Source organism: Novosphingobium album (ex Liu et al. 2023) (assembly GCF_029076845.1).
Lineage (GTDB): Bacteria > Pseudomonadota > Alphaproteobacteria > Sphingomonadales > Sphingomonadaceae > Novosphingobium.
Map to the genome: position 1 here is coordinate 111969 of NZ_JARESE010000028.1, position 57671 is coordinate 169639.

The 57671-nt window shown below is 66.4% G+C and carries 46 protein-coding genes and 1 tRNA gene (2 of these 47 cut by a window edge); 23 read left to right on the top strand and 24 right to left on the bottom strand.

Features of this window, described 5'->3' with window-relative positions; genetic code table 11:
- On the bottom strand, positions 1-2135 hold the 5' portion of the coding sequence (locus PYV00_RS09755; protein ID WP_275228073.1) for a TonB-dependent receptor. Its footprint begins 304 nt before the window's first position; 2135 of the gene's 2439 nt are visible here — the first part of the coding sequence; its start codon is at positions 2133-2135; the stop codon falls past the left edge of the window.
- Positions 2136-2585: 450 nt separating this feature from the next.
- Between PYV00_RS09755 and PYV00_RS09760 the strand changes: the two genes are divergently transcribed.
- Genes PYV00_RS09760 through PYV00_RS09780 form a run of 5 tightly spaced genes read left to right on the top strand, consistent with a single transcriptional unit; the run spans position 2586 to position 6167 of the window.
- Complete coding sequence (locus PYV00_RS09760; protein WP_275228074.1) at positions 2586-3752, top strand: acetamidase/formamidase family protein; 1167 nt, start codon at positions 2586-2588, stop codon at positions 3750-3752.
- Positions 3753-3792: 40 nt separating this feature from the next.
- Positions 3793-4986 (top strand): aromatic ring-hydroxylating oxygenase subunit alpha, encoded by a 1194-nt coding sequence (locus tag PYV00_RS09765; RefSeq protein WP_275228075.1) that lies wholly within the window; start codon positions 3793-3795, stop codon positions 4984-4986.
- A gap of 16 nt (positions 4987-5002) precedes the next feature.
- Entirely contained in the window at positions 5003-5374 is a 372-nt protein-coding gene (locus PYV00_RS09770) for a hypothetical protein (protein ID WP_275228076.1), read from the top strand.
- Between the two features lie 2 nt (positions 5375-5376).
- A complete protein-coding gene (locus PYV00_RS09775; RefSeq protein ID WP_275228078.1) occupies positions 5377-5865 on the top strand; it encodes a nuclear transport factor 2 family protein in 489 nt (162 codons plus the stop codon).
- On the top strand, positions 5835-6167 hold the full coding sequence (locus PYV00_RS09780; protein WP_275228079.1) for a non-heme iron oxygenase ferredoxin subunit: 333 nt from the start codon (positions 5835-5837) through the stop codon (positions 6165-6167). The genes PYV00_RS09775 and PYV00_RS09780 overlap by 31 nt, the downstream gene beginning before the upstream one ends.
- A gap of 66 nt (positions 6168-6233) precedes the next feature.
- Here the strand turns inward: PYV00_RS09780 and PYV00_RS09785 are convergent, their stop codons facing one another.
- Positions 6234-7259 carry an AraC family transcriptional regulator gene (locus tag PYV00_RS09785; RefSeq protein WP_275228080.1) on the bottom strand — a complete coding sequence of 342 codons (1026 nt, stop codon included), beginning with the start codon at positions 7257-7259 and terminating at the stop codon, positions 6234-6236.
- A gap of 10 nt (positions 7260-7269) precedes the next feature.
- Positions 7270-8034 (bottom strand): aspartate/glutamate racemase family protein, encoded by a 765-nt coding sequence (locus tag PYV00_RS09790; RefSeq protein WP_275228081.1) that lies wholly within the window; start codon positions 8032-8034, stop codon positions 7270-7272.
- A 309-nt stretch (positions 8035-8343) separates the two neighbouring features.
- Between PYV00_RS09790 and PYV00_RS09795 the strand changes: the two genes are divergently transcribed.
- Together PYV00_RS09795 and PYV00_RS09800 are read left to right on the top strand one after the other, a co-directional pair.
- A complete protein-coding gene (locus tag PYV00_RS09795; protein ID WP_275228082.1) occupies positions 8344-8700 on the top strand; it encodes a hypothetical protein in 357 nt (118 codons plus the stop codon).
- On the top strand, positions 8697-9887 hold the full coding sequence (locus tag PYV00_RS09800) for an aromatic ring-hydroxylating oxygenase subunit alpha (RefSeq protein WP_275228083.1): 1191 nt from the start codon (positions 8697-8699) through the stop codon (positions 9885-9887). The genes PYV00_RS09795 and PYV00_RS09800 overlap by 4 nt, the downstream gene beginning before the upstream one ends.
- Positions 9888-9967: 80 nt before the next feature.
- Here the strand turns inward: PYV00_RS09800 and PYV00_RS09805 are convergent, their stop codons facing one another.
- The gene (locus tag PYV00_RS09805) at positions 9968-10873 is read right to left on the bottom strand and encodes a LysR family transcriptional regulator (protein WP_275228084.1); all 906 of its coding nucleotides are present in this window, start codon (positions 10871-10873) and stop codon (positions 9968-9970) included.
- A 101-nt stretch (positions 10874-10974) separates the two neighbouring features.
- Here PYV00_RS09805 and PYV00_RS09810 point away from each other — a divergent pair, with 101 nt between their 5' ends.
- Genes PYV00_RS09810 through pcaD form a run of 7 tightly spaced genes read left to right on the top strand, consistent with a single transcriptional unit; the run spans position 10975 to position 16684 of the window.
- Positions 10975-12138 carry a muconate/chloromuconate family cycloisomerase gene (locus tag PYV00_RS09810; protein ID WP_275228085.1) on the top strand — a complete coding sequence of 388 codons (1164 nt, stop codon included), beginning with the start codon at positions 10975-10977 and terminating at the stop codon, positions 12136-12138.
- Positions 12138-12422, top strand: coding sequence for a muconolactone Delta-isomerase (gene catC, locus PYV00_RS09815; protein ID WP_275228086.1), 285 nt, complete (start codon positions 12138-12140; stop codon positions 12420-12422). The genes PYV00_RS09810 and catC overlap by 1 nt, the downstream gene beginning before the upstream one ends.
- Positions 12423-12446: 24 nt before the next feature.
- The gene (locus PYV00_RS09820; protein WP_275228087.1) at positions 12447-13352 is read left to right on the top strand and encodes a dioxygenase; all 906 of its coding nucleotides are present in this window, start codon (positions 12447-12449) and stop codon (positions 13350-13352) included.
- A complete protein-coding gene (locus PYV00_RS09825; protein ID WP_275228088.1) occupies positions 13349-14062 on the top strand; it encodes a CoA transferase subunit A in 714 nt (237 codons plus the stop codon). Before PYV00_RS09820 ends, PYV00_RS09825 begins: the two co-directional genes overlap by 4 nt.
- A complete protein-coding gene (locus tag PYV00_RS09830; RefSeq protein ID WP_275228089.1) occupies positions 14062-14709 on the top strand; it encodes a 3-oxoacid CoA-transferase subunit B in 648 nt (215 codons plus the stop codon). Before PYV00_RS09825 ends, PYV00_RS09830 begins: the two co-directional genes overlap by 1 nt.
- Positions 14706-15899 carry a 3-oxoadipyl-CoA thiolase gene (gene pcaF / locus PYV00_RS09835; RefSeq protein WP_275228090.1) on the top strand — a complete coding sequence of 398 codons (1194 nt, stop codon included), beginning with the start codon at positions 14706-14708 and terminating at the stop codon, positions 15897-15899. The genes PYV00_RS09830 and pcaF overlap by 4 nt, the downstream gene beginning before the upstream one ends.
- Positions 15896-16684, top strand: a complete 789-nt coding sequence (gene pcaD / locus PYV00_RS09840) for a 3-oxoadipate enol-lactonase (RefSeq protein WP_275228091.1) — start codon at positions 15896-15898, stop codon at positions 16682-16684. The genes pcaF and pcaD overlap by 4 nt, the downstream gene beginning before the upstream one ends.
- Here pcaD and PYV00_RS09845 read toward each other — a convergent pair.
- The 3 genes from PYV00_RS09845 to PYV00_RS09855 form a co-directional block, all read right to left on the bottom strand.
- Positions 16677-17717: an AraC family transcriptional regulator gene (locus tag PYV00_RS09845; protein WP_275228092.1), complete on the bottom strand. Its 1041-nt coding sequence runs from the start codon at positions 17715-17717 to the stop codon at positions 16677-16679. The genes pcaD and PYV00_RS09845 overlap by 8 nt on opposite strands.
- 142 nt (positions 17718-17859) lie before the next feature.
- Positions 17860-18657 carry an SDR family oxidoreductase gene (locus tag PYV00_RS09850; RefSeq protein WP_275228093.1) on the bottom strand — a complete coding sequence of 266 codons (798 nt, stop codon included), beginning with the start codon at positions 18655-18657 and terminating at the stop codon, positions 17860-17862.
- A 3-nt stretch (positions 18658-18660) separates the two neighbouring features.
- Positions 18661-21057: a TonB-dependent receptor gene (locus PYV00_RS09855; protein WP_275228094.1), complete on the bottom strand. Its 2397-nt coding sequence runs from the start codon at positions 21055-21057 to the stop codon at positions 18661-18663.
- A 266-nt stretch (positions 21058-21323) separates the two neighbouring features.
- Here PYV00_RS09855 and PYV00_RS09860 point away from each other — a divergent pair, with 266 nt between their 5' ends.
- A complete protein-coding gene (locus PYV00_RS09860; RefSeq protein WP_275228095.1) occupies positions 21324-22796 on the top strand; it encodes a flavin-containing monooxygenase in 1473 nt (490 codons plus the stop codon).
- Between the two features lie 323 nt (positions 22797-23119).
- Here PYV00_RS09860 and PYV00_RS09865 read toward each other — a convergent pair whose 3' ends face one another.
- Complete coding sequence (locus PYV00_RS09865; RefSeq protein ID WP_275228096.1) at positions 23120-25648, bottom strand: cation-translocating P-type ATPase; 2529 nt, start codon at positions 25646-25648, stop codon at positions 23120-23122.
- A gap of 287 nt (positions 25649-25935) precedes the next feature.
- On the opposite strand from PYV00_RS09865, the gene PYV00_RS09870 reads away from it, so the two are divergent.
- The 4 genes from PYV00_RS09870 (at position 25936) to PYV00_RS09885 (ending at position 31465) form a co-directional block, all read left to right on the top strand.
- Positions 25936-26313, top strand: a complete 378-nt coding sequence (locus PYV00_RS09870) for a hypothetical protein (protein WP_275228097.1) — start codon at positions 25936-25938, stop codon at positions 26311-26313.
- Positions 26314-26647: 334 nt separating this feature from the next.
- The gene (locus PYV00_RS09875) at positions 26648-28876 is read left to right on the top strand and encodes a TonB-dependent receptor (RefSeq protein ID WP_275228098.1); all 2229 of its coding nucleotides are present in this window, start codon (positions 26648-26650) and stop codon (positions 28874-28876) included.
- Between the two features lie 17 nt (positions 28877-28893).
- Complete coding sequence (locus PYV00_RS09880) at positions 28894-30108, top strand: Ca2+-dependent phosphoinositide-specific phospholipase C (RefSeq protein WP_275228099.1); 1215 nt, start codon at positions 28894-28896, stop codon at positions 30106-30108.
- A gap of 124 nt (positions 30109-30232) precedes the next feature.
- Positions 30233-31465 carry an MFS transporter gene (locus tag PYV00_RS09885; protein WP_275228100.1) on the top strand — a complete coding sequence of 411 codons (1233 nt, stop codon included), beginning with the start codon at positions 30233-30235 and terminating at the stop codon, positions 31463-31465.
- Here PYV00_RS09885 and PYV00_RS09890 read toward each other — a convergent pair.
- From PYV00_RS09890 to PYV00_RS09915, 6 genes are all read right to left on the bottom strand, one after another.
- Positions 31451-32641, bottom strand: a complete 1191-nt coding sequence (locus tag PYV00_RS09890; protein WP_275228101.1) for a TetR family transcriptional regulator — start codon at positions 32639-32641, stop codon at positions 31451-31453. The two genes, PYV00_RS09885 and PYV00_RS09890, sit on opposite strands and share 15 nt — an antisense overlap.
- Before the next feature lie 158 nt (positions 32642-32799).
- Positions 32800-35928, bottom strand: coding sequence for a VPS10 domain-containing protein (locus PYV00_RS09895; RefSeq protein WP_275228102.1), 3129 nt, complete (start codon positions 35926-35928; stop codon positions 32800-32802).
- Between the two features lie 44 nt (positions 35929-35972).
- Positions 35973-37223 (bottom strand): threonine ammonia-lyase, encoded by a 1251-nt coding sequence (locus PYV00_RS09900; protein ID WP_275228103.1) that lies wholly within the window; start codon positions 37221-37223, stop codon positions 35973-35975.
- 114 nt (positions 37224-37337) lie between these two features.
- On the bottom strand, positions 37338-38957 hold the full coding sequence (locus PYV00_RS09905; protein ID WP_275228104.1) for an amidohydrolase: 1620 nt from the start codon (positions 38955-38957) through the stop codon (positions 37338-37340).
- 102 nt (positions 38958-39059) lie between these two features.
- Positions 39060-41669 (bottom strand): M14 family metallopeptidase, encoded by a 2610-nt coding sequence (locus PYV00_RS09910; RefSeq protein WP_275228105.1) that lies wholly within the window; start codon positions 41667-41669, stop codon positions 39060-39062.
- Between the two features lie 64 nt (positions 41670-41733).
- Positions 41734-44736, bottom strand: coding sequence for a TonB-dependent receptor plug domain-containing protein (locus PYV00_RS09915; protein ID WP_275228106.1), 3003 nt, complete (start codon positions 44734-44736; stop codon positions 41734-41736).
- A 92-nt stretch (positions 44737-44828) separates the two neighbouring features.
- Here PYV00_RS09915 and PYV00_RS09920 point away from each other — a divergent pair, with 92 nt between their 5' ends.
- A complete protein-coding gene (locus PYV00_RS09920) occupies positions 44829-45053 on the top strand; it encodes a hypothetical protein (protein ID WP_275228107.1) in 225 nt (74 codons plus the stop codon).
- A gap of 157 nt (positions 45054-45210) precedes the next feature.
- Here the strand turns inward: PYV00_RS09920 and PYV00_RS09925 are convergent, their stop codons facing one another.
- The 8 genes from PYV00_RS09925 to aspS all read right to left on the bottom strand — a co-directional run bounded on the left by PYV00_RS09925 (position 45211) and on the right by aspS (position 53123).
- Positions 45211-46944: a putative 2OG-Fe(II) oxygenase gene (locus PYV00_RS09925; protein ID WP_275228108.1), complete on the bottom strand. Its 1734-nt coding sequence runs from the start codon at positions 46942-46944 to the stop codon at positions 45211-45213.
- A gap of 60 nt (positions 46945-47004) precedes the next feature.
- Positions 47005-47634, bottom strand: a complete 630-nt coding sequence (locus tag PYV00_RS09930; protein WP_342803803.1) for an XRE family transcriptional regulator — start codon at positions 47632-47634, stop codon at positions 47005-47007.
- A 225-nt stretch (positions 47635-47859) separates the two neighbouring features.
- A tRNA-Met gene (locus PYV00_RS09935) sits at positions 47860-47936 on the bottom strand.
- 87 nt (positions 47937-48023) lie between these two features.
- Complete coding sequence (locus PYV00_RS09940) at positions 48024-48560, bottom strand: 2'-5' RNA ligase family protein (RefSeq protein WP_275228110.1); 537 nt, start codon at positions 48558-48560, stop codon at positions 48024-48026.
- 10 nt (positions 48561-48570) lie between these two features.
- Positions 48571-49548: an endolytic transglycosylase MltG gene (gene mltG / locus PYV00_RS09945; RefSeq protein WP_275228111.1), complete on the bottom strand. Its 978-nt coding sequence runs from the start codon at positions 49546-49548 to the stop codon at positions 48571-48573.
- Positions 49548-50810 carry a beta-ketoacyl-ACP synthase II gene (gene fabF / locus PYV00_RS09950; protein ID WP_275228112.1) on the bottom strand — a complete coding sequence of 421 codons (1263 nt, stop codon included), beginning with the start codon at positions 50808-50810 and terminating at the stop codon, positions 49548-49550. The genes mltG and fabF overlap by 1 nt, the downstream gene beginning before the upstream one ends.
- A 128-nt stretch (positions 50811-50938) precedes the next feature.
- On the bottom strand, positions 50939-51175 hold the full coding sequence (locus PYV00_RS09955) for an acyl carrier protein (protein ID WP_028657713.1): 237 nt from the start codon (positions 51173-51175) through the stop codon (positions 50939-50941).
- 166 nt (positions 51176-51341) lie between these two features.
- Positions 51342-53123: an aspartate--tRNA ligase gene (aspS, locus tag PYV00_RS09960; RefSeq protein WP_275228113.1), complete on the bottom strand. Its 1782-nt coding sequence runs from the start codon at positions 53121-53123 to the stop codon at positions 51342-51344.
- A 263-nt stretch (positions 53124-53386) separates the two neighbouring features.
- Between aspS and rnd the strand changes: the two genes are divergently transcribed.
- Together rnd and PYV00_RS09970 are read left to right on the top strand one after the other, a co-directional pair.
- Positions 53387-54613, top strand: coding sequence for a ribonuclease D (rnd, locus tag PYV00_RS09965; RefSeq protein ID WP_275228114.1), 1227 nt, complete (start codon positions 53387-53389; stop codon positions 54611-54613).
- A complete protein-coding gene (locus tag PYV00_RS09970) occupies positions 54613-55509 on the top strand; it encodes a hydrogen peroxide-inducible genes activator (protein WP_275228115.1) in 897 nt (298 codons plus the stop codon). Before rnd ends, PYV00_RS09970 begins: the two co-directional genes overlap by 1 nt.
- 19 nt (positions 55510-55528) lie before the next feature.
- Here PYV00_RS09970 and pgsA read toward each other — a convergent pair whose 3' ends face one another.
- Complete coding sequence (gene pgsA / locus PYV00_RS09975) at positions 55529-56122, bottom strand: CDP-diacylglycerol--glycerol-3-phosphate 3-phosphatidyltransferase (protein WP_275228116.1); 594 nt, start codon at positions 56120-56122, stop codon at positions 55529-55531.
- Between the two features lie 115 nt (positions 56123-56237).
- Between pgsA and PYV00_RS09980 the strand changes: the two genes are divergently transcribed.
- A complete protein-coding gene (locus tag PYV00_RS09980; protein WP_275228118.1) occupies positions 56238-57548 on the top strand; it encodes an MFS transporter in 1311 nt (436 codons plus the stop codon).
- A gap of 82 nt (positions 57549-57630) precedes the next feature.
- Here the strand turns inward: PYV00_RS09980 and PYV00_RS09985 are convergent, their stop codons facing one another.
- Positions 57631-57671, bottom strand: partial view of a hypothetical protein gene (locus PYV00_RS09985; RefSeq protein WP_275228119.1) — the 3' portion only. It continues 163 nt past the right edge of the window; only the last 41 of its 204 coding nucleotides appear in the window; the start codon falls outside the window, past its right edge; the stop codon is at positions 57631-57633.

Here is a 57671-nt window from a genome sequence, read left to right on the forward strand (position 1 = left end):
ACGCCGGCGCTCATCGTCCACTTGGGCGCGTTCTGCAGCCTGGTGTCGGTGGTCACGCCGGCATTGAGCGCGCGGATATCGACCTTGCGGTACTTCGCATCGAGATAGCCGAGACCGGCCTCGAACAGCAGGGCGCCCACCGGGCGGGCCTGAAGCTCAAGCTCGAAGCCCTTGATCCGCGCCTTGGCCGCGTTCTGGATGATCGGCGCGAAACCCAGCGTCGGGTCGTTCACGGTGATCTGCAGGTTGTCGTAATCGTTCAGGAACACCGCGCCGTTCAGGCGCACGCGGCGATCGAGCAAGTCCGACTTGAAGCCGAACTCGTAAGTCGTGCTGGTTTCCGGCTTGAACGAAGGGATGAAGGCGAACGGCGGGAACACGCGCTGGGTAAAGCCGCCGCCCTTGAAGCCTTCGGAATACGACACGTAAGTCAGCAGTTCCGGGCTGAAGCGATAGGACAGGCTGACCATCGGCGTCCACGCCTTGTCCTTGATCGTGGCGGTGTGGCCCAGCGGCCCCATCAGCGGATCGCCATCGGCAAGGCCCGAACCATCGGGATTGAACGGCGCGCCGGTGAGGAAGCCGGCTTCCACCACGTACTGGTTGGCGTTGCCGAAGGTCTTCTTGTCCTCGGTCCAGCGGATGCCGGCGGTCAGGTTCAGGTCGGGCACGATTTCCCAGGTGCCTTGCCCGAAGAAGGCCAGGCTCTTGCCCTTGAGCACCGCGCCGCTGAGGAACACGGCATCGACGATATTGACCAGATCCTTGTGATTGCCGCTCTCGTCCGAATAGTAGCCGCCGACCACCCAGTTCACCTTGCCGTCGGCCAGGTCGCCCAGGACCTGCAGCTCCTGCGAGAACTGATCCTGTTTCCAGTCGCTGTTGGTCTGGACGATGGTGGCCGGGCTGTGATCGGAATCGCGCGTCCAGAAGCCCGTCACCTTGCGATAGGCGGTGATCGATTTCAGCGAGACATTGTCCGCCACTTTCCACTCGATCGTGCCCGAAGCGCCCCAGATGTTGACGTCCGATCCCGATTGATAGCGCCTGGGATTGCCGTTGGTGAACACGTCCGACACCGACGTGAACGTGCCGCCGTGCTTGTAGGGGCCCAGCGCCCACTGGCTGTTGAAGCAGCGCTGATCATTGAACCGGGCCGGATTGGCGCTGTTCGCGCAGATATCGGGCGCGCCCGAATAGGCCGCGTTCCAGTATGCCGCCGCCGTCGCGTTCTCGTCGATGGCGATGGCGACGTTGGGGGCCGAGTTCTCCCGCGTGCGCGAACCGTCCACCGCCAGGTCGATGGTCACGTTGCTGGAGGGCTCGAGCCGCAACGCGAAGCGGCCGGCCAGGTTGTCGGTATCGCCAAGGTCCGGCGCGCCGGGGACAACGCCCTTCACATAGCCGTCGCGCTTGTGGATGAAGCCGGCGAAGCTGGAGTAGACGCCTTCGGCCAGCGGCAGGTCGATCGAGCCCTTGGCCTGGAAGCGCCCGAAACGGCCGGTGGTCAGTTCGAATGAGCCGGCCAGCGTATCGCCCGGCTTCTTGGTGACGACGCTGACCGCGCCGCCGATCGTGTTGCGGCCGAACAGCGTGCCTTGCGGGCCGCGCAGCACTTCGATGCGCTCGACATTCAGCACGTCGAGCACGTTGCCCACGCCGCGCGAGATGTAGACGCCATCCAGGTACAGCCCGACGCCCGGATCGGCCGAAAGCTGGTAGTCGTTCTGGCCGATGCCGCGAATGAAGATCGCCGCCGTGGCATTGCTGGCCGAAACCGGCACCGAGCTGTTGAACTTCACGTTGGGGGTGAAATCGCCGATCTGGGTGACGTTGTCGATGCCGCGCGCCACCAGGCCCTCGGAGGTGACGGCCGAAATCGCGATCGGCGTATCCTGCAGCGATTCCGCCCGGCGCCGCGCGGTGACGGTGATCTCCTCGATCCCGCCGGTGCTATCGTTGGCCGCCGTGGCGGCATCCTGCGCCATGGCCGCGCCGGCCGGCGCGCACAGGCCGAGCAGCGACGCGCCCAGCAAGAGGCCCCCGCGAACCCGGGCGCCCGCCGCGCCTGTCGAAGCCGCGCCGCGCCGCGAAGCGGATGGCGTGCCGGTGAGCTTTTCCCTCGATTGTTTCATTCCCTGTGTCCTCTTGTTGGATCACGCTTCAGGCCCGTTGCCCACCCCGCCTCGTGTATTCGGGATGCCTTCCGCCGGCCTTGCGCCCACTCGTTCATGGGTCCCGCAGCCCGATGCCCGGTGACATGGATATGCAACATCACAGGCCCCTTCCGCGCTAGCCTCAGAACGCTGCAAGCAGCATCACAGCGCTGCCGAATGGGGCTGGTGCCGCAAGCACGCAAAACCGCCGCCAGTGGCGCGAAGCGGGCATTCGCGGCCCGAACAATGAAGGGAATCCCGTGCGCGCCCGCGTAGGGGCCACGTGGGGACAGCATCGCGAAGCGCGTGCCGAAACTTGCGGTAAATGGCTAATTGGCTCGGCAGCGGGATAGCCGTTCCGGCCCTGCCCCCGCCATCATCGCCGCATCATTCAGCACCGGGCCTTCGGGCCGCCAGCGAGGGAGCGTCATGCCCAACACCGTCGAAGTCAAGCGCAGCGGGGAAACCGCCAAGGACGATCCGAACTGCTTCAACCGCCTGCACTGGGCGATCGAGCCCGTCGCCCACGCCAATCCGGGCGACTACATCGTCTATGAAACCCGCGACGCCTTCGACGACCAGTTCACCATGGCGACGACGGCCGAGGAAGTCGCCGGCTGCGATCTCAACCGCGTCCACCCGATGACCGGGCCGGTCTATATCGAAGGCGCCGAGCGTGGCGACGCGCTGGCGGTGACGATCGTCGACATCGCGCCGGCCGACTACGGCTATACCGTGATCGTGCCGGGCTTCGGCTTCCTGCGCGACGTGATCCCCGGCCCGTTCATCGCCAACTGGCAGCTCGACCGGCTTTGCGCGGTGTCCGAGCAGATTCCCGGCGTGCGCATCCCGATGTGCGCGTTCCCCGGCTCGATCGGCGTGCTTCCCGGCAAGCCCGAAGTCGCCGCTGCGCTGGAACGCGAAGGCGCGCTGGCGGCGGCCGGCGGCTTCGCGCTGATGCCCGATCCGGGCCGGGCGCTGCCCGCCAGGCTCTTCGCCGAGGGCGCGCCTTACGCGGCCGAGGGCCTGCGCACCGTCGCCCCGCGCGAGAACGGCGGCAACATGGACATCAAGGCGATGCAGGTCGGCACCACGGTGCTGTTCCCGGTGCTGGTCGAAGGCGCGGGGCTGTGGACCGGCGACATCCACTTCGCCCAGGGCGACGGCGAGGTCTGCGGCACCGCAGTGGAAATGGCCGCGCGCGTCACGCTGAAGTGCGAAGTGATCAAGGGCGGCGGCAAGGATATCGTCTTCCCGCACGTTTCAGGCGGGGGCCAGCTGCGCAACGCCGATCCCGGCCGCTTCCACGCGGTCGTCGGGATGCCGGTGAAGCAGGCCGGCGAAGTGCCGCCGCACCTGGCCTATCTCGACAGCCCCAAGGTCGCGGCGCTGACCAACCTGTCGGAAGACCTCACCCTGGCCGCGCGCGACGCGCTGCTGCGGATGATCGACTGGATCGCGCGCACCAAGGGCTACAGCCGCGAGCAGGCCTACGCGATCTGCGCGGCCGCGGTGGACCTGCGCATCGGCCAGCTGGTCGACGTGCCCAACATCATCGTTTCCGCCGTGCTCCCGCTCGACATCTTCGTCGACTGAACCGGAGCCCCAGGCGCGCATCACCGAGAGGACAAGACCCATGAACGCTGAGCATCGCTGGCTCGAAACCTACCCGGAGCTGGGTTCCGGGCCGATTTCGACCGATCCCTACATCTCGCCCGAATGGTACGAGAAGGAAAAGGAGAAGATCTTCAAGAAGGTCTGGCTCTGTGTCGGCCGCGAGAACGAGATTCCCAAGGCCGGCGACTACAAGGTGAAGCGCATCGACGCGGCCGAGACCTCGGTCATCCTGATCCGGGGCAAGGACGGGCAAGTGCGCGCCTTCCACAATGCCTGCGCCCATCGCGGCAACACCGTCGTCACCGAGACGGGCTGCGAGACTTACGGCCGCAGCAAGGCGGCCGTCGTCACCTGCCGCTTCCACGGCTGGGTCTACGGCGCGGACGGCGCGCTCAAGAGCGTACCGAGCGAGGAGCGGTTCTATGCCTGCTTCGACAAGGCGCACAACGGCCTGACACCGATCAACCTGGGCATCTGGGAAGGCTTCCTGTTCATCAACGTGGCGCCCGAGCCGGACACCACGCTGGAGGAATTCCTGGGCGACTATGCCGGCCATTTCCGCGGCTTTCCCTACGACGCGCTGGATTACGGGTTCACCTATCGCACCGAGCTGGAGTGCAACTGGAAAGTCGCGCACGATGCCTTTGCTGAGGCCTATCACGTCGATACGATCCACGCCGGGTCGTTCCCCAACGTGTTTTCCACCGGGCTGCAGAACGTGAAGCTGATGGGGCCGCACCGCACTTGCGCGGTGTGCCTCACGCTCGATGCCAAACCCACGCCGGTCTCCGCGATCGCCAACAAGATCGCCGGCGCCAGCCTGGTCTCGCAGCGCGGGGAATCGATGCTGCCGCCCGCGATCAACCCGGACAAGCGCAGCGATTTCGCCTTCGAGCTGAGCGTGATCTTCCCCAACACGCTGCTGCACATTTCCGAAGGCATCTGGTTCACCCACCAGTTCTGGCCGATCGCGCACAATCGCACGCTCTGGGAAGGCCGCTACTACGTGAAAGCGCCGCGCACCAATTCGGAGCGCTGGGCGATCGAGCACGCGATGACGCTGCAGCGCAACGCCTGGCTGGAAGACACCGCCACCATGGAAGACACCCAGCGCGCCATGCAATCGCGCGCCAAGACCCTTCAGTACCTGCAGGACGACGAGATCCTGATCCGCCACGGCGCGGCGATCGTCGACCAGTACGTCAACGCCTGAAAGCGGAGCGATACCGATGCCTGAACCGACCCTGCCCGAAGGCTTTGCCGAGCTTGCCCCGTGCCTTGACTGGGCACTGCCCACCGCCGACCAGCGGCAGGCCCGGCGGCTGGCCGCGACCAGCGCCGAGCTGAGCGCCTTCTACGAAGCGGTCCTGCCACGGCTGGAAGACATCCTGGCCGCCGTCGATGCCTTCCCGCTCGGCGCGCTGCCCGAAACCCACCAGCCGCTTTACAGCCTCGCGCTGGCGATGGCCGAAGTGGCGCCGCACATCGAGCTTTACGGCGGCAGCGTGGGCGTGCCCTATGCCTTCGAGGAAACGCGCTTCGTCGCGGTGCATGGCGACCAGCCGACCTGGCGGGGCCTTCAGCCGATGGCGACGCCCTGAGCATGGCCGGCCCGCTCACCACCGGGGAGCGGCTGGCCCGGCTGGAAGCGCGCGCCGAGATCACCGACCTCGTCGCGCGTTACGCCCATGGCGCCGACCACAAGAACGATCCCGCCATCCTTGGCCCGCTGTTCGCCCCGGACGGGGTGTGGACGGCGGAAGGCTTCGGCGATCTGCGCGGGCGCGAGGCGATCGCCGCCGGCCTTGCCGAGATCGCGGCGAGCCGCATCCTCTGGTCGATCCACTACATGGTCTCGCCCCACGTCGTGCTGGGCGATGATGCCGCCACCGCGCGCTGCCACTGGTACTTGTGGGAGCTGTGCACCGTAGCCGAGGAATCCGGGCCGACCGACAGCTGGTTCGGCGGCTGGTACAACAGCGAACTGGCGCTGACGGATGAGGGCTGGCGCTTCACCCGCGTCGAACTCGAAGTCCGCCTGCAAGGCGAGGCAATGCCCCCATGGACACTCAAGAAAGCTATCCCGGCGTGACGATCAGGCTTTGTGCGACAAGCGATATCCCCGAAGGCGAAGTGCTGCGCGTCGATCTCGACGACGGGCGCGCGCTGGCGGTCTACCACTGGGAAGGCCAGTTCTTCGCCACCGACGACTTGTGCACGCATGGCGATGCCTCGCTGTCCGAGGGCGAGATCGAGGACGGCCGGATCCTGTGCCCGTTCCACATGGGCAGCTTCGACATACGCACGGGCGAGGCTGTGGCCGCGCCCTGCTCGATCGCGGTGCGCACCTATCCGCTGACGACGCGCGAGGGCGAGGTCTTCCTCGTCGACTGACGGCGCGCCGGCTTATCCCGACCACCCACTTCCCGGCGGCCGCGCGCCGCCGGTCTTTTTTCGCGTTCAGTGCCGGCCGGTGCGCTTGAGCGTTGCCGAAGGCCGTTCCCCGAACCGTTCGAGGTAATCGCGCGCGAACTTCGACAAGTGGGTGAAGCCGCAGGCCAGCGCCACTTCGGTGACGGTCAGGCCGTCGTCCGCCGCCGAGCGCAATTGCCGGTGGGCCAGTTCCAGCCGATGGCTTTTCAGGTAGTTCATCGGCGTCGTATCGCGAAACCGGCGGAATCCCGCGTGCAGCGACCGCGCCGACACGCCCGATACGGCGATCATCTCGTCCAGCGTGATCGCATCGCAGGCGTGCTGGTGGATGAATTCCTCGACCCGGCGGACGTAATAGGGCGCCGGGGTGAAGGCCGGGGCATCGAACAGGTCGATATGGTTGTGCGGCACCGCGGCCAGCAGCAGGCGCTGCAGCGCCTGTTCCACCGCCCCGGCGGCACGCGCGTGGCTGAAGCCGGAAATGCCCTCGTCCAGATCGTCGCAGACGGTGCGCACCAGATGCGCGAAAGCCGCCGCCGCGCCTTCCAGCCGCACCGGCCGGGGCGAGAAATGCAGCTCTCCGGGGCGAAAGCCAAGCTCTTGCGCCAGCAGCGCCTCAAGCCCGTCCTTGTCGACCTTCACGGTGAAATGCTTGTAGCCGTCGCCAAAGGTCTGGCGCACGCGTGCCTTGGGATTGAGCACGCACATCTCGCCCGGATGCAGCACGAAAGTCGCCTTGTCCTGCGTGATCTCGGCCACCCCGGCGAGCGAGAACTGCACGAGGTACAGCGCGTCCATCGGTGGGATGTTCACCACCACCTTGCCATAGGGATTGCCATAATCGGTGGCGTTGAACGTCAGCGACTTGAGCGAGGCCTGGTGATGGCGGAAATCGATCGGCGGGCTGCCGCCATCGATGCGCAAGTCATGCGGACAGAACATCTGGCACATGTGCTGGTGCACTTCGTTGATATCCCGCGTCACCAGGCGGGCCATGCTGGGCAGCGGCATGGCCGTGCCGTCCCAGCGGCGATGCGTTTCGGCGTACATCATCATGGTTTCGCTACCCCGTTCTGTTCTGCTTCTCCCAGGACGCTGCAAAGATGCCGTCCGCTGTGCGTTCCGGCGCTCGATAAGCTCGCTTGCTATGCGCAAGACCGAGATCGAGCAGCATTTCACAAGTCTTGAAACCCACCAAGCCCGGATTCAGCACCGGCACCGCAAGCCGCTCCGCCAGCCACGCGTGCGACTGGTGCATCGTCGTCGATCCCAGCACCAGCACATCGGCGCCATCCTCGTCCAGCGCGCGCCGGGCCGCGTCGAGCAGCAGCGGAAACACGCTGTCCTCCTTGCCCGCCAGCAACTCGGCGGTATCGGGCCGCACGCCGATCTCGCGGATCGAGGCCAGCCTGTGGGCCAGCCCCTGCTCGTGCAGCACCTTGTCATAGAGCCAGGCCCAGCGATCCCACATGCTGAGAATGGAGAAACGCTTCCCAAGCTGGCAGGCGAGATGATACGTCGCCTGCGCGGTGCCCACCACCGGGATCGTCAGCCGTGAACGCAACGCGGCAACGCCTGAATCGCTCATCGAATTGATGCAGACGGCGGCAAAGCCCTCCTCCTCGGCGCGCGCGCCCGCCTCCAGGCAGAAGGCATCGGCGATCGCGCCTTCATAAAGCGAATCGAGCGTGCCGCCGCCCCGCGCCGCGCAGCCGAATTCCACCGCGATGCCGGGATGCAGCAGACCGGGCGGGATCTGGCTGGCGAATGCCGCCAGCGCCGCTTGCGGCACGGGCACCGGCACGATCATCTTGACGCGACGCTTCATCCGATCCTCCCGGAAGGTATTGTGCAAACCCTTGCGGCCTTCGCGCCAGGACAGCGCCGAAAGACGGAGAATTCTCAAGCAAAGCTGCGATTGCGACAGGGCGATGTCCAATACTCTATCGCCCATAAACCAGACCTGAAAGGTATGAAGCACGGCCATCGCGCCCTCGCCCCGGGATCGGCCCCCGGCCGCGCCGTATTTCGCGCTCAGCGGCCATGCGCTGCACGGAAAGGATAGCGCGCACGGGGGCCGTGGCCGCAGCTTGGCGGCAGGGCCGGATGCACCGCCCCACCCCACAGAGAGGTTGTCGTGACCGCGATACTGCCACCAGGATTCGAAGATCTCCTGCCGTTCATCGACTGGGCGCGCCCCACCGAGCTGGAGCGCAATTCGCGGCGCTGGTCCGCCTCGCTGGAGGAAAGCCAGGCGTTCTACGACACCATGCTGGGGCGCGGGCCGGACGCGCTAGAATATCTCGGCCAGTTCGCGCTCGCCGATATCGCCGGCGCCGATCGCACGCTGCTCGACATGTGCCTCGCGCTCGCCGAGTGTTCGGCCACGATCGAGATGTATGGCGAGCCCCGGCCCAAGTACGTTTTCCCCATCGCCCGTTTCGTGCCGACGCACGACGCCTGGGCGCTGGCCGGCACGGGAGCACGCGCATGACCACCGCGCCCTGCCGTTTCATGGACCGCTATCCCGGGGAAGGCCGCGAGCCGGTCCCGGTCGAACGCTATACCTCGCCCGAATACTTCGCGCAGGAGCGCGAGCGCGTGTTCCGCCGCAAGTGGCTCAATGTCGGCAACGTGCTCCAGGCACCCAATCCGGGCGACTACTTCGTCGTCGATCTCAAGGTGCTCGATACCTCGCTGCTGGTGATCCACGGCAAGGACGGCCGCTTCCGCGCGTTCCACAACATGTGCTCGCATCGCGGCGCGCCGCTGGCCTGGGATGCGCAAGGTTCGTGCAAGGGCTACCTCTCGTGCCGCTTCCATGGCTGGGTCTATGACACCACCGGCAAGCTGGTGCACATTTCCGATGCCGAGAACTTCCCCGGCGTGAAGGCCGAGGACAACGGCCTGACGCCGGTGCATTGCGAGGTCTGGAAAAGCTTCGTCTTCGTCAATCTGGCGTCAACGCCCGAAGAAACGCTGGCGGAATACCTCGCCCCGGTTTCCGAGGAGATCGGCCGCTTCGATTTCTCCGGCTTCACGCCCGCGTTCTCCTACCGCATCGACGAGGCGGTCAACTGGAAGACGCTGCAGGAAGCCCAGCTTGAAGGCTGGCACTTGCCCTACCTTCACGAAAAGACGCTGGCGCGCGCGGTGAAAGTGGAAGGCAACCAGTATCGCCACGCCGCGATCGAGCTTTACGGGCTGCACGGGGTGCTCGGCTCGCCGCCGCCCGACAGCTTCACCCCGCCGCCCACCGCGATGCTCGCCAGCCGCTTCGGCACCGGCACGGTGCAGGCGTTCGGCGCGAAAGTGCAAAGCGAAGGCGAAGGCTATCGCTTCCGGGGCTCGTTCGATTTCTGGCACATCTTCCCCAACTTCTTCGTCGGGCTGCTGAACGGGCTCTACTTCACGTTCAACATCTGGCCGGTCGCGGTCGATCGCAGCGTCTGGGAGATCAAGGGTTACTATCCCCCGGTTCGCACGGCGGGCGAGCTGTTCGCGCGCGAATACTCGAAAGTGGGCCTGCGCGATCCGATGATGGAGGATTGCTTCACGCACGAGCTGATCTGCGCCCAGCTCAAGTCAGGGGCGAAGCGGCACATCCATTTCCAGGACGAGGAGATCATGGCCCGCCACCTCGGCAACGGGGTGGACCTGTGCGTGCGCGGGCTGGTCTGAGCCGGCCGCCGGCGCGCGCGGGGGCGACCATGGGAACCACCGCTCGCGGGCGCCCGCGCCGGTACGCCGGGCGCGCGGGCCTAGGCGTGCGGAGTGCCGGCGCGCGCGTGAAGCTCGCAGCCGATCTCGATCAGCCGGGCAAGCTCGCCGGAGATGTCGCCGGCGCGGTGGATCATCATGATCGGCGATCGCGCCGCGCTGTCGGCGATCGGCAGATAGGCGATATCGTCACGCCGCAGCCGCTGGACCGATTCGGGCACGATGCTGAGCCCGGCATGGGCCGCGACGAGCCCGATCGCGGTCTGCAACTCATGCACTTCGAGCAGGGCTTCGGGCTGCAGCCCCAGATCGTGGAAGATGCCCAGGATCTGGTCGGCATAGCTGGGCCGCGCCGGGCGCGGATAGACGATCAGCGGCTCGGCCAGCAGATCGGCCAGCCGCACCGGCGCACCGGGCAGGGCCAGCGGATGATCGGCCGGCACCACCGCGACCAGCGGCTCCTCGGCCAGCACGATGCGGCGGATCGCCGGGTCCTCGAACCGCAGGCGGCCGAAGCCGACATCGATGCGCCCTTCTTTCAACGCGGCGATCTGCTCGACGGTCGAGCATTCGATCACCGACACCTCGACCTGCCCGGCTCCGGCGCGGAACTGGCGGATCACTTCGGGCAACAGGCCGTAAAGCGTCGAGCCGACGAAGCCGATGACGAAGCGCCGCCGGCCGACTCCGGCAAGCTGGCGCATCATCGTGCGGATCTGGTCGACGCCGGCCAGCACATGCACCGCGTGCTCATACAGCAGGCGCCCCGCCTCGGTCAGCCGCAGCGGGCGCGCCTCGCGATCGAGCAGTTGCGCGCCGAGTTCCTCCTCAAGCTGGCGGATCTGCCGGCTGAGCGGCGGCTGGGCGATGTTCAGCACTTCGGCCGCGCGGGTGAAGTTCTGCTCATTGGCGACGGCGACGAAATAGCGAAGGTGACGCAGTTCCATACTATATCCAATTGGTATGACCCGTTACCAACACGGTCTTTGGCCCACCCCCAAACAAACCATATGAAACCAAACGTTTCAAGGAAAAGTGCGGGGATGGTATGCCGATAGTGATCGACAAGGTTGATACCTGGATTGTCGATATCCCAACGATTCGCCCGCATGTGCTGTCGATGACCTCGATCAGCCGGCAAGTGATGATGCTGGTTTTCGTCCACTGTTCGGATGGCGTGACGGGCCTGGGCGAAGGCACCACGATCGGCGGCCTGAGCTATGGCGACGAGAGCCCGGAAGGCATGAAGCTGGCGATCGACCGCTATTGCGCGCCGCTGCTGATCGGCGCCGACGCAAGCAGCCCGGCGGCGGCGATGGCGCGCGTCCGCGCTCACGTCGTTGGCAACCACTTCGCCAAGAACGCGCTGGAGACCGCGCTGCTCGATGCCGCCGCCCGGCGCGCCGGGCTTCCCCTCTCGGCGCTGCTCGGCGGCCGGATGCGCGATCGCCTGCCAGTGCTGTGGACGCTGGCCAGCGGCGATACCGCCCGCGATATCGCCGAAGCCGAAACGATGATCGCGGCCGGGCGCCACGACACTTTCAAGCTGAAGATCGGCAAGCGCGCGATGGCGCGGGACATCGCCCATGTCGCCGCGATCAAGCAGGCGCTGGGTGATCGCGCCTCGGTGCGGGTCGACGTCAACCAGGCATGGGACGAGCAGACCGCCCTGCGCGGTGCGGCCATGCTGGCCGACGCGGGCGTCGACCTGATCGAGCAGCCCCTGCCTCACGCCGATCGCGCGGGCATGGCCCGGCTCACCAGCCGATCGCGCGTGCCGATCATGGCCGACGAGGCGCTGCGCGGCCCCGGCGACGCGCTGGACTTCGCCCGCTTTCGCGGCGCGGACGCTTTTTCGATCAAGCCGCCGCAGGCTGGCGGGCTGTTCGCCGCGGGCCGCATCGCCGCGATCGCCACGGCCGGGCACATCGGCGTCTATGGCGGCACGATGCTGGAAGGCGGCATCGGCACGATCGCCGCCGCCCACCTGTTCAGCACGTTCGACCGCCTCGAATGGGGCACCGAGCTGTTCGGCCCGCTGCTCCAGACCGAGGACATCCTGGCCGAGCCGCTCGACTACCGCGACTTCTCGCTGATCCTGCCCGACGGCCCTGGCCTCGGCGTCACGCTCGACCTGGAGAAAGCCAGCCATTTCCGGCGTGACGGGCCGGGCCGCACCGCCGTCAGCCTTTCCATCAAGGAGCCCATCTGATGCTGTTCATGGTGCGAATGGACGTCCACGTCCCGCGCGATCTCGACCAGGATACGTTCGAGGCGCTGAAAGCCACCGAGAAGGTGCGCGCGCAGGAATTGCAGCGCGCCGGCAAATGGCGCCACCTGTGGCGCATCGCCGGGCAATACGCGAACGTCAGCATCTTCGATGTCGCCGACGCGGGCGAACTGCACGACATCATGCTGGGCCTGCCCCTCTTCCCTTTCATGACCACCGAAGTGACGGCCCTGTGCCGCCATCCTTCGGCCATCGCCGACGACTGAAAACAGCAATCCCAGGAGGGTGCCATGACCGATATTGTGAAATCGCGCGAAGTCCAGAACCTGCTGGACCGCGCCGCCGGGCTGGGCGAAAGCGGCGGCGATCCGCGCCTCAAGGCCATTACCCGTGACCTGCTCGAAGCGCTGGTGACGATCATCGAAAAGCACGAGATCGACGAGAACGAGTTCTGGGCCGCGCTGCGCTTTCTGCAGGACGGCGTGAACGAGTACGGCCTGATCGCGCCGGGCCTGGGGATCGAGCATTTCCTGGACCTGCACATGGACGCCCGCGACGCCGAGGCCGGCCTGACCGGGGGCACGCCACGCACGATCGAGGGACCGCTCTACGTCGCCGGCGCGCCGCTGGTCGAAGGCGATCTGGCGCGCACCAACGATGTCAACCTCACCACCGATCCCGACGATACCGAGACGCTGACCATGTCCGGCCGCGTGATCGGGCCGGAAGGCGAGCCGGTGAAGGATGCGATCCTGCACGTCTGGCACGCCAATTCCAAAGGCTTCTATTCGCATTTCGATCCCACCGGCGCGCAGAGCCCGTTCAACAACCGCCGCCGCATCCGGCTTGGCCCCGATGGCCGCTATGCCTTCCGCTCGAAGATGCCGCGCGGCTATTCGGTTCCGCCCGGCGGCGCGACCGAGAGGCTGATGCACGCGCTGGGCCGGCATGGCGATCGCCCCGCGCATGTCCATTTCTTCATCGAGGCGCCCGGCTATCGCACGCTGACCACCCAGATCAATTTCGGCGACGATCCGCGCGCGCATGACGATTTCGCCTTCGGCACGCGCGAAGGGCTGCTGCCCATGCCCGATCGCAGCGGCGGCAACCCGGACATCGCCTTCGACTTCCAGCTCCAGCGCGCGCGCGGCGAGCGGGACGAAGGCCTGTCCAACCGGGCGCGCGCCGCCGCATGAGCAAGGTCCACTCCTCTCCGGCCGCCGCGCTGGACGGGCTGCTGTTCGACGGCATGACGATCATGTCCGGCGGCTTCGGGCTGACCGGCAATCCCGAGAACCTGATCCCGGCGATCCACGATGCCGGCGTGACCGACCTGACGGTGATCTCGAACAATTGCGGCGCCGATGGCTACGGCCTGTGGAGGCTGCTGGCCAATGGGCAGATCCGCAAGATGGTCTCGTCCTACATCGGCGAGAACAAGCTGTTCGAGCAGCTCTATCTCGACGGCAGGCTGGAGCTGGAGCTGGTGCCGCAAGGCACGCTGGCCGAGCGGATCCGCGCGGGCGGCGCGGGCATTCCCGCGTTCTTCACGCCCACCGGCGCGGGCACCGTGGTGGCCGAAGGCAAGCGGACCGAGACTTTCAGCGGGCGCAGCTACATCATGGAGCGCTGGCTGCGCGCGGACCTGGCCATCATCAAGGCCTGGCGCGCCGACAGCGAGGGCAACCTGGTGTTCCGCAAGGCGGCGCGCAATTTCAATCCGGTCATGGCCACGGCCGCCAGCGTCACCGTGGTGGAAGTGGAGGAAATCGTGCCCGACGGCACGCTCGATCCCGACCAGATCCACACCCCCGGCATCTATGTCGACCGCATCGTCCAGGGCGAGAGCTATTCCGGCCGGATCGAGAAGCGCACCACCCGCCCACGCCCCGAAGAGACCGCCTGATGCCCTGGACCAGAGACGAAATGGCCGCCCGCGCCGCGCGCGAGCTGCGCGATGGCTTCTATGTGAACCTGGGCATCGGCATTCCCACGCTGGTCGCCAACCATGTGCCGGCGGGCCTCAAGGTGACGCTGCAAAGCGAGAACGGGATGCTTGGCATGGGCCCCTACCCCTATGAGGGCGAAGAAGACGCGGAGATCATCAACGCCGGCAAGGAGGCCGTCACCGAGCTGCCGACCACGAGCTATTTCTCCTCGGCCGACAGCTTCGCGATGATCCGGGGCGGGCATATCGACCTGGCCGTGCTGGGCGCGATGGAAGTCAGCGAAAACGGCGACATCGCCAACTGGAGCATCCCCGGCAAGATGCTGAAAGGCATGGGCGGCGCGATGGATCTTGTCGCGGGCGTGCGCCGGGTGGTGGTGGTGATGGAGCATGTCAGCCGCAACGGCGCGCCCAAGATCGTGCGCGAATGCGCGCTGCCGCTCACCGGCGCGGGCGTGGTGGACCTGATCATCACTGATCTGTGCGTGCTGGCCTGCGACCGCGAGCATGGCGGGCTGACGCTGATCGAACGCGCGCCGGGCGTTTCGCTGGAAGAGGTGATCACGCGCACCGGCGCGCCGCTACGTATCGCGGAGGCGGCATGAATACGGTGTTCCTGTGCGACGGCATCCGCACGCCGATCGGCCGGCACGGCGGCGCGCTGGCCGGCGTGCGCGCCGATGATCTGGCCGCGCATGTCGTGCGGGCGCTGCTGGCCCGCCATCCCGCCCTGCCCGCGTCCGAAATCGACGAAGTCATGCTCGGCTGCGCCAACCAGGCGGGCGAGGACAACCGCAATGTCGCGCGCATGGCGGCGCTGCTCGCCGGGCTGCCGGTCAGCGTGCCGGGCACCACGATCAACCGCCTGTGCGCCTCCGGCCTCGATGCCGTCGGCAGCGCGGCGCGCGCCATCCGCTGCGGCGAGGCCGACGTGATCATCGCGGGCGGCGTGGAAAGCATGAGCCGCGCGCCTTACGTGCTCGGCAAGGCGGGAAGCGCCTATGCCCGTAACCAGACGATGGAGGATACGACCATCGGCTGGCGCTTCGTCAATCCCGCCATGCGCGCGGCCCACGGCGTCGATACCATGCCGGAAACCGCCGAAAACGTGGCCGGCGAACACGGCATCTCGCGCGCCGACCAGGATGCCTTCGCGCTGCGCAGCCAGCAGAGGGCGGCCGCCTCCGCCGCGTTCCGCGCGGGCGAGATCGCGCCGGTAAAGGTCGGCAAGCCGGGCCGCGAAGTGCTGGTCGAGCATGACGAGCACCCGCGCGAGACCTCGCTCGAAGCCCTGGGCCGGCTGCGCCCGATCGTCCGCCCGGATGGCACGGTGACGGCGGGCAATGCCTCGGGCGTCAACGATGGCGCCGCCGCGCTGCTGCTTGCCAGCGCCGCCGCCGTGGAGCGCCATGGCCTCACCCCGCGCGCGCGTCTGCTCGGCATGGCGACGGCGGGCGTCGCGCCGCGCGTCATGGGCGTCGGCCCGATCCCGGCGACGCACAAGCTGCTGGCGCGGCTGGGCTGGACGATCGGCGATTGCGACGTGATCGAACTGAACGAGGCTTTCGCCGCGCAGGCCCTGGCCGTGCTGCGCGGGCTGGGCCTGCCCGACGATGCCGGGCAAGTGAACCCGCACGGCGGGGCGATCGCGCTGGGCCATCCGCTCGGCATGTCGGGCGCACGGCTGGCGCTGACCGCGATGCGCGCGCTGGAGGCCCGCGGCGGCAAGCGCGCGCTGGTGACATTGTGCGTCGGCGTCGGCCAGGGCGTTTCGCTGGCGATGGAGCGCGTATGACCGACAGGGGCATGGTCACGATGGTCGACGGTTGCCGGGTCGCCTGGCGGATCGACGGGCCCGAGGATGCGCCCGTGCTGCTGCTGAGCAATTCGCTGGGCACGAGCATGGACATGTGGCAGCCGCAGCTTGCCGCCTTCGCCGCGCGCTATCGCGTGCTGCGCTATGACACGCGTGGGCACGGCGCTTCCGACGTTCCCACCGGCGCCTACGGGCTTGACCGGCTGGGGCGCGACGCGATCGAGCTGCTCGACGGGCTGGGCCTGGCCCGCGTCCATTTCTGCGGCCTCTCGCTGGGCGGGATGACCGGGCAGTGGCTGGGCGTGCAGGCGCCCGAACGGGTCGAGCGGCTGGTTCTGGCCAATACCGCCGCTTTCATGGGGCCACCCGCATCGTGGCAGGCGCGCATCCAGACGGTGCTGCGCGAAGGCATGGCGGCGATCACCGGGGCCGTGCTCGAACGCTGGTTCACGCCGGAATTCCTGTCCACCCGGCCCCAGGCCCGCGCCGAGGTGGAGCGCCAGCTTCTGGCCACCGATCCGGCCGGCTATGCCGGCTGCTGCGCGGCGATCCGCGACATGGACATGCGGCCGCTGATCGGCCTGGTCCGCAACCCCGCGCTGGTGATCGGCGGCTTGCGCGATCCCGCGACACCGCCCGCGCAGAGCGCTTTCATCCGGCAGGCGATCGCCGGCGCGCGCGGTGTCGATCTGGAGGCCGCGCACCTTTCGAACATCGAATGCCCGGGCGAATTCACCGAAGCGGTGCTCGGCTTCCTCAGTTGAGCTGGCGCAGCGTTTCGGATGGCAGCTCGCCGAACATGCGCTTGTATTGCGCGGCGAAGCGGCCGAACTGGTAGAAGCCCCAGCGGCAGGCGATCACCGTGACCGATTCCCCCGGCGCGGCGTTCCTCAGGTCATCGCGCGCGCGTTCGAGCCGCACCGACTTGAGGAACGCCATCGGCGAAGTGCCCCGGAAGCGACGGAACCCGTCGAACAGCGCCCGCGCGCTGACGCCGCCGACTTCGACAAGCTGTTCCAGCGTGATCGCCTGATCGGCATGGGCGATGATGAACTGTTCCACCCGGCGCACATGGTGCGGGGCGATCTTGCAGGGCTGCGGCTTGAGCTGTTCCGAATAGTTGTTCGGATGGCTTTCCAGCAACTTGAGGACGAACAGCGTCTCCAGGCTGTCGAGCACCGCGCGATTGGCGCCGCCGCCGGGCACCGAAAGCTCCATGCCGAGCAGCGAGGCATAGTGCCAGCAATTGACCAGATCGGGCGCCACCGGCATTTCCGGGGCGAAGCGCAGCTTCTGGCTCAGCGGCCGGCCCATCAGCATCATCGCGTGATGATCGAGCACCGCGTTGCCGATCTGCACGACCCGCTGCACGCAATCGGCCGACCAGCGCATCCGCCGCAACTCGCCGGTATCGACGACCGAGGCGTAGCGTGCGTCGCTGTTGACGGTGCCGCGCGCGGTGCCGATCTCGGCCATCCCGGAAAGCGGATGCATCAGGAGCAGCATGTCCTCGTCCTCGATGCCCTCGATCGCGACATCGGCGCCATAGGCCATCACGCCGATGCCCAGCTTGCCCAGCCTGCGATGGTTGAGCCAGGCATCCAGCCCCTCGCCGCGCCGGGTCAGCTGCAGGTTGTGCGGGCAATAAGTCCGGGAGAAATAATCGCGCGCCTCGTAGAGATCCCGCGAGGCGAACACCATGGCGCCGGGCAGGAGATCGACCGGGCCATGCGGCCAGGCCGATGCATTCTCTCCGGGGCCGCTGCCCCGCGCGACAGGATGGGAACCGCCAGTCACCGCGCCTCCTTGCTTGGTTCCTTGAATGAGATGCGAAATCGTACACGAGAGTCAAGCTCGCGCCTGCGTGCGGGCCTGTCCTGCCTTGGGAAAGCTGCGCCGACGGGCTAGCCCTTGCGCTGCGGTGCCTGCCGGCGAACGCTCAGCCGCCGACCAGCGCCGCGATCGGGCTGGTCGCCTGCTCGGGGCCCATGGCAAGGTAGCCGCCATCCACCGCCAGTTCCGTGCCGGTGATGAAACCCGCCGCGTCCGAGCAGAGGAACAGCACCGCGCCAGTGATCTCGCCGGGATCGGCGATCCGGCCCGGCATGTGGAAGGGCCCGCCGACACGATCGACCTTGCCGCGATCATCCCCGCTCAGCGCCTTCATCACGTTCGACCAGGTCCAGCCCGGCGCGACCGCGTTGACCCGCACGCCCAGCGGTGCGAATTCCAGCGCCTGGCTGCGCGTGAGCTGGGCCACCGCCGCCTTGATCGCCGGATAGACGAAGCGCCCCGCCTGCGCCCGATGCGCGCTGACGCTGGAGAAGTTGACGATCGCGCCGGCCCGTGCGGCCAGTTCGTCGCGCAGCTTGCTGGCCAGCATCGCGCCGCCCACCAGCCCGATGTCGAACGCGCGCAGCCAGGTCTCGCGCGCGGTGTCCAGCCCGTCGTCGAGGTAGGAGGTGGTGACGTTGACGAGAAAGTCGATGCCGCCGAACCGGGCCCTGGCCGCCGCCAGGCACGCGTCGATCGCGCTGTCGCTGGTCACGTCCGTCTCGACGAACAGCCCGGCATCGCCGCAGCGCGCGGCCGCCGCCGTGCCGCCCGCCACGTCGATATCGGCGATCACCACGTTGCAGCCCTGCCGGGCGAAGGCCAGCGCCAGCTCCGCGCCGATCAGCGTGGCGCCACCGGCCAGCAGCGCGGTGCGGCCGGCAAGATCCTCATAGCGCGCCATCGCTCAGAACGCCCACTTGACGCCGGCCGACCATTCGCGCGGCCGGGCATAGAGATGCTCGTACAGGCCGAACGAGGAACCGTAGATGCCGGTCTGGAGATAGGTCTTGTCGGTCAGGTTGGTCACGCCCGCGAAGATCGAAACGGCGTCGCCCGGCAGGTTGTAGGTCAGGTTCGCGTTGAACAGGCTGTAGCCGCGCTGGTAAAGCTGGGGCGAATTGAGCGCGTCCATATAGGCGCCCGAACGGTACGACCAGTCGAGCCGCGCCATGATATCGCCGCCGTTCGCCAGTTCGATGCTTTTGGAAAGCGAGGCGCTGAGCGTCCATTTCGATACCCGCTCGAACTTCGAAGCGCGCGTGATCTCGGTCGCGGCCGGATCGACCTTGGTGAATTCGGGATCGAGATAACCCAGGCTGCCCTCGACGAACCAGCCGCCGCCGGGCGCGAACCTGCCTTCCAGCTCCAGGCCCCGGATCTCGGCGGAGGCCGCGTTCTTGGTCACGGGCGCGATGCCGGTGAACACCTGCACCTGCAAGTCGTCATACTTCGTCAGGAACACCGCGCCGTTCAGCGTCAGCCGCCGGTCGAGCAGCTGCGACTTGAAGCCGAGCTCATAGGCTTCGGCCTTCTCCGCCCCGAATTCCGGCACATCGGCCTGCGCGGGGAAGACCCGCTGGACGAAGCCGCCGCTCTTGAACCCGCGCGAATAGGAGGCATAGACCATCGCGTCGCGCGCCACTTTCCACGAGAGGTTGAGGCTGGGGGTGAACGAATCCTCGTCGCGGCGCACCGTCTCGTAAGGCAGGATGCGTTCGGGCGGGGTGTTCGGGCTGGCGGCGATCAGCGCGCCGCCGGTCTTGTCGGCGAGGATAAGCTGGTCGGGCAGGAACGACTTCTTGTCCTTGGTATAGCGCAGCCCCAGCGTGACATCGATCGCCGGGGTGGCTGACCAGGTCGCCTGGCCGAAGCCGGCATAGCTTTCCGTGCGGAACTTCCCGCCTGACCGGAAGGTCACTGGCGTGAAATCCAGCGTATTGATATTGTTGCCCTTCTCCTTGAAGTAATAGAGCCCGACAACGTATTTCAGCTTGTCGTCCGCCGTCGCGCCAAGCACTTGCAGTTCCTGGCTGAACTGGTTTTGTTTCAGGATGTCGGCCAGGTGCAGGATGGTGAACGGCGAATGATCGCCATCGCGGGCATAGTGGCCATCCACTTCGCGATAGGCGGTGATCGACTTGAGCTGCACTGGCCCGAGATCCCAGTCGAGCACGGCTTGCGCGCCCCACAGGTCATTGCGCGAATATTGCGCCCCGGTGCCGGCATCGGCATCGCGCCCGACGATGAAGCGATCGCTGAAGCAGGCGGCGGCGTCGCCTTGCGGGCTGTAGGGCGCGAAGCCCAGGCACGGCTGGCCACCCAGCAGGCCTGCGAAATAGTTGTGCAGCAAGGTGAAATTGTCGGTCGGTGCATCGAACGGCGGGTTCAGCACATAGAACCCCGGCGTCGCCGGGCTGCCCGGCGGCAGCATCGGCAGGTTCTGCGGGTTGAACAGGGCCGACTGGTACGTCACGTCCGCCAGCACGAAAGCCGGGCCGTTGGAACGATCGCGCGTGCCTTCGACCGACAGGTTCACCTCGAAGCTGTCGCTGGCCAGCCAGCGCACGTCGAGCCGCCCGGTCAGCGTCCTGACGTCACCCAGATCGCGCCCGTCGACCAGATGGCGGACATAGCCGTCACGATTGAACGTCGCGAGCGAAAGCTTGGAAAACAGCGTGTCGGAAAGCGGCACATTGGCCACCGCCTTGGCGTCGATGCGGCCGTAGCGGCCCGTCGTCACCTGGGCGCTGCCCGATGGCGTCTCGTCAGGACGCTTCGTGGTGATGCTGATCGCGCCGCCGATCGTGTTGCGCCCGAACAGCGTGCCTTGCGGCCCGCGCAGGATCTCCACCCGCTCGATATCGACAAGGTCGAGCAGCGCCCCCACCGACCGCGCGACATAGACGCCATCGACATAGACGCCCACGCCCGGCTCGGTGGTGGGCAGGAATTCCTTCTGCCCGATCCCGCGGATATAGATCGCCGCCGACGATCCCGCCCCGCCGAAGCTGGGATTGTTCTGGAACGTCATGTTCGGCGTGAAGCTGGCCAGCCCGTCGATCTTCTGCACGCCGCGCGCCGCGATGGCGTCGCCGGAGAAGGCCGAGATGGCCAGCGGGATCGACTGCGCGGTCTCCTCGCGCTTGCGTGCGGTGACGAGGATGTCGCCCATCAGTGCGTCGGTGCCGTCATTGCGCGCGGTTTCGGCGGGCGCTGCCTGCGCCAGCGCGGCCACGGGTATCGCGGCGGGGGCACACAACGCCCCCGCAAGCGCCACGCGAAACGTGTTCGAAATCGACATTGTCATGCTGCTCCCCAGATCGTGATGCCGGAATACATCCGCTTGTCCGCGGAATTGCCCGCATCACGTCACGACAGCGGGAACGGGAATATTCAGGCGCCGCAGGCTTTGTGCGCGGATTGCAGGATTGCGACACGCCTCGCGCTTGCGCCCGGTGCCGGCGCACAAACCTGCCGCCCGCGCACAAGTCCCGCGCTGAGCGGATAGGCGGGCCGCGCGCGCCCCGCCTAGCTCACCGGACGAAAAACGGACGGGGACGGTTACACTTGGCTGGGAACATCGCGATCATCGGCGCCGGCATCGCCGGCTTGTGCACAGCCCGTATGCTGCGGGATATGGGCTATGACGTCAGCATCTTCGAAAAGGAGCCCGATCTGGGCGGCGTCTGGTCGTCATCGCGGCGCTATCCGGGGCTGACCACGCAGAACCCGCGCGAAACCTATGCCTTTTCCGATTGGCCCATGCCCGAAGACTATCCCGAATGGCCGTCCGGTGCGCAGATGCAGGCCTATCTGCAAAGCTATGCCGATCACTTCGGCATCACCCCGCACATCCGCTTTTCCAGCCCCGTCCGCCAGGCCGAGCCGCTGCCCGACGGATCGGGCTGGACGCTGACGGTCGCCGGCCCCGATGGCGCGGAAAGCCGGCGCTGCGACTGGCTGATCGCCTGCAACGGCATCTTCTCGATCCCCGCGCTTCCCCCTTTCCCCGGCGCGGAGCGCTTCGCCACCGCGGGCGGGCGCCTGTTGCACACCAGCCAGTTCACCTGGCCGGAAGACGCGCGCGGGCGCCATGTCCTGGTGGTGGGCTATGGCAAATCCTCTTGCGATGTCGCCAATGCCATCGCCGGGATCAGCGCCAGCACCACCATGGTGGTGCGCCACCTGATCTGGAAAATTCCCAAGCGCATCGGCAACGTGCTGAATTTCAAGCACCTGTTCCTCAACCGCATGGGCGAGGGGCTGTTCCCGTGGATGGAGCTGAAAGGCTTCGAGGCGTTCCTGCACGGGCCGGGCCGGTTTCTCCGCAATGCCATGCTCGCCTCGGTCCAGGCGGTGATTGCCCGCCAGCTCGATCTCAAGGCGGTCGGGCTCGATCCGGGCACGCCGCTCGAAACCATCGCGCGCAGCACGGTCAGCCTTGTCAGCGACGGCTTCTACGAGAAAGTGGCGAGCGGCCAGATCGGCTTCGAACGCGATGCCGAAATCGCCGAACTGATGCCGGGCATGGCGCGGCTGTCGAATGGCAAGGTCGTGCCCGCCGATCTCGTCATCTGCGGCACCGGCTGGCACCAGCGCGTCGACTTCCTGCCCGAAGCCGTGCGCGCCCGCGTGACTGACGCGCAGGGCAATTTCCGCCTCTATCGCTCGATGGTGCCGCTCGGCGTGCCGCGCCTGCTGTTCAACGGCTACAACTCGTCGTTCTTCTGCCAGCTCAATGCGGAAATCGGCGCGATCTGGCTGGCGGCGCTGCTGACCGGGCGGCTGCGCCTGCCCGCCGAGGCGGCGATGGCGGCCGAGATCGACCGGCGCCTGGCCTGGATGGACGAGCGCACCGGCGGCAAGCACTGCAAGGGCACCAATATCGTCCCCTTCTCGATCCACCATATCGACGAGTTGCTGCGCGACATGGGCCTTGCCCTGCCCCGCCGCACCCGCATCGCGCAATGGCTGCGCACCGTGCGCGCATCGGACTTCGCCTGCGTTTGGCGGCGCTTCCGCCAGCGCGCGGCCGGCTGACGGGAAATGTCTTGGGGCGCCATCCGGGCTTGCGGCTGCCGGTGTTCAGGTAATGCCAACAATGCCGTTAGCCAGATCCCGCTTCACAATCGCAGCGTTCGCTGCGTAGCTGGGCAGTAGGGGGAGCCCCTTCGAGACCGGCCGCCCGGACCTTCGCCACGCCATCTTCGGGTACGGCCAGCACCACCTGTTCGCCCCGCGTCGCAAGCGCCCGCCCGATTGCAATGAAAGGGTGCAGATGCCAAGTGATCCGACTGGGGCGGGAACTATCCGAGCCATGCTGCGTGGGACCTCAAGGATTGTCGCGCCTGCCCGGCCGAAACTCAGCGCGGCGCCGCGCGGGATTTCGTCAGTTCGAACAGCGCCAGCAGCACTGCGCCGGTCAGGGCGACAAGCCCCAGTTCACCCCAGCCGAGCGGCGCGAAGCCCAGCACGCGCTGGAGCGCAGGCAGGTTCAGGATGGCGATGGCGCCCACCGCGATGAATGCCAGCACATAGCGGAAGGCGATATTGCCCCGGACCAGGGCATCGCGCAGCGACGTGCTGAACGAGCGGTTGGCCAGCACCAGCGCGAGGATCGCCGAGACCAGCGCGAAGAACGTCAGCGTGCGCAGTTCCTCGGCGACCAGCCCGTGGCGCGCCGCCGCGAGATAGAGCGCGATCAGCAGCGCCGCCGCCAGCCCGCCCTGGACGATCCCGCGCGCGACCACGCCCAGCGAGAATAGCCGTTCGGCGGGATCGCGCGGCGGCCGCCGCATGAGGCGGCTTTCCTCGCGCTCGGCCTCGAACACCAGGGCGCAGACCGGATCGATGATCATTTCCAGCAAGGCGATCTGGATCGGCCCGAAAATGACCGGGAGCCCCAGCGCGAGGGGCACGATCGCGAGCGCGGCGATCGGCACGTGAACCCCGAAGATGAACCCCATGGCCTTGCGGATATTGTCATAGATGCGCCGGCCGACGCGGATGGCGCTGACGATGGCGCCGAAATCATCTTCCACCAGCACGATGGCCGATGCCTCGCGCGCGACGTCGGTGCCGCGCTTGCCCATGGCGATGCCGATATGCGCGGCCTTCAGCGCGGGCGCATCGTTGACCCCGTCCCCGGTCATCGCCACCACCTGCCCGGCGGCCTTGAGCGCCTGGACGATCCGCAGCTTCTGCTCGGGCATGGTGCGTGCGAAGATGTCCACATCGCCCACCCCCGCCGCCAGCGCGGCATCGTCGAGCCTGGCGACCTCATCGCCGGTCATCACCGCGCCGGTCGCCAGGCCCGCGCTCGCAGCGATCGCCCTGGCCGTGGCGGCATAGTCGCCGGTAATCATCACCACGCGAATGCCCGCCGATCGGCACAGCGCGATCGCCTCTGGCACGCCGGCCCGCAGCGGATCGGACAATCCCACCAGCCCCAGCAGGGTGAAGGCGTATGCCTCATGCGTCTCGGCCAGATATTCGCGGCCGGCGGCCGAAGACGCCACGCCGATCACGCGCATCCCGCGATCGGCCATCGCGCGCGCCGCGTCATCCAGCGCCTGCCGCCCGGCGGCATCGAGGCGGCACAGCCGCGCGATCGCTTCGGGCGCGCCCTTGGCTGCGATGGTCAGCGGCCCTTGCCCGTCGCCTGCCTGCCACACGTTGGACATCGCCAGCAGGTCCGGCCGGAGCCCGTGGGTGCGCAGCAGGGCCAGCCCTTCGGCATGTCCGGTGCCGGCTTCCCGGGCGGCGACATGGAAGGCGACTTCCATGGGATCGACCGGAACCGGCGCGCTCGCCAGCGCGCCGGCCTCGAGCAGCGGGCGGAACCGCGGGTCGCGCGGCGCGTCGGCCAGGCGCGCCACCGGCTGCGCGGGCAACCACAGTTCGGCCACGGTCATCCGGTTGCGGGTCAGCGTCCCGGTCTTGTCGGTGCACAGCACGGTCGCCGCGCCCAGCGTCTCGATCGCCGAGGTCCGGCGCGTCAGCACGCCGACTTGCGCGATCCGCCAGGCGCCCATCGCCAGGAAGATGGTGAGGACGACCGGAAACTCCTCGGGCAGAAGCGACATGCCGATGGCGATGCCGGCCAGGATCGCATCGAGCCAGCCGCCGCGCAGCAGGCCATAGAGCGCCACCACCAGCAGCGCGACGCCGCCCCCGCCCACCGCGCAGAACCGCACGATCCGCGCGGTCTCCCGCTGCAGGCGCGGCGCCTGCGTTTCCAGCGTGGCGAGCGAAAGCCCGATCTCGCCGATGCGGCTGCGCGCGCCGGTGGCGAAGACCCGCGCGATGCCGCCGCCCTGCGTCACGATCGAGCCGGCGAAGACCTGCGGCCGGTCCTCGCCGCCGGGCCCGGCGCGCTCATCCTCGCCGGATTGCGCGGCGCGCTTGCGCACGGGAACCGATTCGCCGGTGAGCAGCGATTCATCGGCTTCCAGCGCATCGGCTTCCAGCAGCAGCGCATCGGCGGCGACGCGGTCGCCGGCGTCGAGCACGAGGATGTCGCCCTCCACCACCTCGCGGCCGGCCACCCGGATCGTCTCGCCATCGCGAATGACCAGCGCGCGCGGCGCCGAAAGATCGCGCAAGGCTTCGAGCACTTTTTCGGTGCGCGCTTCCTGAACGATGGTGAGCCCGATGGACAAGCCCGCGAAGGCCAGGAGAATGATCGCTTCGGTGGTATCGCCCAGCAGCAGGTAGACCACGCCCGCCGCCAGCAGCAGCGCCAGCATCGGCTCGCGCAGCACTTCCAGCGCGATGCGCAGCGGCGAGCGCCTGCCAGCGCGGGGCAGCTCGTTCGGCCCGTCGATGGCCAGCCGCTCGCGCGCCTGCCAGGCGGAAAGGCCCGTGTGCCGGGTGTCCTGCTCAAGCCTCATGCGATCCTGATCCGGCCTTTCCCGCCATACATTCCCGAAGTCGCCCGCCGATGCCGCGCGAATCGGCGTCGCTCGGCACATGTTCTAGCGCATGGCGGCGGCTGCCGGTTGCGGTTCATCAACCGGCCTGCCGAAACGCGGGCGGGGCGATCCGTAGTATTACCCAATGTGCGCCCGGCGAAGGAATAAGCTATCGTGGCCTCAGCACTGCGCGACTGTGACGGCACGGCGGCGCTGGTCGCGCGGCCCGGCCTGACAACACGCCCTTTGCCAAGGAGAATACCCCGATGACCTGGAACATCGTCCGCCTGACGCTGGCGCGCACGCCGGAATATCCCGAAGGCTCGCAGGAACATGCCTACGAACTCACCGTGCCCTTGCGATCCGATGGCCAGATCGACACGGACGCGTTCGCCCGTTCACCTGCCCACGCGACGGTCCAGAGGGTCTGGCCCGGCCAGGGCGTGAAACGCGGCGCGATCCTCAAGAAGCGGGGTGGCTGGGCGTTTTCCTACGAACCGGGCGATGCCGATGACGAAGCTGTGTTCCACCTTGAGAACCACCCGCTCGCCGCAGGAAACTACGTGACGCTGACCGGGCCGGACGGCGAGGCGCTCCCTTACCGGATCGCCACCATCCGGCCCCTTTCCGGCACGGTCAGCTGATCGCGATCTTGCGGGTCTTGCTGGCGGCGGTCTTGTCCGTATCGGCGATGCCCGGCCCTTCGACCGTCAGGCGATAGCCGCCATCCTTCTCGACCGGTTCGACCGCGGGGGCGGCCGCGCGTGTCCGCGGAGCACGTCGTGGACCATGCGAGCCTCCTGGTGATAGCCGTACAACTGTCTTTCATTCACATGCCGCGTGCGATGTGAGCCGTACATTCGTCTCAAATCTGCAATGAAGATCACCTAGAAGCCCCTTCGATCCAATCATTCAACGAGGGGGCAACTCGTGTCACGCCACAGCTTGAAAACCGTACATTCGTTTCTGTCCGCTTCCGTGAGCGGCTGTGCCATCCTGATGGCGCAGCCCGCCACCGCCCAGACAGCGGCCCCGGATATCGATCCCCAGGCGCAACTTGACGAGATCGTCGTGACCGCGCAGCGCCGGACGGAAAGCAGCCAGGTCGTCCCCCTCGCCATCCAGACCATCTCTGGAGACGCGATCGCCAAGGCCGGATATACCGACGTGACCGACCTGCAATACATGGCGCCGGGCGTCCAATATGATCCGACGCAGGGCGCCGCCTTCCAGATTCGCGGCGTGGGCACCACCTCGTTCGACTTTTCCAACGCCAAGTCGGTCAGCGTCGTGGTCGATGATGTCGTGATGGACGGCCAGCGCGCGAACGGCCTGATCGGCATGGTCGATATCGCATCGGTCGATGTGCTGATGGGGCCGCAAGGCACCCTGTTCGGCAAGAACGCCACCTCGGGCGTGATCGCCGTCACCACCACCAGGCCGAAGCTGGGCGTCACCGCGTTGCGGGGCAGCGCCAGCTATGGCGAGCATCAGGAGCGCATCCTCAACGCCACCGTCAACCTGCCGCTGGGGCAATATGCCGCACTGCGCGTATCGGGTTTCGATCAGGCGCAGGATGGCTTCGGCCGCAACGTCACGCTGGATCGGCTTGTCGGGTCCAAGCACGAATATGGCGGCCGCGCGCGGCTTTATCTTGAACCCAGCGACAGCTTCAACCTGACCCTCTCAGGCGACTATGCGCATCATTGGGACAGCAGCGTGCGTACCCCGGTCGCCGACCAGCCCGCCGGGGTCACGACGATCCTCAACGCGCTTGGCGTCTATCCCGGCCCGAAGAACGCCGACACCGCCGACAGCATGTTCGGCGAGATCGAAACGGAGGAATGGGGCGCTTCGGCCCGCGTCAACGCGAAGCTGGGCGATCATGAACTGACCTCGATCACCGCCTATCGCCACACGCTTTACAACAACAACACGCCGGCCGACCTGACGCCGATCAACCTCTTCGCCTATCTCCCGTACAATCTCGGCACGCTGGATACCGACAAGGTCAGCCAGGAAGTCCATCTGGCTTCGCCGGCCGACAAGCCGATCACTTATCTTTTCGGCCTGTTCTATAACCGGCTGGAAGCGCAGCAGGTCCAGTACCAATGGGGCACGCTGGGAACCAGCCCGATCCCTTCCGCGATGCTCTACACCACCACCGGCGCCATCGGCGAAGCCGGCAATGCATCGCGCTTCGATGCCGTCAACGAAACCATGGCCGCCTTCGGCCAGGTGCAGTTCAACCTGTCGGAACGGTTCCGCGTGTCGCTGGGCGGGCGCTACACGCATGACAACAATTCGCAGGGGCTGGATTATGTCTATCTGGACCCCAGGCCGATCACGGGCTTCTCGCCCGTTTTCATCGCGACCAGCGCGCCGCCGGTCTATCGGTTCGGCCGGGCGAAGGGCAACAACTTCTCATTCCGGGTCGCGCCGGAATTCCAGATCGCCGACCATGCGATGCTCTACGCCAGCTATTCGACCGGCTACAAGCCCAAGGGCATCGCCTTTGTCGGCAACAAGTACGCGCCTTACGAGGACGAAACGGTCAAAGCCTGGGAAATCGGCCTGAAATCGGAATGGTTCGATCGCCGCCTGCGCTTCAACATCGACCTGTTCCGCTCCGACTTCAAGGATTTCCAGGCGACCATCCTGACCAAGGTGCCTGATGGCCTGGGCGGCTTCATCCTGGCGCAGGCGATCGGCAACGCGGGCGGCCTGCGCAGCGAGGGCGTGGAAGCCAGCATCGTGGCCCGGCCAACCCCCTCGCTCACGCTCAGCGCGTCGGGCACTTACACCCGCGCCCGCTTCACCGACTATGTCTATAACGCGACGACCGACTATACCGATACGCGCCTGCCCAATTCGCCGGACTGGTCATACGCGGTCGCGGGCGACTACGAGCATCCGGTCTCCCCGGGGCTGACCGTGCGTGCCCATGCCGACTATGCCTGGCGCAGCAAGTACTGGACCGTGGTGGGGCAGCCGGACTGGTCGTTCGTGCCGGCCTTCGGCCTTGCCAACGCGCGGCTGAGCTTCGTCACGGCCGGCAACCGGCTGGAGTTCGGCGCTTATGCCCGCAACCTGTTCGATACGTACTTCTCCACCGGCTATCAGCTCTACGGCGCGCTCGGCCTGCTGCACTACACCTCGCCCAACGCCCGCCGGACGGCCGGCGTGTTCGCCAATTTCAACTTCTGATGCCGCAGGTGAACCCGATGAAACCGACCTTCGCCAGGCGCCTGTGCGCCCTTGGGCTGGCCATGCTGGCCATGCCCTGCCTTGAAGCCGGCGCGCGGGAGGCGGCGCGGATGGAGGCTCCGCAGCTTCCCGACAGCCTGCCGATCAACCGCATCCAGATCCTGGGCACGCACAACAGCTATTCGCAGGGCGTCGATCCCCATATCCTGCGGATGATCGACCAGCGCCTGCCGTCGATGCACACGTTTCTCGACCAGATGCCCGAGGACGCGCGCAAGGAGTTCCTGCTGGCCCATCCCAACGACGTGACGATGAGCGAGGGCCTCAATTATCGGCACCCCTCGCTCGCCGCGCAGCTCGACCTTGGCGTCAGGGGGCTGGAGATCGACGTCAACGCCGATCCGCAGGGCGGCGCCTATGCCGATCCGGCAGCCTATCGCCTGTTGCGCCAGCAAGGCGTGCGCGATCTGCTGGCGTTCGATCCGGCGCCGCTGACCGCGCCGGGCCTGAAGGTGCTGCACATGGCGGATATCGATTTCCGCAGTTCCTGCCCGACCTTCCGCGTCTGCCTGACGCAGATGAAGGCATGGTCGGATGCGCATCCGCGCCACGTCCCGATCTTCATCATGATCGAGGCCAAGGTGCAGGCCACGCCGCTGGTGCCGCGCGACACGCCGGTGCCGCCGTTCACCCCGGCCACTTACGACGAGATCGACAGCACCATCCTCGATGTCATCGGCCGCGACCGGGTGGTTGCGCCCGATGACGTGCGCGGCACTTATCCGACGCTGGAACAGGCGGTGCTGGCAGGCAACTGGCCTTCGCTGGGCCAGGCGCGCGGCAAGTTCGTCTTCCTGCTCAGCACCGCGACGGGACGCGACGGCGCATCGGGCTATCTGACCGGGCATCCGGGGCTGAAAGGGCGCCTGGCCTTTCTCGATTCCGCGCCGGGCCGTGACTATGCCGCGTTCATCCTCAACGACAATGCCCTCGAAAACGGGGCCGAAATCCGCGATCAGGTCGCCAGGGGCTATCTCGTCCGCAGCCGGGCCGATATCGAGACCTGGGAAGCCAAGGCGAACGACATGACGCGTGCCAATGCCGCCTTCGCCAGCGGCGCGCAGATCGTCTCCACCGATTTCGAGCAGCCGGGCAATGGTTATGGCACGTCCTATGTCGTGCGCTTGCCCGGCGGCGATGTCGCGCGGGCGACCACCACGTCCGCGAAATGACCGGGCGGGCGGGGGGACTTCGCGGTCCCCGTCGCCCGCCCGCCCCTGTCGCCGCCGTGTCATCGCCCCCGGTTACTGGCGGTTCGTGATCGACGATGCCCCCGCTTCATGCCGGCCTCCGGGTTTGATCGGCTATGGCAGTGTGCATTTCGGCAAGAGTCTGCTCTGGGCTGGCGAGGACGCGCTTACCCTCTACATCCTCGTCCGGTTTCTCGATCTGCCACCGGCACTGGCGGGAGGCATGTTTCTCGCAAGCGCGCTCTGGAATGCGCTGTGCGACGGGCTGTTCGGCGCAAGCCTGCATCGCTGGCCAGCGATCAGGCGTGTTCTCCCGCCCTTGTCGGGCATGGCCATTCTGGCCAGCGGGATCGGCTTCGCGATCCTGCCGCTGCTGGAGAAGGGGCACGCGGTTCCCGCCATCGCGCTGCTGTTCCTCTTCCGCACCGGGTTCAGTCTGCTGGACGTGCCGCACAATGCCCTGACCCGGCGCATCGCCGAAACCCGGGGAGATCTGGGCGCCGCGCAAGTGCGCGCCGCCGTGGCGAGCGCGGCGGCCATCGTCATTGGCCTGGTTTCGTTTCCCGTCCTCCTGGCGGGCAGGAACGCGGAACAATTCGCGCCGATGCTGGTCGCCATGATCGGACTGCTCGCGGTCATCTGCATGGCGCCGCTTCCGCTGCTCCTGGCGCGTGATGCCGATGACCGGCAGGAGATCGGGCAGGCACGGACAAGCCGGTCCATACCATCGCCCCTGCGGATCTACTGCGCGGCTACCGTGATTGGCCTTGCAGGCCTTGCCGCCGCGGGCAAGGCCATGCTGCATCTGGACTTCGGCGCGTCCGCCATCTTCGGCGCGGTGCTTCTGGTTATGACCGCGGGGCGGCTTACCGCGGTCTGGCTGTGGTCTCCCATCGCCCGCCATATCGGCAGCCGGCACGCGCTTGTGCTGGCTTACGCCGCCAGCGGGCTTGCCGCGCTGATGATACCGGCCGTGGCGCAATGGAGCGGCCCCGTGGCCTTGTCCTGGCTCATCCTGTTCAGCCTGATCGGCGGCGGCATAGCCTTTCTCACCTGGGCGGTGCTCTCGGAAATGATCGGGCAGACCGGCGCACCACCGGAAGCCGGCCGCTATGCCGCGCACTTCGGCCTGTTTACGATGAGCATGAAGATCGGATTGGGCCTTTCCGCCGGCATCACCGGGGTTTGGCTGTCCTCCAGTTCACAACCTGTCGATATCGCGCCATCGTTGTTCTGGCCGCTCGGCAGCTTCGTGATGCTGACCTGCGGCGTTGCTGCGGTCCTGCTCCTGACCATCAGGCCCGAGCGCCAGGCAGCGGACCTGTCATTCGGCGAATGAGCATGACTGCCTGAGCCGCACAAGCTGTGCCGATCCGATGAGAATCGATCCATCGGCGCCACCACCGGCCGTGATGGCAAGGCCCGATCCGATATAGGTCATCGTGGCCGCCTGAGCCGCCGCTCGGTCAAGACCATGGACACCCCCGATGGCCTGGCCCACGGCAAGATGGACATTCTCCGCCCGGCGGCGGCGCATATCGAGCGCGAAGGGCACGAATGCGGGGTCGCGCGCCGCCGCCAGCGCGACCGCGTGGGTGGAGCGCATGAGCATCATCCCCAAATTGGCTTGCGCGTCGGGAAGGGCGCCAAGTTGCAGTTCCTGGCGCATCCGCAGAATCTGGGCCCCCAGCCCCGCGTGCAACAGGTCTTCACCTGTCCGAAAATGATGCGCGACGCTGGAATTGGGCACTCCCGCGCGCGCCGCGACAAGGCGATGGGTGACGCTGGCCACCCCCTGCTCCGCCATGAGATCGGCGATATGCGCCGCCAGTTCCGCCTTCTTCGATCCTGCGGGCAGATCCACCGGCAAGGCGACGGCGGCGCTGGTATCGCCGCAGGCCGCGACCAGGGCCTCGAAAGAGCGGGCCAGCCCCGTGGCGCTGCCCGCAAGGCCCTCGGCCAATCGCTGCACGGTCGCGGCCCGCAGCAGGCGATAGTCCGCATTGCCGCCCAGCGCGATCGAGAACGGCATTTCGTCGCGGCAATAAGCGGCGATGGCTGACCCGAAGATATCGGATATCGCCCGGTAACCGGGCGCCAGCACGCCGCGCCAGAAGCGATCCTCATCGTCGAGCAGGTCCCCGGTCCCGCGATAGCCGGCGGGATCGATCGTGGCTTCCAGCAGCAGTTCGCATCCGGCAAGCGCGGCCTCCCGCCGCACGGTCGCAGCTTCATCCAGCCATGCCGTCACGAAATGGGCGAGAACCTCGGGCACGGCGAGATCGAGTTGTCCGGCGCGTTTGCGCCAGGCATGGGCCATCCGATCGAATTCCCGGCGCTCATCGTCGATCAGATGCGCGATCAGGGCGCGCTTGTCGCCGATCCGGTAGCTCAGCGAGCCGACCGAACTGCCAGCATCCTGTGCGACCGTGCGCAAGCTGAGGCCACGGATGCCGCTTGCGGCGATGCGTGAGCGGGCGGCCCGTATGAAGGTGGCGGCGTCGATGTCTCCCATCTTCTCACCGTGCCTACGGAACCCCTTGGGCACAACAGCAGAAGTTCCCTCCTCCCGGAGAACCTGATGCGCGCGGTGACCGGGCCTCCGCCCGCACCGGCGGAGCGCCACGGCCAGCCAGCGCGCGGGCCGGTTACGCCATCCCGCGTTTCCGCCGCCTAGTTCGCCGCCTCCATCCAGGGCTCAGGCCGGAGCGTGACCGCCTCCAGCATCCGGGGCGAAAGCGGCGCGCCCTTGGCGGCGATCAACAAGGGATTGACCGCCGCGAAGCCCTCGCCGGTGGCGGCGGCATAGGCATCGAGCTGGGTTTGCAGCTCCCCGTGCAGTTCCTCGTAGACGGTGCGGAACTGCGCAGGCGGCGCGCCATAGCTTTCCATCAGTTTGCGGCCGAGCGTGGCGATCTGGTTGTTGAGCTTGATCGGGAAGTTCAGCGGGTCCTGGCCGCTGCGGTTCTGCACCTGGTACAGGCTCTCCTCGATGATCTTGAGGCGCGCCAGCATCGGCTGCGCCGCCGCGGCGATCGCGGCGTTGCCGCGAGCATCGGCGATGACCTGGCGGATCTTGCGGATGGAAGCCACAGTGGCATTCGCGGCCGAAAGGTCGGTGCGGATGGCGCTCGCCAGGTCGAATTGCTGCTGAAGATCCCGCTGGGTGACTTCGGGATAGCGCGGATCGGGCAGAATCCGCAACGGCTGAACCTGCGTCGCCGCGTCGGCCGTGATGCGCACCTGATAGTCGCCCGGCACGGCGCGCGGCCCCATTTCCGAGGATGCGCTCCACAAGATCATGCCGGGAAAGCCGGGCGAGCCACTATGCTGGCCGTTCCAGACGAAGCGGTTGAGCCCGGCGTTGGTGGTCGGCGGCTTGGTACGGCGACGGCGGCCCTCCTCGACGGGTTTGGCCTCACCCTCGGCAGCGTTCTTGAAGCTGGCGATGACGGCGCCGTCCTTCAGAATCTCGACCGTCACTGCTTTCGCGGGCGCGGTCAGGTTGTAATCGATCGTCGCCTCGTCGACCTGCAAGGTCATCGCTCGCGGGGCATAGACGTGGAGTGAGTTGGCCAGTGCCTTCCGATCGTACTGGCGCAGCCAGTCGACGTCATCCAAGATATAGAACGAGCGGCCATGCGTGGAGATCACCACGTCCGAGCCCTTGATCGTGATATCCGAAACTTGCGTATCGGGCAAATTCAGCCGCAGCGACTGCCAGCTGTCGCCATCATCCAGCGAGACATAGATGCCGTGCTCGGTCCCTGCATAGAGCAGCCCTTTGCGCACCGGGTCCTCACGGATCACGCGCGGGAAATCGGTGGCGGGGATGCCTTTGACAATCTTGGTCCACGACTTGCCAAAGTCATGCGTGCGGTAAAGGTAGGGCGAACGATCGCCCATCTGGTATCGGTTCGCGGCGAGATAGGCCGTGCCTGGCTCGTGATGTGAAGCATCGATAATGCTGATCCGCGCGAAATCGGGCAGGCCGCCCGGAGTGACCTTCTGCCACGATGCCCCGCCATCGCGGGTGATGTGGGCAAGCCCGTCGTCGGACCCGGTCCAGATCAGTCCCTTGCTGATCTTCGAGGGAGCGACCGCGAAGATCGTCGCATAGATTTCCGGTCCGTTCTGGTCATGCGTGATCGGGCCGCCGGAATCGCCCAGCGTCTTCGGGTCCGCGCGCGTGAGATCGGGGCTGATCACCTGCCAGCTCTGGCCGCGGTCGTCCGAAGCAAAGAGGTGCTGCGACGAAGTGTAGATGCGGTTGGTGTCGTGCGGATCGAACACGATGGGGAAAGTCCACTGCCACCGTTCCTTGAGCACGCTGGCCGACATCCCCGAGAAGAACTCGGGGTACGGCTCGACATCGTCGCTCCGGCCGGTGCGGCGGTCGTAGCGGGTCAGCAGCCCGCCCTGACTGCCGGCATAGAACATGTTGGCGTCGTTGGGATCGGGCGCGATGTAGCCGCTCTCGCCCCCACCCACGGGGTAAAGCCACTCGCCCGCGCCCTTGGTCGGATCGCGCATGTGCGGCGAAGGCTCGCTCGGCACGCAGAGCGTCGAGTTGTCCTGCTGCGCGCCGCAGACGTGATAAGGCACGTCGGAAGTCGTCGAGACGTGGTAGAGTTGCGCGGTCGGATAGCTTTCCAGCGTCCAGGAGCCGCCGCCATTGGTCGAGACGCTGGCGCCGCCATCGTTGCCCTCGATCATGCGGCGCGGATTGGCGGGATCGATCCACAAGTCGTGGTTGTCGCCGTGCAGCGTGGGGATGGCCTTGAAGGTCTTGCCGCCGTCCTCGGAGCGGAAGAACGACGTGTTCATCGCATAGACCACGTCCTTGTTGACCGGGTCGGCGTAGATACGCGAGTAATAGAAGGCGCGCTGGCGGATCTTGCGCTCGTCGTTGACCTTGGTCCAGGTCGCGCCTGCATCGTCCGAACGGAACAGGCCGCCCTCACGGTTCTCGACGAGCGCCCAGACGCGGTTGCCGTCGGCACCCGAGACGGCGACGCCGATCTTGCCGACGATACCGGCCGGCAGCCCCGGATTGCGGGTGATCTCGCTCCAGGTCTCGCCCCCGTCGCTCGACTTCCAGAGACCGGAATCCGGCCCGCCGCTGGTGAGCTGCCAGGGCTTGCGGTTCACATCCCAGATCGCCGCGAACATGACATTGCGGTTCCTGGGATCAATCGTCAGGTCGATCGCACCGGCGCCGTCGCTCTTGAACAGCACCTGCTTCCAGGTCTTGCCGCCGTCGCGCGTGCGGAAGATGCCGCGCTCGGCATGTTTGTCGTAAGGATGGCCGAGAACCACCGCGTAGACGAGATCGGGATCACGGGGGTCGACCAACAGGCGCGAGATCGACTGGCTGTCCTTGAGGCCGGCATGGGTCCAGGTCTTGCCGCCATCCGCCGAGCGATAAACGCCGTCGCCCTGGATCACGTTGCCGCGCAAGGCATGCTCGCCCATGCCGATATAGACGACATCAGGATTTGACGGCGCCACCGCGACCGCGCCCACGGAGGAGCTGGCGATCTGCCCATCGGTGACGGGCTTCCACGAAGTGCCGCCGTCGGTGGTCTTCCAGAGGCCGCCGCCGACCGCTCCGAAGAAGTATTCGAGCGGGCGGGCCGTGCTGCCGCCGACCGCGATCGACCTCCCGCCGCGGGTTGGGCCGATGCTGCGCCACTCGAGCGAGCCGAAAGAATCGACGCTCTCAGCCCGCGCCGGCTGCAGCGAGGTGGAGGCAAGCAGGCCGATGGCGAGGGCCACATGCAAGGTCCTGATAATTGCCATGTTCGCTCCTTTTTCGTTTTCCGTTTCGTGTCGACCGCCGCAGGTCAAGCGTAGTGCCTGGTGGGCTCGCCGCTTGGCGCGACCACCGTATTCTCGATCAGGGCAGCGGCAAAACCGGCCGCGTTCAGTTCCCTCAGCACGATCTCGTTGCGCTCACGGTCGGGCAGCTCGACAGTGAACACCGCGTTCGCCGACCGCGCGGATGCACCGCCGAAAATGCGGTCGTGCGTGACTTCCAGGATATTGCCGCCCAGGCGCCCGATAATGGATGCCGCCGGGCCCAGCGAGCCGGCATTGTCGAGCATGGGCACCTGCAGCCGGACGAGTTGCCCGGTGCGGGCGAGATGGCGCTGCAACATCGCCGTCAGTACGCGCATGTCGATATTGCCGCCGCTGAGGATGAGGCCGACCCGGCGTCCCTGGAAGCGCCGTGGGTGCGCAAGGACGGCGGCAAGGCCGACCGCACCGGCGCCTTCGCACAGCGTCTTTTCGATCTGCAGCAACAGCGCGACCGCATCCTCGATCTGCGCTTCGGGCACGACGATCATATCGTTGACCAGCTCGCGCGCGGCTTCGAGGGTGATGGCCCCCGGCGTCGCGACGGCGATACCCTCGGCGATCGAGGTGCCGCCCGCAGCCGGGCCGTCGTATAGCCCCAGGGCCTTCGCCATCGACGGGTAAAGCTCGCTCTCGATCCCGATCACCCGGGTGTGCGGCGACCGGGCGCGGAACACCGCCCCGACGCCGGCGATCAGCCCCCCACCCCCGACCGCCACCAGCACATCATCGAGCGGAGGGCCCTGCTCCAGCAGTTCGAGCCCGATCGTGCCCTGTCCCGCGATCACGTCGGCGTCGTCGAAGGGATGGATGAATGTCAGCCCTCTCTCGACATAGCGGCCCACGCCTTGCGATGCCTCGGCAAAGTCGCCGCCAAACAGTTCGACCGTCGCACCGAAGCTCTCGGTCCGCTTGACCTTCACCGTGGGGGTGGCGGACGGCATGATGATGGTGGCCGGAATGCCCAGGTTGCGTGCGTGCAGGGCCACGCCTTGCGCATGGTTGCCGGCAGAGACGGTAACGACACCGCGATGCCGGGCATCTTCGCTCAGCGTCAGCAGCTTGTTGAGGGCACCGCGTTCCTTGAAGGAGCCGGTGAACTGCAGGTTCTCGAACTTCAGCCAGATCTCGGCCCCGGTAAGTTCCGAAAGCGTGAGCGACTGGAGGAATGGCGTGCGGATGACCGCGTTGCCCAGCCTTGCCTTGGCATTCTCGATCTCATCCAGCCTGGTTGTCATGATCTCTCCAGCCGTCGCCCGCGTGCACCATTGCCCGCTCCGCGTCGTGCGCGACGACGCGGTGACGTTTCAGAACTTGTTCGCTTTATCGTAACCCGAAGAGCACCCCCTTGTTCAATTCGTCTTCTCCAGGGTCGGCCAATGAATGCCGAGCTGCTCCAGATACGTCTTGTATTTCTTCGAGTCGTAATAATACTTTTTCATTTCCGGGCGGAATTTTTCCATTATGTCCGCATTCATTTCAATATATGGCAACTCGTTGGTGAGGACCGGCTGATACTTTGTATCTTTGGTCTGTACATCGGTGAAGTAGCTCTTGGCCGATGCGACCAATTCCGGCTTCAGCAACAGATCGAGCATGGTGAAGGCCATCGCCTTGGCACCCGCGACCGCGCCCTTGTGCGCGATCGGCGTCGCCATTGCGATCGCGTTCGACCAGTTGTGACCGGGCAGATTGGGAATGTTCGAAGGGAAGCGGATGGTGATCGTCGGCCGCGTCCACGAGACGTCGCCGATATCGTCCGAGCCGCCGCTCTTGGGCTCGGGCTCGGGTGCGTTGAGCGGACCCAGCTCGGTATCGAGCCCGGCCTCCTTGCCCTTGACGAGCTTCTGCACCGCCTTGGCGAAGCGCTGCTCATCGTCGGTCCAGGTGGGCAGGCCGATCTTCTTGATGTTTTCGTAGGCCGCCTCGGCCATCGGCCGATTCATGTGCTGCGGCGCGGCGGTGCCGATGATCCGGTGGCTGACGGTGGTATCGGTCATCATCGCGGCGGCATCGGCGATCTTGGTGCCGATCTCGTAGTTCTTGCGGATGTTCTCGAAGGTCTGCTCGCGAAAGTAGTACCACACGGTCGCGGTCGAGGGGACCACATTGGGGAAATCGCCGCCGTCCTTGATCACGTAGTGCGAACGCTGTTCGGGACGCAAATGCTCGCGCCGGAAGTTCCAGCCGGTGTCCATCAGCTCCACCGCGTCGAGCGCGCTGCGTCCGCGCCAGGGCGCGCCGGCCGAGTGCGCGGACTCGCCGTTGAAGGTGTACAGCACCGAGACGCCGCCAGTGCCGCTGGGCTGGCCCCAGCTGGTCTGCAGGTTCGAGCCCACGTGCGTGAACAGCACCACGTCGACATCGCTGAACAGGCCATCGCGCACGAAGAACGCCTTTGCCGCCACGGGTTCCTCGGCCACGCCCGGCCACAGCTTCAGCGTGCCCGGGATCTTTTCGCGAACCATGATGTCCTTGACCGCGAGCGCGGCGGCGACGTTCACCGCCTGGCCCGAGTTGTGCCCTTCCCCGTGCCCCGGCGCTCCGGGAACGAGCGGTTCGCGCCAGGCGATCCCCGGTTTTTGGTTGGCCTTGGGGATACCATCAATGTCGGAGCCGACGGCGATGGTCGGACCGCCGCTGCCGTTGCTCCAGACCGCGGTCCAGGCAGTCGGCATGCCGGCGACGTTGCGCGTGACGGTGAAGCCATTTTTCTCAAGGATGGCGGTGATATACTTGGATGTTTCGAATTCCTGCATCCCCAGTTCGCCGAAGCTGAAGATGGAATCGACCATCTCCTGCACCAGCTTGGAGCGCTTCTCCACGCCGATCGCCGCCTGTTGCTTGAGCGCATCGCTCCGGTCGGGCTCGGCCTGCGCGCGCGCTTCGCCGATGCTGGCGACGACCGCCGGCATGGCAAGCGCAAGGGAAAACGCGGCGAGCGCATCCGAAGTGGCGAACGAAAGTTTCATCAAGTTGCTCCCTGGGCCGAACGCGGCGAGTGAAAACGAAAGAAGGAAGAAAGGAAGGAGCAGGGCCGCCCTGACGGCCCTGCTCCAGTTGACGCCAGCACGTCAGGACACCGGCGCGATCAGGGAATCGAAAAGCAGTTTGTAAGTGCCATGCGCCTGGCTGCGGTGCTGCGGACGAAACCCGATCAGGATGACGTTGCCCTGCCCGTGCTTGATCGAGACCATCGCCGCCTTGCCGGCGATCACCTCCTCGCCCAGCAGCCAGCCGCTGCGCAGCACGTCCTTGTCCACATAGGAGGCGATCACGCGGACGTTGTCGTTATGCATACGCGGGGTCACGTCGTAGGCTTGGTTGCCGGCGGTAAAGATGGCAAGTGCCTCCTCGGGCATACCGAAAGCGAGCGGGCTGCTGGTGTCGACTTTCACCTTCAGCGTCGACCCGGGCGACCAGAACTCCTTCGACGACTTGCCCTTGAGCACGTTCACCACCGGCAAACCGAACTTCTCGATCGGCAGCTCGCCCGCGCGCCCGAATGTGACCAGCTTGCCGCCCGCCTTGACGAAGGCATTGAGCGCCTTGACGCCTTCTTCGCCGAAACCGCTGATGTATTCGGGCGGCACGGCCTCCATGCTTTCGAACCCGCCGGAATCGCCCCCTGCCTTTTCGCCGGTCATCGCCGAGATCGAGTCCTCGGGCAGCACGATCACGTCATACTTGCGGATCAGATTGCCGGACTTGATCTCGGCATCCATGATCGACTTGTACGAGTAGTCGAAGCTCTCCAGCACGAAACGCGTCCAGCCCTCGTCGATGTTGCCGCCACGATAGCGCTTCAGCATGGCGATGCGCGGCGCCTTAACGGCGATGGAGCCGTTCACGCCCGAGGCCGCCGCGAAGCTCACGCCGGTGGTGCTCGCGATGCCTTGCGCCGCACTGGGGGCAAGGCCGGTGACAACGAAGTCGCCGGCCTGGGCGCCACCGGCGGGCGCGGTCACGCGTTGCACCGTGCCGCCGCCCTTGAGCGCCAGATTGACTGCGCGATAGCTGTCATTGAGCGCCCCGCTGAGCAGCCACGGTCCTGCCCCGTCAACCGTACCCTGGGGCGCCACCGCCGCCGTCAGCGGCTCGAGCCCGGCGGTGATGGTGGTCGATACCGGCGTACTCTCCACGCCCATGAACTCGGTCATGGTGTCCGTCGACATGTCGTAGGGCCGGATCGGGGTACCGTCCTTGGTCCGCGCATAGATATCGTCGGGGAAGTTCGTCTGGCCGAGCAGCCAACGCACGACCCCCATCTTGGGCTGGTTCATCGGCACCACATACGACCCGGCGCCATAGACCCGGCCCTCGTGCACGAACTCGCCTGGCGCCTTGTAGACGTTGACGCCTTGCAGCAGCAGCGCGTTGATCATCTTGCCGGCCGTCAGCGGATCATGCTGCTTCACATCGACGACATAAGCCTTCACCGGCCCTTCCGCCCCCCGCTGCGTCTGGCGCTGGGCCTTGAGGTACATGTTGCGCAGCACTTCCTCCTTGTTGCGCGCCGCCGTGTCGACGAGCGCCCAGGACGTGACGAGCTGGCGATCGACGATATCGCGCGACCGCCACCAGCCGCCCGGCCAGGGATTGGGCATGTTCATCTGCGGCTTGTTGTCCGGCACGTTGCGCTGCCCGCCCTTCAACTGCTCGGGATGGACGTAGAGGGGCGTCGCAATGTTCGCACCGGCGGACTCGTCGAGCATCCCGGTGATGTTGTGGAACGGCGTGATCCAGTGGAAGCCGAAGTGGCCCCAGCCCGAGTAGATCGCATCGCCGATCCCGCCGGCGAGATTGGCCTCGTCAAGCTTGTAGGCCATCGCCGCGCCGTACCAGGTCATCTCGCGCCACACGAGCGGATCGCCCGAAGGCCGGATCGGGTCGGTATAAGGCGGGAGCGAGATCCGCGGCCCGTACTGCCCCATCTGGTGATGGTCGATATAAGCTTCGGGAATCCAGTCGCGGAACAGGACGCCGCCGATGTACCGGCTCTCGACCATGTTCTGCATGAAGGCGTCGCGGTTGTTATCGTGACCGACGTACTTCTGGTACAGCCACGGCATTTGCCCACCCTCGTAAGGCGTGCCGACGTATTTCATGTACCAGTCCTGCACCATGTCGTGCCCGTCGGGATTGAGCGAGGGCATGATGATGGTGATGACGTTGTCGAGCACGCGCTGCATGTCGGCATCGGTGCGCGTCAACATGCTGTGGGTGAACTCGACCGAGGTGAGCGAGGAACCGATCTCGCTCGAATGCAGGTCATAGGACTGGACGATGATCGCTTTGCCATCGCGCACGATGCGGTCGAGCTCGTCCTGCGGCACGCCGCGCGGATCGGCCAGCTTCAGGTTCATCCGCCGGTATTCCTCGAGCCTGGCGAGGTTCTCGGGCGAGGACACGAACATGGCGAGGAACGGCCGGCCTTCGGTCGACTTGCCGAGCTCGACGATCTTGATGCGATCGCTGCCGGCTTCCAGCGCACGGTAGTAGGCAACGATCTTGTCGTAGGGTTCAAGCTTGCGGTCGGTGCCCATTCGATGTCCGAACCAGCTCTCGGGCGTGGGCAGGGCGGATTGCGCGACCGCCAGCATCGGAGCCGTGGCACCGGCAACCGTGAGCGCCAAGGCACTGGCGCGCAGTGCCAGCGCGGCGGCGGGCTTCAGGAATTGCATCTTTATCGTCTCCCCGGTTCGGTGGCTTGCGGCCGGGACGGCGTCCCGGCCGGAGCACTGGTGCTCAGAAGCGCTTTTCGATCGACATGAAGAAGTTCCGGCCAAGCACGTCATAGGTCGACGAATCGTACGTGGCCGGCACGTTCGAGTACGTCGGCGGTGCCTTATTGAACAGGTTGCTCACGCCCATCTGCATAGTAACGTCCTCATCAAACCGATATTCGAAGTTCAAGTCGAAGGCATGGTAAGTCTTGATGCCCGCGGGAGCGTTGCTGGAATTGACCGAATTGCTGTGCTTCATCTTGTCGATGAAGCGCCAGATGAAGGTCATGTCGAAGTGCTCGTCCGAATAGCCGAGCGTGGTATACGCCTTCCACTTGGGGTGCGAGATGCCGGCGTTGCTTTCGATCGAGAAGCCGATCGTGCCGGCGTAGTCGTATGTCGGGGCGCCCGGCAGCGCCTGGACCTTGAAGCTGTCGAGGTAGCTGACGATGGTGCGCAGCCGCACGTCTCCGCCCACGCCAATTCCCACGTCGTCAAGGCCGACGCGCCAGTCGAATTGCGCGTCGATGCCCGAGACCTGGAACGTGCCGAGGTTCAGCAGCGGCTGGCTGGTCGGCGGTTCGAGCGTTCCTTCGGGCGCGCGCGCCAGCAACTGGCAGTAGTAGTTGTTCTGGTCATACGTGGGGTTGGAGGCGCCGTCCGCATTGAAGCAGTACTGCACCGACTGCGCGACCTGCAGGACGCCGATCGCGTCGCTGATCTTGATCTTGTACCAGTCGACCGAGAGGCTCATCCGGTTGACCAGCGGCGAGCTGAACGGCGAACTGATTACCGCGCCGACCGACCATGTGTCGGCGGTCTCCTCGTCGAGATCGGGATTGCCCCCGGTCAGCGGGAAGACCTGCGACGTGCCGATAAAGCCCGCCGCGGTCGTGCCGTAAGTGCCCGGCGACATGCCCTGCGCAAGGCAGAGGGCGCGGACCTGCGCCTCGTTGGGGCCGCGGCGGTAGGACGAGCGATAATCGCACGGATCGCCCGCGATCACATTCGGAGCGGCCTGGCCGATACTGCTGCTGCCCGTCGAAATCGGGGCGAACAGCTCACCCACGCTGGGTGCGCGGATGGCGCGGTTGTAGCCGCCACGCAGGCGCAGCTGGTCGAACACCTGCCAGTCGAAATCGCCCTTGTAGGTGTGCGCGCCGCCGATCGAGTTGTAGTCCGAGTAGCGGTAGCCCAGGTCGAAGCTGAGCTCCTTCACCAACGGCAGATCGTGCAGCACGGGCACGAGCAATTCGGCGAAGAACTCGTTCACCTTCACCTCGCCGGCCGACGAGCGCAGCACCGCGAAACCGATGATATCGCTGGTGCCGCCGGGCTGATTGAGCGCGTCATCGGAGCGGAAGTCGAACGAGTTCGAGCGATAGCCGGCACCGGCCGCGAACCGCACCTTGCCTGCCGGCAGGTCGATCAGACCGCCCTGGATCGTCGCCTGCACGTTGTCCTGCTCCATGTCGGTCAGGTTCAGCGTATCGCGTTTGACGTAATTGGCGCAAGCCTCTGAGATCGGCAGATCGCCGAAGATGTTGAAGGCCTGGCAGTCGCCCAGCCCGCCGGTGGGACTGGCGAGGAGCGCCTCCATGCGGCTGAGGCTCAGGCCGCCGGTCTGCCCGTTGCGGAACTTCGAGGAGCTGCGGCTGCCGTAAAGTTCCCAGGTGAGATCACCGATGCCGACCCCGCCGGTCAGTCCGAACAGGAATTGCCACACGTCGTAGTCGTAAGTCTGGCCGCGGTTGCCGATCGCGTTCCACGCCTTGTAGAACTGGAAGTCCGCAGTCGGATCGGCACGCGAAGCCAGGATCGTGCGCAGATCCTCCGGCACGAAGTAGCTGTTATATGGGATATTCTGAAGGTAGATATTGTTCGACAGAGTCGTGTTGACAATAGATCTTTGGCTATAGGTAGTATAGTTGAACTGAGCATAGGCCGATATGCTATCAGTCAGATCGTAGTCGACCCGGCCGAACGCCTGGTAGCGCTCCATCTGCGACTGGATGTCGCCGCCGATAAAATTGAACTTGAACTGCTTGGACGGTCCGAAGATCGAGTTTCCCGAGTCCACGAAAAACGCGTCGTCGCTTTCCACGCCGCGAAAGTTGACCACGGGCGCGTTGTTGGCGGTATAGAGCGTGCCGTCGTTGTTGAAGCCGATCTGCGCGCCGCCACTGAACAGGCGGCTGCCATTGCTGGCAACAAAGGGCGCGTAACCGTACTTGTCGGCAAAGACCGAGTTGACCGCGGCCAGCGTTGGCTCGTTGCCCGAGAACAGGGCGGAACCATAGGGGTTGGCGGCATTGCCGGTTTCATACGTGCGATCCGGGTACCACGGGCGCTTGCGCCGCTTGGCGCGTTCGCGATTGGAATAGTCGAGAGCGAGAATCGCCCGGCCCCGCCCGTCGGCGAACTCGCCGCCACCCGTTGCCGAAAGGCGGTGGTTCACGCCGTCACCATAATTGGATACGCCAGTAAAGCCCTTGAGCGTCAGTCCGCTGAGGTCGCGCTTGACCCGGAAGTTGACCACGCCGGCAGTCGCGTCCGAACCGTAAGTGGTTGAAGCACCGCCAGTAATCACCTCGATATTGCCGATCACCGATTCCGGGATCGTATTGAGGTCAACCGAGCCGTCCGGGTTCGACGGCTGCAGCCGCTTGCCCTCAAGCAGGATCAGGGTGCGCTTGGAACCGAGGCCACGCAGCGACGCGTTGGCCTGGCCGCCGCTCAAGCCGGTGCTGGTGGTGGCAGTGTTGCTCTGGCCCAGACCGCCGGCAAACTGCGGCAACTGCGTCAGCGCGCGCTCCACGGTGAGTTGGCCGGTATTCTGCACCACGTCATCACCGACCGAGACGATCGGGCTGTTGGCCTGGTAGTCCGGGCGAGCGATGAGCGAGCCCGTGACGACGATCTCTTTCGCCGGCTCGGACGTGGCGCCTTCGGACGACGAAGGATCGCCTGCCGCACTGTCTTGTGCGGCAGCAGGTGATGAGAGAGCCAATAACATCGCTGCCATGGCAGATGCCTGGAGATAACTGGATCGAATCTCACAAATTCGGCTCGATCTTTGCGAATTGACGTTGTTCTTCATGAGCTCACCCCCTTTTTTTGAGCGACACGAACAGAACAACCTCCCCCTTTGCATTTATTATTTCAACTACGACCCTCAATACGAAAATATCGCCATCGAAATGCGACAAAAATGGAACCAAAAAAATGGCACGCGCGAATCTGGCGATGAATATTTTACAGGCACACGAACAAATTCGTCAGACAGCAGGGCAAATACAGCCGATCGGCTGCAAGCTAGCCACCTTTACCTTATCGATATAAAGTTATTTTCCAACTCAGGCCGATGCCATTCATTGCTGGCTGGCCTGAACCCCGTTACAGGGACATACTGTCCTATGAAAAAAATGTGTCAACCCATAAATTTCACTTTAGAGGTCCACTATGATGGAATTTCTGGCCCCGACTCGCGGTGCGGGCGCTATGCTACGCTGAGCGGGCTGCCTTCATCGGGCACGATATCGAAGGCGATCGTCAGGCGACGGCCCGGCCCGGCGAACGGCACTGTCCCGTGCCACATGCTGGATGGAAACAGCACGAGCAGCCCTGGCTCCGGGCGCACGAAGAACTCGGGGTCCAGGCGCGGCGCGGCCGGTTCGCCAAGCTTCAACCAGCCTGCGCGCTGTCCCTCTTCGGGTGCGGAAGTGGGCACGTCGATGTAACATGCCGACGATATCCAGCCACGCGGATGCACATGCGAGAGGTGGAAACCACCGGAGCGCAGCCGCACGGACCACATGCCGGCCACGCGATAGCCGCCGGTGCGACGCGCCCGCAGCGGACTGTCCCCAAGGTCCAGAGACGCCAGATACTGCCGGATGGGACCATCGATCGCCTGCGCGAACGCCAGGATTGCCGGCTCCTGGCTAACCAGCAGATTGGCGCTGGTCTGCGAGCCGCCGCGAAGCGACTGGTCTAGCGGATGCGCGGTGAACGCATGAAGCCGTTCGAGCGCATCGGCCAGATCGGCAAGATAGCGCTCCAGACTGCCCCAGCCCGGCGGCGTGTCGATCTTCCGGGTAAGCACCGTGGCAGCGTAATCGTACAGTTCGGACGCCCGTGGATCGGCGGCGATCCGCCACGCGGTCCAACGCGCCGCGATCAGGCCCTGATCCAGGGGCGTAAGTTCCAGTTCGCGATCGATCCAGCCGCGAGCTTCCTCTTCCTCCTGAACGGCCAGCAAGGCATCGATCAGCGCCAGCCGGCCTTCGCGAAAGTCGGGAGACAGCGCCACCGCACGACGCGCGTGCGCGAGTGCGCTCGCCGGATCATCGGCCAGCATCAACCGTGCGGCGAATGCCTCGGCCTCCGCGCTTGCATGAGCGCCTGCGCTCTGGATCGAGCGGTAGGCCGCACCGTTGTCGCCCGCAGCGGCGAGGAAACTGGCCTGCAGCATCCTGCGTCCCAGCAGGGGCAGTGCCGCCCCTCCGTCGTCGAGCTGCGCGAGCACCGCGCCGATATCACCCGTGCTCATCCAGAGCAGCTGAGCGCGATCGCGCAGAGCGTCGAAGTATCCCGGCCGCCGCCTGATCGCTTCGCCGAACGCTGCGTCGGCTTCGGCAAGCCGATTCTGGCTTTGCAGGGCTCGCGCAAGCACCAGCCAGGTCTCGGGCGCATCGCCGCCCAGCGCCATCGCCTGCTTCGCGGTCGCTTCAGCCGCCGCCGCATCGCCCGCATCGCCCTGCGCGGCCGCCAGGTTGTGCAGCGTCGATGCCTTTCCCGGGTAGAGCCGCGCGATGCGCTCACGCACCTCCAGCCGCTTGTCCGGGCGCTCGAGCGCCTGCCACGCCCGGGCCCGTTCGACGAGCAGCGCCTGGCTGGGCAGAGCCAGGCCGGCGCAGGCCTCGGTGCAGGCGATCGCGTCGGCCGCGCGCCCGGCTGCATTGAGGAGCCGCGCGAGTTCGACCGCCGCATCCTCCAGCAGTGGGTCCTGTTCGAGCGTTGCCTTCTGCCGCGCCTCGGCCTCAGACAGTCTCCCTTCCAGCCGGGCAACGATGCCCAGCAGATGCAGCGCTTGGGTCGATCGCGCATCCGCCGCGAGTATGGCATCCAGGGTGGCACGGGCTTCTGCCTGGCGTCCTGACCGGATCAGTGCGCGGCTTGCCTCAAGCCGTTGTTGTTCCCATACCCGCGCCGGGCTGCCGTCGTTCGCCATCGCGGCCAGATCAACAGAGATCGGGCCTGCGCGCAAGCGGCACGGCAGCCGTCGCGCAGTTCAGGACATGACGACCAGCAGCGCCTCGGTCCGCGAAGCCCCCGGATTGCGGATGGCGTGGGGCACATCGGCAGGGTAGCGTGCAATCGCGCCCTCACCGACGATCGCGGTGGTCTCCGCGCTGGTCACCGTCAGTTCGCCGTGCAGCACGGTCAGGTGCTCCGAACTGCCCATGGCGTGCGCCTCGGACACCAGTTCGGCGTGAGGCTCAAGCGTGAGATGGTAGCATTCGAACTGGCCGACGCTGGGCGCCGGGCTGAGAATCTTGAGGACGCACCGCCCGTCCGCGGTGCGGATCTCGGGAACGAAGGTGGCCGCGGTCAGCTCGATCCGGCCGCGCCGACCAATGCGTTCGCCGCCGACGAACTCGGCGATCTCGACGCTCAGCGCGCGCGACAAGTGCCAGACGGTCGCCAGCGTGGGATTGGCCTGCCCGCGCTCGATCTGCGACAGCATCGAACGCGATACCCCCGAGAGTGCCGCCAGAGCGTCGAGCGTCATGCCCTGTTCCTTGCGCAGCTGGTGCAATCGAGGACCGATCGCAGGAGGGTCACGCTCCAAGCCAAATACTCCCTCATAAATTCCTTTGCGGCGGGAAACTTGCCCCGCTTCGGCCATCCGCGCAACCATCGCCGGCTATCGTGGCCTTGACACCTGGGCAAGAACTCGTGCGGCCGTTGGCCGTCAGCACGAATGGCACAGATAGTCGCCTATCGCTCCATTTCCGCTACTCGGCGAAAACACCCCAATTCCGAATTCGGGCGCATGGGGACGCGAATCGGCCCGCGACCCGCTGCTGCTATTTGGTTTTTCGGAGAAAATGCGGAAGCTGGCGGAAGCTTTCCGATAAGGGTCTGGTAGCGGAGGAGGGACTCGAACCCCCGACACGCGGATTATGATTCCGCTGCTCTAACCGGCTGAGCTACTCCGCCAGACCCGAACAATGCGCCGGCGTCGCGGCGCAGGCCGGGGTCTTTAGGGCGCGTCCGGGGCATGGTCAACCTCCCAAATGCGCGATCTCAACCCCGGAACGCGATCGAGCGGATCGGCCGCCACAGCCCCTCTTCCCAGGCATAGAGGCCGAAGGCGGGAAAGCGGAACGCGCGCGGCTCGATCCTTGGCGCAAGCTCGGCCTGGAGCGCGCGCGCGGCGGTGGGGGGAACCTTGTTCTGGATCGTGATGTGCAGGCGCAGCGGCTGGGTATCCTGCCGGGTGAGCAAGCCGTGCAGGCGCTCGGCGATGCGGGCGTGCAATTCCACCATCGCCGGGCTCTCCACCGCGATCGCGGTGCCATTATCGAGCTTCATCAGGCCGGAGATGCGCGCTTCGGGCGGCGGCGATCGCGCCAGATCGGCCAGCACCTGGCGCAATTCGGGCTCGATCGCGGGCGGCAGTGCGTGGAACAGCGTGACATGCGCGCGCAGGCGATTGCGCTCGGGCGGATAGTGCGCGCGCCGCAAGGCATCGGCCCAGCCCAGGATATCGGGCGGCAATTCGGCGGTGACGAGCAGCGGCGGCCGCTTTCCCGTCGCGCCGCTCCCGCCTTCGCCCGGCATCGGCCCGATCCTACAGCTCCCCGCGCTGACGGCGGATGGCGAACCACTTTTCGACATTGCGGTTGTGCTCTTCCAGCGTCGCGGCGAAGGCATGGCCGCCCGATCCGTCCGCGACCATGTAAAGCGCCCCGGTCTGCGCCGGATGCAGCACCGCCGCGATCGAATCCTTGCCGGGATTGGTGATGGGATACTTCGGCAGGCCGACCATCGTATAAGTGTTGTAGTCGTTCACCGCCTGAATCTCGGACTGGCGGATGCGGCGGCCCAGCGGCTTGCCGCGCGTGATCGGGTAGATGATCGTCGGGTCGGCCTGGAGCAACATGCCTTGCCGCAGGCGGTTGGAATAGAGCCCGGCCACCATGCGCCGTTCGGACGGCTTGCCGGTTTCCTTCTCGACGATCGAGGCGAGCACCAGCGCTTCCTCGGGCGTCTTGACCGCGATGTCCTTGCCGCGCCCGGCCCACAGTTCGCTGAGCGTGCGCTGCATCGCCGCCTGCATCCGCAGCAAGACCGCCTCGCGCGCCTCGCCACGCTCGAAATCGTAAGTGCCCGGCAGGACCGAGCCTTCCCTGGGCACTGCGATCTCGCCCGTCAGCGGGGTTTGCGCGGCCAGCCGTTCGGCAACCATGACCGAGGGCATCCCTTCCGGCACGGTGACGAAGCGGCGGATCACCTCGTCGCTCTGGATGATCGACAGGATGCGGCTGGGGCTGGCGTGGGCGGGGATGAGGAATTCGCCCGCCTTGATCGAGCCGCCTCCGCCGCCGATGATCCGCGCGCGCAGCGCAAAGCCGCTGCCCGATGCGACGAAGCCCTGCTGTTCCAGCCTTTCGGCCACCAGCGACAGGCTGGCGCCACTGGGCACGATGAAGGTCTTGTCCCGGGGCAGCGGGCCCGCGCCGAACCAGCCGCCGAAGAACACGGCGACACCGATCAGGAAAGCCGCGGCCAGCAGCGCCGCGAGGACGCAGCCGCGTCGGCTGGGCATCAGTCGGGCTTGCGCATCACCAGGCTGGCGTTGGTTCCGCCAAACCCGAAGCTGTTGTTGAGCACCGCGCGCACCGTGCGCTGCTTGGCGACATGCGGCACCAGATCGACGCCCCGGCAGCTTTCGCTCGGGTTATCGAGGTTCAGCGTGGGCGGCACGATCTGGTCGCGCAGCGCCAGGATGCAGAAGATCGATTCCACCGCGCCGGCGCCGCCCAGCAGGTGGCCGATCGCCGACTTGGTGGAACTCATCGAAACGCCGGTGATGGCATCGCCGAACAGGCGGCGCACCGCGCCCAGCTCCAGCTCGTCGCCCAGCGGCGTGGAGGTGCCGTGCGCGTTGATATAGTCGATATCGGCCGGCTCCAGCCCCGCCTTGCGCAGCGCCATGGCCATCGAGCGGAACGCGCCCGAGCCTTCCGGGTGCGGCGCGGTGACGTGATAGGCATCGCCCGAAAGGCCATAGCCGATCACTTCGGCATAGATCTTGGCGCCGCGCGCCTTGGCGTGCTCGTACTCCTCCAGCACGACGACGCCCGCGCCCTCGCCCATGACGAAGCCGTCGCGATCGACGTCATAGGGGCGGCTGGCGCGCTGCGGCTCGTCGTTGAAGGCGGTGGACAGCGCGCGGGCCTGGGCGAAGCCGGCAATGCCGATCGGGCAGATGGTGCTTTCCGCGCCGCCCGCCAGCATGATGTTGGCATCGCCGTCCTTGATCATCCGCGCGGCATCGCCGATCGAATGGGCGCCGGTCGAGCAGGCGGTGACGACCGCGTGGTTCGGGCCCATCAGGCCGTACTTGATCGAGACCTGTCCCGAAATGAGATTGATCAGGCGGCCGTGCACGAAATGCGGGCTGACCCGGCCCGGGCCCTTGTTGGCCAGGACCAGCGATTCCGATTCGATTCCCGGCAGACCGCCGATGCCCGATCCGATCGAGCAGCCGGCCATCAGCCGCGTCTCCTCGTCCATGTCGAGCAGGCCGGCATCCTCGATCGCCTGGCCGGCGGCATCGATGCCATAGACGATGAACGGATCGACCTGGCGCTGCACCTTGTGATCGACGCGCTTGTCGGCATCGAAGCCGTATTCGTGATCCTTGGGCTTCACCTCGCAGGCGATCCGGCATTTCTGGTCGGACGCATCGAAGCGGGTGATCGGCCCCGCGCCGGATTTTCCGGCGAGGATATTGGCCCAGGCCGTTTCCACGTCACTGCCCAGCGGAGTGACAAGACCAAGTCCGGTTACGACGACGCGACGCATGAAACTCTCCGAAAAGGCAACAGGCCCGGGCCCCTGGGGGGCCGAGCCTGTCGTTGCTGTTCCCCCTGGCCGCCTCGATCGGCGGCCCCTTGTGACAGGCTCAGGGACAGATGGTCATTCGCTGGGGATCAGCCCTTGTTCTCGTCGATGTACTTGATGGCATCGGAAACGGTGCTGATCTTTTCCGCGGCGTCGTCCGGGATTTCGACGCCGAACTCTTCCTCGAACGCCATGACCAGCTCGACGATGTCGAGACTGTCTGCGCCCAGGTCATCAATGAAGCTGGCGTCTTCGGTAACCTTGTCGGCTTCCACGCCCAGGTGTTCGACCACGATCTTCTTCACCCGATCGGCGGTATCGCTCATGTATTGGCCCCTTCTGAAACGGAGGATGAACTCTCGCAAGCCGCCCTAATGCGCGGGGGCCGCGCTGGCAAGTCTCGCGCGAAAGTTAGCTTCTGGCGTCATGATGCCGCAAGCGGCCCGCCCCTGCCCCGGCGCGCGGCTAACCGGCGCGCACCGGGCGGGCGGATCAGCCCTTCTGCGGTTCGACCACGCGCAAGTGCAGTTCGCGAAGCTGCTTCAGCTCGGCCGAGCTCGGCGCGCCCATCAGCAGATCCTCGGCGCGCTGGTTCATCGGGAACAGCGTGATCTCGCGCAAGTTCACCGCGCCGCACAGCAGCATGACGATGCGATCGACCCCGGCGGCCATGCCGCCATGCGGCGGCGCGCCGTACTGGAACGCGCGATAGAGGCCGCCGAAGCGCTCCTCGACATCGGCTTTCGACAGCCCGACCAGCTCGAACGCCTTGACCATCAGGTCCGGGTGCTGGTTGCGGATCGAGCCCGAGGCGATCTCGTAGCCGTTGCACACCAGATCGTACTGGAACGCCTTGATGGTCAGCGGGTCCTGCCCTTCGAGCGCCGCCATGCCGCCTTGCGGCATCGAGAACGGGTTGTGCGCGAAATCGACCTTCTTGTTGTCTTCGTCCCATTCGAAGAACGGGAAATCAACGATCCAGGCCAGCGCGAAGCGATCCTTGTCGATCAGGTCGAGCTGTTCGCCCACGCGCGTGCGCGCCGCGCCGGCCAGCTTGGCCGCCTGCTCTTCCTTGCCCGCCGCGAAGAACAGCCCGTCATCCGGGCCGAGGCCCAGCGCGTCATAGAGCGCGGCCATCTTCTCCGGCCCGTGGTTCTTGGCGATCGGGCCGCCGAACTCACCCGCCTTGCGGGTGACGTAGCCCAGGCCCGCATGGCCTTCGCCGCGCGCCCAGTCGTTCATGTCGTCGAAGAACTTGCGGCTCTTGTCGGCGGTGCCGGGCGCGGGAATCGCGCGCACCACGCCGCCGCCGCCCACGATCTTCTCGAACAGGCCGAAGCCCGACTGGCGGAACTCGTCAGTCACGTCACGGATGATCAGCGGGTTGCGCAAGTCCGGCTTGTCGCTGCCGTAATCGAGCATCGCCTGCGCATGGGGGATGCGCGGGAAGCTGCCGCTCGGCGTCACCGGCTTGCCTTGCGCGAAAGCCTCGAACACGCCGCCGATCACCGGCTCCATCGTTTCCCAGACTTCTTCCTGGGTGACGAAGCTCATTTCGAGGTCGAGCTGATAGAACTCGCCGGGCAGGCGGTCGGCGCGCGGGTCTTCGTCGCGGAAGCACGGGGCGATCTGGAAATAGCGGTCGAAACCCGCGACCATCAGCAGTTGCTTGTACTGCTGCGGCGCTTGCGGCAGCGCATAGAACTTGCCCGGGTGGATGCGGCTGGGCACGAGGAAGTCGCGCGCGCCCTCGGGGCTGGAGGCAGTGAGGATCGGCGTCGAATATTCGGTGAAGCCCGCGCCTTCCATGCGGCGGCGCATCTCGGCAATGATCCGGGTGCGCTTGACGATGTTGGCGTGCAGCGTGTCACGCCGCAGATCGAGGAAGCGGTAGCGCAGGCGGATGTCCTCGGGATAGTCCTGCTCGCCGGCCACCGGCATCGGCAGTTCCTCGGCACGGCTGAGCACGTCGGCGCCGCGCGCGTAGACCTCGATTCCGCCGGTCGCGAGGTTGGGGTTCACGGTTGCCGCGTCGCGCGCCTTCACCAGCCCGTCGATCGTCACGACGCTTTCGACGCGCAGGCTTTCGAGCACGGCCAGCGCCGGGCTGTCGCTGTCGGCGACGATCTGGGTCATGCCATAGTGATCGCGCAGATCGACGAACAGCACGCCGCCATGGTCGCGCTTGCGGTGCACCCAGCCCGAGAGCCGGACCGTCTGGCCAACGTCGCCGACGCCAAGCGCGCCGCAGGTATGGGAACGATAGGGATGCATGGCTCTTTTTTCCAAAATCGTGGCGGCCGGGGCCCGGCCCTGAGGCAATGGCGGGCCAAGACGGTCTGCACCGCCGTTTGTCAAGGCCGCAGCCGCGCGGGCCGATGCCGAAGCCCGATTTTCCGCCGGAATTTCGCCGGGATTCGCGTCGAGGCTCTTTCCAATTCGCCGCCAATCGGGCAGGGGCGAAAAGAACGGCCGCGTGGCGATGGCCGTCTTTCAGCAAAGCCGGGGGCCCACACGGGTCCGATCAGAAAAGTCCGATGAAGATACACCCACTGATAACCACCACAGAGGCCCTCGCCGAGTTGTGCGCGCGCCTCGCGAAATCCGAATTCGTTGCGGTAGACACCGAATTCATGCGCGAGAACACCTACTGGCCGGAACTGTGCCTGGTGCAGATCGCCAATACCGAGGAAGCCGCGGCGATCGATCCGATGGCCGACGGGCTCGACATGAGCCCCCTGCTCGACCTGCTGACCGACAACGAGGACGTGCTCAAGGTCTTCCACGCCGGCGGGCAGGACGTGGAGATCATCTTCAACTTCACCGGCCGCACGCCGCACCCGATCTTCGATACGCAGATCGCGATGATGGCGGTCAGCCAGTCCGAGCAGATCGGCTATTCGAACCTGGTCGAATCGTGGCTGGGCCTGACGATCGACAAGGGCGCGCGCTTTACCGACTGGTCGCGCCGCCCGCTGACCGAGCGGCAGATCGAATATGCCATCGGCGATGTCACCCACTTATCGAAGATCTTCCCCAAGCTCCTGGCGCGGCTGGTCAAGACCGGGCGCGGCGAATGGCTGGACCAGGAAATGGAAAAGCTCGCCGATCCCGACAACTATCGCAACGATCCCACGGTGGCGTGGAAGCGGATCAAGGCCTCGGGCCGCAATCCGGCGATGCTGGGCCGGCTCAAGGCGCTGGCCGAATGGCGCGAGCACGAAGCGCAGGACAAGAACATCCCGCGCGGCCGCATCGCCCGTGACGAGACGCTGGCCGACCTTGCCAGCCATCCGCCGCGCCAGCAGGCCGATCTGGCCAAGGTGCGCGGGCTCTCGCAAGGCTGGAAGGACAACGAGATCGGCCGGCGGCTGATGGCGACGCTGGAAAAGGCCAAGCCCCTGCCCGACGAGGAAATGCCGCCGCGCGCGCCCAAGGGCGCTCCGCTGGGCAAGGAAGGCGCGCTGGTGGCCGACCTGCTCAAGCTGCTGCTCAAGATCCGCTCGCGCGAGATCGACGTCGCCGCGCGGCTGCTGGCCCGCAGCGAGGAGCTGGAGATGCTGGCGGCCGGCGTGCGCAAGAGCCTGCCGATCCTGCAAGGCTGGCGCCGCGAGATCTTCGGGCGCGACGCGCTCGATCTGGTCGAGGGCAAGCTGGCCTTCGCGGTAGAGGGTGGCAAGCTCAAGATGACGCATGTCGATGACGCCGCCGGCGCCCCTGGCGAACCCGGCGCCGAGCCGGGGTCGCGAGCGGCCGCCGGCTGATGACGGTCTACCAGCCGACGCTCAAGCAGCTCCACTACCTCGTCTCGCTGCACGAACACGGGCATTTCGGCCGCGCGGCCGACGCCAGCTTCGTCTCGCAATCGACGCTCTCGGCGGGCTTGCGCGATCTGGAAGCGCTGCTGGGCGTGGTGCTGGTGGAACGCACCAAGCGCGCGGTGCGCTTCACCCCGCTGGGCAACGCGGTGGTCGCCAAGGCGCGGCGCATCCTGCGTGAGACCGAGGAGCTTTCCGACCTCATCCAGTCGAGCGGCAGGCCGCTTTCGGGCGAATTGCGGATGAGCGTGATCCCCACCATCGCACCGTTCCTGCTGCCGCGGATGCTGCCGCGCCTGCGGCGCGAGCGGCCGAACCTGAAGCTGTTCCTGCGCGAGGAGCCCAGCGCGGCGGCAATCGAATCGCTGCACCACGGCCGGGCCGACTGCGTGCTGCTCGCCCTGCCCTATGCCACCGGCGAAGTGGAGAAGGAGACGATCGAGCTGGACGCCTTCTTCGTCGCTTTCCCCAAGGACGATCCGCGCGATCCGCCGGCCGAGATCGCCCCCGAGCTGATCGACGAGCACCGGCTGCTGCTGCTGGAAGACGGCCACTGCCTGAAGGACCACGCGCTGGCCGCCTGCAACCGCCCCGAACTGCGCGCCAGCGCGGCGATGATCGGCACCAGCCTGCACACGCTGGTGCAGATGGTGGACAATGGCCTGGGCCTGACCATGCTGCCCGAAATGGCGCTCGACGCGGGCATCCTCAACGGCACCAACGTCGTCGCCCGGCCGCTCAAATCGGCCACCGCCAATCGCGAGATCGCGCTGATCTGGCGCAAGAACTCGCCGCGCACCGAGGAATTCCGCATGTTGGCCGACGAGCTGCGCGCCGGCTGAGCCGCCGCGATCCGCGCCTTCAGTCCATGTGCCTGAGGCCGACGCGCAAGTAATCCCAGCCCGTCACCAGCGTCAGCACCGCGGCCGCCCACAGCGTGGCAAGGCCGACGGTGTGCGGCACGTTGACCGCCAGAGCGCCCAGCATCACGTTCCAGTGCGGCAGCGCCCGCCCCAGGATCAGCGCGCCGAGCGAGACGAGCTGGAACGTCGTCTTCCACTTGGCCAGCCGGCTGACCGGCACGGAGACCTGCAAGCCGCCGAGGAATTCGCGCAGGCCCGAAACCGCGATCTCGCGCACCAGGATGATGAGCCCGGCGATCACGTGCATGTCCCCCACGTAAGGCCCGGTCAGCACGCCTTGCGCGGTCAGCACCAGGATCACGGTCGCCACCATGATCTTGTCGGCGATCGGATCGAGGAAGATGCCCAGCCGCGACACCGCCCCGCTCGATCGCGCGAGATAGCCGTCGAAATAGTCGGTGACGCCCATCAGGCAGTAAAGCCCGAAGGCCAGGCCATAGCCCAGCTCCCATTTCGGCCACCACAGGAGGAAGGCCAGCAACGGCAGCGCCACGATGCGCGACAGCGTGAGCAGATTCGGAACCGTGAGCATGGTCTTGCGCCATAGCCGCGATCCTGTGACGGAATAAAGTGCCGCGCGGGGCTTGCCCCTTCGAACGATGCGATTAAGTGTCGCCCGCGAGACGGAAACGGCCTGAAATGAACGCATGACGACATCGACGGAACTCTTGCGGGCCCGCCGCTTCCTGCCGCTTTTCGTCACCCAGATGCTCGGTGCGTTCAACGACAACCTGTTCAAGAACGCCATGGTGCTGTTCGTCGTCTACAGCGTCTACAACTCCGAAGAGGCCGAGGCGCGCTTCAGCGCGATCGCCTCGGCGGTGTTCGTCATTCCCTTCTTCCTGCTCTCGGCGCTGTCCGGCCAGCTTGCCGACATGCGCGACAAGGCGCGGATCATCCGCGTGGTGAAGTTCTGCGAGATCATCATCATGCTGGTGGGCGGCGCCGGCCTGACGCTGGCCTGGCAAGGCGTGGCGGTGAGCACGCTGGCGATCCCGCTGATGCTGCTCGCGCTGTTCGCCATGGGGGTGCATTCCAGCTTCTTCGGCCCGATCAAGTACGCCATCCTGCCGCAGCATCTGCGCCGCGAGGAAGTGCTTTCGGGCACCGGGCTGATCGAGGCGGGCACTTATATCGCGATCCTGGCGGGCACGATCGTGGCCGGCTGGATCGACGTGCACTGGGCCGCGCTGCTGGTCGTGGTGCTGGCGTTCCTGGGCTATGTAACGGGCCAGCGCGTCCCGCCAGCGCCGCCGATGGGCAAGGTCGAACCGCTCGATTTCCATATCGTGCGCTCGTCGCTGAACCTGGTGCGCAACACCATGCACGACCGGCGCGTCTATCTGGCGATCATGGCGATCAGCTTCTTCTGGGCGATCGGCGCGGTGCTGTTCATCCAGTTCCCGCCGCTGGCGAAGAACGTGCTTCATGCCAGCAAGGAAGTCGCCAGCCTGTTCCTGGTGATCTTCTCGGTCGGCGTGGCGATCGGCTCGATCTCGATCAACGCGCTGCTCAAGGGCACGGTCTCGGCACGCTATTCGCCCGCTTCGGTGATCGGCATGGGCGTGTTCCTGGTGGGGTTCGAAGGCGTCTGCCGGGCCTGGGGCAGCGGCACCGACGGCGAACTGATGGACGTGGCCACCTTCGTCAGCCAGCCGCTGGCGCTGGCGCTGCTGGGCACGCTGCTGGGCATCGCCATCGCGGGCGGCATGTTCGTGGTCCCGCTCTATGCCTTCCTGACCACGTTCGTCGACAAGTCGCAGACGGCACGGACGATCGCGGCGAACAACATCGTCAATTCGGGCGCGATGGTGGTGGGCTCGCTCGCCGCCGCGCTGCTCAGCGCGATCGGGCTCAGCGTGGTCGACCAGTTGCTGGTGGTCGCGGCGGCCTGCGTGGCTTCGGCCTGGCTGGGCTATCTGCTGTTCAAGGCCGAATGCGGCGCGGCGCCCGCCTGAGGGTTTGTTTTGAAATGCGCGCTTTTGGCGCGGGCTGGTGCCGCCAAGAAACGCGCTCTTCCGCGCGATTCCGGCCCAATCTTCAGGCGATGAACACCGAAACCGCGACGAACGTGGCGCAAT

What these genes read in the sequence shown, in the direction of transcription:
- PYV00_RS09760 (WP_275228074.1), top strand. Translation starts at nt 2,586, where the DNA reads ATGCCCAACACCGTCGAAGTCAAGCGCAGCGGGGAAACCGCCAAGGAC.
- PYV00_RS09765 (WP_275228075.1), top strand. Translation starts at nt 3,793, where the DNA reads ATGAACGCTGAGCATCGCTGGCTCGAAACCTACCCGGAGCTGGGTTCC.
- PYV00_RS09770 (WP_275228076.1), top strand. Translation starts at nt 5,003, where the DNA reads ATGCCTGAACCGACCCTGCCCGAAGGCTTTGCCGAGCTTGCCCCGTGC.
- PYV00_RS09775 (WP_275228078.1), top strand. Translation starts at nt 5,377, where the DNA reads ATGGCCGGCCCGCTCACCACCGGGGAGCGGCTGGCCCGGCTGGAAGCG.
- PYV00_RS09780 (WP_275228079.1), top strand. Translation starts at nt 5,835, where the DNA reads ATGGACACTCAAGAAAGCTATCCCGGCGTGACGATCAGGCTTTGTGCG.
- PYV00_RS09785 (WP_275228080.1), bottom strand. Translation starts at nt 7,259, where the DNA reads ATGATGTACGCCGAAACGCATCGCCGCTGGGACGGCACGGCCATGCCG.
- PYV00_RS09790 (WP_275228081.1), bottom strand. Translation starts at nt 8,034, where the DNA reads ATGAAGCGTCGCGTCAAGATGATCGTGCCGGTGCCCGTGCCGCAAGCG.
- PYV00_RS09800 (WP_275228083.1), top strand. Translation starts at nt 8,697, where the DNA reads ATGACCACCGCGCCCTGCCGTTTCATGGACCGCTATCCCGGGGAAGGC.
- PYV00_RS09805 (WP_275228084.1), bottom strand. Translation starts at nt 10,873, where the DNA reads ATGGAACTGCGTCACCTTCGCTATTTCGTCGCCGTCGCCAATGAGCAG.
- PYV00_RS09810 (WP_275228085.1), top strand. Translation starts at nt 10,975, where the DNA reads ATGCCGATAGTGATCGACAAGGTTGATACCTGGATTGTCGATATCCCA.
- catC (WP_275228086.1), top strand. Translation starts at nt 12,138, where the DNA reads ATGCTGTTCATGGTGCGAATGGACGTCCACGTCCCGCGCGATCTCGAC.
- PYV00_RS09820 (WP_275228087.1), top strand. Translation starts at nt 12,447, where the DNA reads ATGACCGATATTGTGAAATCGCGCGAAGTCCAGAACCTGCTGGACCGC.
- PYV00_RS09825 (WP_275228088.1), top strand. Translation starts at nt 13,349, where the DNA reads ATGAGCAAGGTCCACTCCTCTCCGGCCGCCGCGCTGGACGGGCTGCTG.
- PYV00_RS09830 (WP_275228089.1), top strand. Translation starts at nt 14,062, where the DNA reads ATGCCCTGGACCAGAGACGAAATGGCCGCCCGCGCCGCGCGCGAGCTG.
- pcaF (WP_275228090.1), top strand. Translation starts at nt 14,706, where the DNA reads ATGAATACGGTGTTCCTGTGCGACGGCATCCGCACGCCGATCGGCCGG.
- pcaD (WP_275228091.1), top strand. Translation starts at nt 15,896, where the DNA reads ATGACCGACAGGGGCATGGTCACGATGGTCGACGGTTGCCGGGTCGCC.
- PYV00_RS09850 (WP_275228093.1), bottom strand. Translation starts at nt 18,657, where the DNA reads ATGGCGCGCTATGAGGATCTTGCCGGCCGCACCGCGCTGCTGGCCGGT.
- PYV00_RS09855 (WP_275228094.1), bottom strand. Translation starts at nt 21,057, where the DNA reads ATGTCGATTTCGAACACGTTTCGCGTGGCGCTTGCGGGGGCGTTGTGT.
- PYV00_RS09865 (WP_275228096.1), bottom strand. Translation starts at nt 25,648, where the DNA reads ATGAGGCTTGAGCAGGACACCCGGCACACGGGCCTTTCCGCCTGGCAG.
- PYV00_RS09870 (WP_275228097.1), top strand. Translation starts at nt 25,936, where the DNA reads ATGACCTGGAACATCGTCCGCCTGACGCTGGCGCGCACGCCGGAATAT.
- PYV00_RS09880 (WP_275228099.1), top strand. Translation starts at nt 28,894, where the DNA reads ATGAAACCGACCTTCGCCAGGCGCCTGTGCGCCCTTGGGCTGGCCATG.
- PYV00_RS09890 (WP_275228101.1), bottom strand. Translation starts at nt 32,641, where the DNA reads ATGGGAGACATCGACGCCGCCACCTTCATACGGGCCGCCCGCTCACGC.
- PYV00_RS09895 (WP_275228102.1), bottom strand. Translation starts at nt 35,928, where the DNA reads ATGGCAATTATCAGGACCTTGCATGTGGCCCTCGCCATCGGCCTGCTT.
- PYV00_RS09900 (WP_275228103.1), bottom strand. Translation starts at nt 37,223, where the DNA reads ATGACAACCAGGCTGGATGAGATCGAGAATGCCAAGGCAAGGCTGGGC.
- PYV00_RS09905 (WP_275228104.1), bottom strand. Translation starts at nt 38,957, where the DNA reads ATGAAACTTTCGTTCGCCACTTCGGATGCGCTCGCCGCGTTTTCCCTT.
- PYV00_RS09910 (WP_275228105.1), bottom strand. Translation starts at nt 41,669, where the DNA reads ATGCAATTCCTGAAGCCCGCCGCCGCGCTGGCACTGCGCGCCAGTGCC.
- PYV00_RS09915 (WP_275228106.1), bottom strand. Translation starts at nt 44,736, where the DNA reads ATGGCAGCGATGTTATTGGCTCTCTCATCACCTGCTGCCGCACAAGAC.
- PYV00_RS09925 (WP_275228108.1), bottom strand. Translation starts at nt 46,944, where the DNA reads ATGGCGAACGACGGCAGCCCGGCGCGGGTATGGGAACAACAACGGCTT.
- PYV00_RS09930 (WP_342803803.1), bottom strand. Translation starts at nt 47,634, where the DNA reads ATGGTTGCGCGGATGGCCGAAGCGGGGCAAGTTTCCCGCCGCAAAGGA.
- PYV00_RS09940 (WP_275228110.1), bottom strand. Translation starts at nt 48,560, where the DNA reads ATGCCGGGCGAAGGCGGGAGCGGCGCGACGGGAAAGCGGCCGCCGCTG.
- mltG (WP_275228111.1), bottom strand. Translation starts at nt 49,548, where the DNA reads ATGCCCAGCCGACGCGGCTGCGTCCTCGCGGCGCTGCTGGCCGCGGCT.
- fabF (WP_275228112.1), bottom strand. Translation starts at nt 50,810, where the DNA reads ATGCGTCGCGTCGTCGTAACCGGACTTGGTCTTGTCACTCCGCTGGGC.
- PYV00_RS09955 (WP_028657713.1), bottom strand. Translation starts at nt 51,175, where the DNA reads ATGAGCGATACCGCCGATCGGGTGAAGAAGATCGTGGTCGAACACCTG.
- aspS (WP_275228113.1), bottom strand. Translation starts at nt 53,123, where the DNA reads ATGCATCCCTATCGTTCCCATACCTGCGGCGCGCTTGGCGTCGGCGAC.
- rnd (WP_275228114.1), top strand. Translation starts at nt 53,387, where the DNA reads ATGAAGATACACCCACTGATAACCACCACAGAGGCCCTCGCCGAGTTG.
- PYV00_RS09970 (WP_275228115.1), top strand. Translation starts at nt 54,613, where the DNA reads ATGACGGTCTACCAGCCGACGCTCAAGCAGCTCCACTACCTCGTCTCG.
- pgsA (WP_275228116.1), bottom strand. Translation starts at nt 56,122, where the DNA reads ATGCTCACGGTTCCGAATCTGCTCACGCTGTCGCGCATCGTGGCGCTG.
- PYV00_RS09980 (WP_275228118.1), top strand. Translation starts at nt 56,238, where the DNA reads ATGACGACATCGACGGAACTCTTGCGGGCCCGCCGCTTCCTGCCGCTT.